Annotated in this window: 54 protein-coding genes and 1 riboswitch (3 of these 55 only partly in view); of the genes, 8 read left to right on the plus strand and 46 right to left on the minus strand. The window is 39.4% G+C overall.

Features of this window, described 5'->3' with window-relative positions; all coding sequences use genetic code 11:
• A protein-coding gene (locus CEQ21_RS10235; RefSeq protein ID WP_185764521.1) for a HAMP domain-containing sensor histidine kinase crosses the window boundary here: on the minus strand, window positions 1-34 show its beginning. 1,508 nt of this gene lie to the left of the window's left edge; 34 of the gene's 1,542 nt are visible here — the first part of the coding sequence; it begins with the start codon at window positions 32-34; the stop codon falls past the left edge of the window.
• Window positions 1-662 carry the 5' portion of a response regulator transcription factor gene (locus CEQ21_RS10240; protein WP_185764522.1) on the minus strand. The gene continues 28 nt to the left of window position 1, outside the view, so the window shows 662 of its 690 coding nt (coding positions 1-662); its start codon is at window positions 660-662; its stop codon lies beyond the left edge, outside the window. The genes CEQ21_RS10235 and CEQ21_RS10240 overlap by 62 nt, the downstream gene beginning before the upstream one ends.
• A gap of 120 nt (window positions 663-782) precedes the next feature.
• A complete protein-coding gene (locus CEQ21_RS10245; protein WP_185764523.1) occupies window positions 783-1,961 on the minus strand; it encodes an ABC transporter permease in 1,179 nt (392 codons plus the stop codon).
• Window positions 1,958-2,659: an ABC transporter ATP-binding protein gene (locus CEQ21_RS10250; RefSeq protein ID WP_328593473.1), complete on the minus strand. Its 702-nt coding sequence runs from the start codon at window positions 2,657-2,659 to the stop codon at window positions 1,958-1,960. The genes CEQ21_RS10245 and CEQ21_RS10250 overlap by 4 nt, the downstream gene beginning before the upstream one ends.
• Window positions 2,659-3,657 carry an efflux RND transporter periplasmic adaptor subunit gene (locus CEQ21_RS10255; RefSeq protein WP_185764524.1) on the minus strand — a complete coding sequence of 333 codons (999 nt, stop codon included), beginning with the start codon at window positions 3,655-3,657 and terminating at the stop codon, window positions 2,659-2,661. The genes CEQ21_RS10250 and CEQ21_RS10255 overlap by 1 nt, the downstream gene beginning before the upstream one ends.
• 226 nt (window positions 3,658-3,883) lie before the next feature.
• Window positions 3,884-5,137 carry a M20/M25/M40 family metallo-hydrolase gene (locus CEQ21_RS10260; protein ID WP_185764525.1) on the minus strand — a complete coding sequence of 418 codons (1,254 nt, stop codon included), beginning with the start codon at window positions 5,135-5,137 and terminating at the stop codon, window positions 3,884-3,886.
• A 181-nt stretch (window positions 5,138-5,318) separates the two neighbouring features.
• Entirely contained in the window at window positions 5,319-6,152 is an 834-nt protein-coding gene (locus CEQ21_RS10265; protein ID WP_185767217.1) for an SAM hydrolase/SAM-dependent halogenase family protein, read from the minus strand.
• Between the two features lie 201 nt (window positions 6,153-6,353).
• Window positions 6,354-6,398: riboswitch (PreQ1 riboswitch) on the plus strand.
• Window positions 6,399-6,408: 10 nt separating this feature from the next.
• On the opposite strand from CEQ21_RS10265, the gene CEQ21_RS10270 reads away from it, so the two are divergent.
• Entirely contained in the window at window positions 6,409-6,924 is a 516-nt protein-coding gene (locus CEQ21_RS10270) for a QueT transporter family protein (protein WP_185764526.1), read from the plus strand.
• Window positions 6,925-6,963: 39 nt separating this feature from the next.
• Here the strand turns inward: CEQ21_RS10270 and CEQ21_RS10275 are convergent, their stop codons facing one another.
• From CEQ21_RS10275 to pepF, 14 genes are all read right to left on the minus strand, one after another.
• Window positions 6,964-7,443 (minus strand): GNAT family N-acetyltransferase, encoded by a 480-nt coding sequence (locus CEQ21_RS10275; protein ID WP_185764527.1) that lies wholly within the window; start codon window positions 7,441-7,443, stop codon window positions 6,964-6,966.
• Window positions 7,444-7,467: 24 nt separating this feature from the next.
• Window positions 7,468-8,574: a toxic anion resistance protein gene (locus CEQ21_RS10280; protein WP_185764528.1), complete on the minus strand. Its 1,107-nt coding sequence runs from the start codon at window positions 8,572-8,574 to the stop codon at window positions 7,468-7,470.
• On the minus strand, window positions 8,571-9,230 hold the full coding sequence (locus CEQ21_RS10285) for a 5-bromo-4-chloroindolyl phosphate hydrolysis family protein (RefSeq protein WP_185764529.1): 660 nt from the start codon (window positions 9,228-9,230) through the stop codon (window positions 8,571-8,573). The genes CEQ21_RS10280 and CEQ21_RS10285 overlap by 4 nt, the downstream gene beginning before the upstream one ends.
• A gap of 263 nt (window positions 9,231-9,493) precedes the next feature.
• Window positions 9,494-10,732, minus strand: coding sequence for an L-lactate MFS transporter (locus tag CEQ21_RS10290; protein ID WP_185764530.1), 1,239 nt, complete (start codon window positions 10,730-10,732; stop codon window positions 9,494-9,496).
• Window positions 10,733-10,885: 153 nt separating this feature from the next.
• The gene (locus CEQ21_RS10295) at window positions 10,886-11,626 is read right to left on the minus strand and encodes a LytR/AlgR family response regulator transcription factor (RefSeq protein WP_185764531.1); all 741 of its coding nucleotides are present in this window, start codon (window positions 11,624-11,626) and stop codon (window positions 10,886-10,888) included.
• Entirely contained in the window at window positions 11,623-13,290 is a 1,668-nt protein-coding gene (locus CEQ21_RS10300) for a sensor histidine kinase (RefSeq protein ID WP_185764532.1), read from the minus strand. The genes CEQ21_RS10295 and CEQ21_RS10300 overlap by 4 nt, the downstream gene beginning before the upstream one ends.
• A 147-nt stretch (window positions 13,291-13,437) precedes the next feature.
• The gene (opp4C, locus tag CEQ21_RS10305) at window positions 13,438-14,358 is read right to left on the minus strand and encodes an oligopeptide ABC transporter permease (RefSeq protein ID WP_185764533.1); all 921 of its coding nucleotides are present in this window, start codon (window positions 14,356-14,358) and stop codon (window positions 13,438-13,440) included.
• 12 nt (window positions 14,359-14,370) lie between these two features.
• The gene (locus CEQ21_RS10310) at window positions 14,371-15,333 is read right to left on the minus strand and encodes an ABC transporter permease (RefSeq protein WP_127741707.1); all 963 of its coding nucleotides are present in this window, start codon (window positions 15,331-15,333) and stop codon (window positions 14,371-14,373) included.
• A 240-nt stretch (window positions 15,334-15,573) separates the two neighbouring features.
• Window positions 15,574-17,304: a peptide-binding protein gene (locus CEQ21_RS10315; RefSeq protein ID WP_185764534.1), complete on the minus strand. Its 1,731-nt coding sequence runs from the start codon at window positions 17,302-17,304 to the stop codon at window positions 15,574-15,576.
• Between the two features lie 84 nt (window positions 17,305-17,388).
• The gene (locus CEQ21_RS10320) at window positions 17,389-18,393 is read right to left on the minus strand and encodes an ABC transporter ATP-binding protein (RefSeq protein WP_225314813.1); all 1,005 of its coding nucleotides are present in this window, start codon (window positions 18,391-18,393) and stop codon (window positions 17,389-17,391) included.
• 24 nt (window positions 18,394-18,417) lie between these two features.
• Entirely contained in the window at window positions 18,418-19,389 is a 972-nt protein-coding gene (locus CEQ21_RS10325) for an ABC transporter ATP-binding protein (protein ID WP_185764535.1), read from the minus strand.
• A 783-nt stretch (window positions 19,390-20,172) separates the two neighbouring features.
• The gene (locus CEQ21_RS10330; protein ID WP_185764536.1) at window positions 20,173-20,367 is read right to left on the minus strand and encodes a hypothetical protein; all 195 of its coding nucleotides are present in this window, start codon (window positions 20,365-20,367) and stop codon (window positions 20,173-20,175) included.
• Between the two features lie 153 nt (window positions 20,368-20,520).
• Window positions 20,521-21,135, minus strand: coding sequence for an acetate uptake transporter (locus tag CEQ21_RS10335; protein ID WP_185764537.1), 615 nt, complete (start codon window positions 21,133-21,135; stop codon window positions 20,521-20,523).
• A gap of 116 nt (window positions 21,136-21,251) precedes the next feature.
• Window positions 21,252-23,063, minus strand: a complete 1,812-nt coding sequence (gene pepF / locus CEQ21_RS10340; RefSeq protein WP_185764538.1) for an oligoendopeptidase F — start codon at window positions 23,061-23,063, stop codon at window positions 21,252-21,254.
• A 192-nt stretch (window positions 23,064-23,255) separates the two neighbouring features.
• Here pepF and CEQ21_RS10345 point away from each other — a divergent pair, with 192 nt between their 5' ends.
• Window positions 23,256-24,416 carry an endonuclease gene (locus tag CEQ21_RS10345; protein WP_185764539.1) on the plus strand — a complete coding sequence of 387 codons (1,161 nt, stop codon included), beginning with the start codon at window positions 23,256-23,258 and terminating at the stop codon, window positions 24,414-24,416.
• Window positions 24,417-24,454: 38 nt separating this feature from the next.
• Here the strand turns inward: CEQ21_RS10345 and sspO are convergent, their stop codons facing one another.
• From sspO to CEQ21_RS10365, 4 genes are all read right to left on the minus strand, one after another.
• Window positions 24,455-24,589, minus strand: a complete 135-nt coding sequence (gene sspO / locus CEQ21_RS10350) for a small acid-soluble spore protein O (protein ID WP_185764540.1) — start codon at window positions 24,587-24,589, stop codon at window positions 24,455-24,457.
• Between the two features lie 67 nt (window positions 24,590-24,656).
• Complete coding sequence (locus CEQ21_RS10355; RefSeq protein WP_185764541.1) at window positions 24,657-25,868, minus strand: MFS transporter; 1,212 nt, start codon at window positions 25,866-25,868, stop codon at window positions 24,657-24,659.
• A gap of 217 nt (window positions 25,869-26,085) precedes the next feature.
• A complete protein-coding gene (locus CEQ21_RS10360) occupies window positions 26,086-26,307 on the minus strand; it encodes a YdbC family protein (RefSeq protein ID WP_185764542.1) in 222 nt (73 codons plus the stop codon).
• Window positions 26,308-26,605: 298 nt separating this feature from the next.
• Complete coding sequence (locus CEQ21_RS10365; RefSeq protein WP_185764543.1) at window positions 26,606-28,975, minus strand: polyprenyl synthetase family protein; 2,370 nt, start codon at window positions 28,973-28,975, stop codon at window positions 26,606-26,608.
• A gap of 263 nt (window positions 28,976-29,238) precedes the next feature.
• On the opposite strand from CEQ21_RS10365, the gene CEQ21_RS10370 reads away from it, so the two are divergent.
• On the plus strand, window positions 29,239-30,639 hold the full coding sequence (locus tag CEQ21_RS10370) for an MFS transporter (RefSeq protein ID WP_235907235.1): 1,401 nt from the start codon (window positions 29,239-29,241) through the stop codon (window positions 30,637-30,639).
• A gap of 43 nt (window positions 30,640-30,682) precedes the next feature.
• On the opposite strand, the gene CEQ21_RS10375 is transcribed toward CEQ21_RS10370, so the two are convergent.
• The 4 genes from CEQ21_RS10375 to CEQ21_RS10390 form a co-directional block, all read right to left on the minus strand.
• Window positions 30,683-30,958 (minus strand): hypothetical protein, encoded by a 276-nt coding sequence (locus tag CEQ21_RS10375; protein WP_185764544.1) that lies wholly within the window; start codon window positions 30,956-30,958, stop codon window positions 30,683-30,685.
• A 239-nt stretch (window positions 30,959-31,197) separates the two neighbouring features.
• Entirely contained in the window at window positions 31,198-31,593 is a 396-nt protein-coding gene (locus CEQ21_RS10380; RefSeq protein WP_185764545.1) for a VOC family protein, read from the minus strand.
• A gap of 188 nt (window positions 31,594-31,781) precedes the next feature.
• Window positions 31,782-32,237, minus strand: coding sequence for an AraC family transcriptional regulator (locus CEQ21_RS10385; protein WP_185764546.1), 456 nt, complete (start codon window positions 32,235-32,237; stop codon window positions 31,782-31,784).
• 98 nt (window positions 32,238-32,335) lie between these two features.
• A complete protein-coding gene (locus CEQ21_RS10390; protein WP_185764547.1) occupies window positions 32,336-33,109 on the minus strand; it encodes a DeoR/GlpR family DNA-binding transcription regulator in 774 nt (257 codons plus the stop codon).
• Window positions 33,110-33,282: 173 nt separating this feature from the next.
• On the opposite strand from CEQ21_RS10390, the gene CEQ21_RS10395 reads away from it, so the two are divergent.
• From CEQ21_RS10395 to CEQ21_RS10405, 3 genes are all read left to right on the plus strand, one after another.
• Entirely contained in the window at window positions 33,283-34,512 is a 1,230-nt protein-coding gene (locus CEQ21_RS10395) for an amidohydrolase (RefSeq protein WP_185764548.1), read from the plus strand.
• Window positions 34,513-34,516: 4 nt separating this feature from the next.
• Entirely contained in the window at window positions 34,517-35,746 is a 1,230-nt protein-coding gene (locus tag CEQ21_RS10400; RefSeq protein ID WP_185764549.1) for an amidohydrolase family protein, read from the plus strand.
• Between the two features lie 61 nt (window positions 35,747-35,807).
• On the plus strand, window positions 35,808-36,542 hold the full coding sequence (locus tag CEQ21_RS10405; protein WP_185767219.1) for an ankyrin repeat domain-containing protein: 735 nt from the start codon (window positions 35,808-35,810) through the stop codon (window positions 36,540-36,542).
• A gap of 93 nt (window positions 36,543-36,635) precedes the next feature.
• Here the strand turns inward: CEQ21_RS10405 and CEQ21_RS10410 are convergent, their stop codons facing one another.
• From CEQ21_RS10410 to nirB, 5 genes are read right to left on the minus strand one after another with little or no spacing between them, the layout of a single operon-like run.
• Window positions 36,636-37,436, minus strand: coding sequence for a formate/nitrite transporter family protein (locus CEQ21_RS10410; protein WP_185764550.1), 801 nt, complete (start codon window positions 37,434-37,436; stop codon window positions 36,636-36,638).
• A 22-nt stretch (window positions 37,437-37,458) separates the two neighbouring features.
• Window positions 37,459-38,184 (minus strand): sirohydrochlorin chelatase, encoded by a 726-nt coding sequence (locus CEQ21_RS10415; protein WP_185764551.1) that lies wholly within the window; start codon window positions 38,182-38,184, stop codon window positions 37,459-37,461.
• The gene (cobA, locus tag CEQ21_RS10420; protein WP_235907236.1) at window positions 38,145-39,620 is read right to left on the minus strand and encodes a uroporphyrinogen-III C-methyltransferase; all 1,476 of its coding nucleotides are present in this window, start codon (window positions 39,618-39,620) and stop codon (window positions 38,145-38,147) included. The genes CEQ21_RS10415 and cobA overlap by 40 nt, the downstream gene beginning before the upstream one ends.
• Entirely contained in the window at window positions 39,621-39,938 is a 318-nt protein-coding gene (gene nirD, locus CEQ21_RS10425; RefSeq protein ID WP_185764552.1) for a nitrite reductase small subunit NirD, read from the minus strand. It lies immediately after the preceding gene.
• Window positions 39,939-39,969: 31 nt separating this feature from the next.
• The gene (gene nirB / locus CEQ21_RS10430; protein ID WP_185764553.1) at window positions 39,970-42,372 is read right to left on the minus strand and encodes a nitrite reductase large subunit NirB; all 2,403 of its coding nucleotides are present in this window, start codon (window positions 42,370-42,372) and stop codon (window positions 39,970-39,972) included.
• Window positions 42,373-42,790: 418 nt separating this feature from the next.
• On the opposite strand from nirB, the gene CEQ21_RS10435 reads away from it, so the two are divergent.
• A complete protein-coding gene (locus tag CEQ21_RS10435; RefSeq protein ID WP_185764554.1) occupies window positions 42,791-43,561 on the plus strand; it encodes an SDR family NAD(P)-dependent oxidoreductase in 771 nt (256 codons plus the stop codon).
• Window positions 43,562-43,676: 115 nt separating this feature from the next.
• On the opposite strand, the gene CEQ21_RS10440 is transcribed toward CEQ21_RS10435, so the two are convergent.
• The 10 genes from CEQ21_RS10440 to CEQ21_RS27400 all read right to left on the minus strand — a co-directional run bounded on the left by CEQ21_RS10440 (window position 43,677) and on the right by CEQ21_RS27400 (window position 55,806).
• A complete protein-coding gene (locus tag CEQ21_RS10440) occupies window positions 43,677-44,351 on the minus strand; it encodes an HAD family hydrolase (protein WP_185764555.1) in 675 nt (224 codons plus the stop codon).
• Window positions 44,352-44,387: 36 nt separating this feature from the next.
• On the minus strand, window positions 44,388-45,059 hold the full coding sequence (locus tag CEQ21_RS10445) for a transaldolase family protein (protein WP_185764556.1): 672 nt from the start codon (window positions 45,057-45,059) through the stop codon (window positions 44,388-44,390).
• Window positions 45,060-45,160: 101 nt separating this feature from the next.
• A complete protein-coding gene (locus tag CEQ21_RS10450) occupies window positions 45,161-45,520 on the minus strand; it encodes a PTS glucitol/sorbitol transporter subunit IIA (RefSeq protein ID WP_185764557.1) in 360 nt (119 codons plus the stop codon).
• 63 nt (window positions 45,521-45,583) lie between these two features.
• On the minus strand, window positions 45,584-46,579 hold the full coding sequence (locus CEQ21_RS10455; protein ID WP_185764558.1) for a PTS glucitol/sorbitol transporter subunit IIB: 996 nt from the start codon (window positions 46,577-46,579) through the stop codon (window positions 45,584-45,586).
• Window positions 46,580-46,599: 20 nt separating this feature from the next.
• Window positions 46,600-47,145 (minus strand): PTS glucitol/sorbitol transporter subunit IIC, encoded by a 546-nt coding sequence (locus CEQ21_RS10460; RefSeq protein WP_127741763.1) that lies wholly within the window; start codon window positions 47,143-47,145, stop codon window positions 46,600-46,602.
• Window positions 47,146-47,166: 21 nt separating this feature from the next.
• Window positions 47,167-47,592 carry a transcriptional regulator GutM gene (locus CEQ21_RS10465; RefSeq protein WP_185764559.1) on the minus strand — a complete coding sequence of 142 codons (426 nt, stop codon included), beginning with the start codon at window positions 47,590-47,592 and terminating at the stop codon, window positions 47,167-47,169.
• A 67-nt stretch (window positions 47,593-47,659) separates the two neighbouring features.
• Window positions 47,660-49,591, minus strand: a complete 1,932-nt coding sequence (locus CEQ21_RS10470; protein WP_185764560.1) for a BglG family transcription antiterminator — start codon at window positions 49,589-49,591, stop codon at window positions 47,660-47,662.
• 111 nt (window positions 49,592-49,702) lie between these two features.
• Window positions 49,703-50,503 (minus strand): SDR family oxidoreductase, encoded by an 801-nt coding sequence (locus tag CEQ21_RS10475; RefSeq protein WP_127741769.1) that lies wholly within the window; start codon window positions 50,501-50,503, stop codon window positions 49,703-49,705.
• Window positions 50,504-51,569: 1,066 nt separating this feature from the next.
• Window positions 51,570-52,961 (minus strand): 23S rRNA (uracil(1939)-C(5))-methyltransferase RlmD, encoded by a 1,392-nt coding sequence (rlmD, locus tag CEQ21_RS10480; RefSeq protein ID WP_185764561.1) that lies wholly within the window; start codon window positions 52,959-52,961, stop codon window positions 51,570-51,572.
• A gap of 148 nt (window positions 52,962-53,109) precedes the next feature.
• Complete coding sequence (locus CEQ21_RS27400; RefSeq protein WP_185764562.1) at window positions 53,110-55,806, minus strand: lipocalin-like domain-containing protein; 2,697 nt, start codon at window positions 55,804-55,806, stop codon at window positions 53,110-53,112.
• A 368-nt stretch (window positions 55,807-56,174) separates the two neighbouring features.
• Between CEQ21_RS27400 and CEQ21_RS10490 the strand changes: the two genes are divergently transcribed.
• Window positions 56,175-56,510 (plus strand): DUF3139 domain-containing protein, encoded by a 336-nt coding sequence (locus tag CEQ21_RS10490; protein ID WP_185764563.1) that lies wholly within the window; start codon window positions 56,175-56,177, stop codon window positions 56,508-56,510.
• 35 nt (window positions 56,511-56,545) lie between these two features.
• On the opposite strand, the gene CEQ21_RS10495 is transcribed toward CEQ21_RS10490, so the two are convergent.
• A complete protein-coding gene (locus tag CEQ21_RS10495; protein ID WP_185764564.1) occupies window positions 56,546-57,358 on the minus strand; it encodes a DUF1385 domain-containing protein in 813 nt (270 codons plus the stop codon).
• 136 nt (window positions 57,359-57,494) lie between these two features.
• Window positions 57,495-57,671: the 3' end of a DNA-3-methyladenine glycosylase family protein gene (locus CEQ21_RS10500; protein WP_185764565.1), read on the minus strand. Its footprint extends 684 nt past the window's final position; the window shows 177 of its 861 coding nt (coding positions 685-861); the start codon falls outside the window, past its right edge; it ends in the stop codon at window positions 57,495-57,497.

Consider the following 57,671-nt stretch of genomic DNA (forward strand, 5'->3'; position numbering starts at 1 on the left):
TAGCCGAGTCCACGTAATGTTTTAATTTCCCCATATTCTGCCTCCCATCCATTCAAAGATTTCCTTATTCTTTTTATCGCCAAATCAACTGCTCTGTCACTGCCATCATAATCCCTGCCCCACACATGGTCGAGCAGCTGGTCTCTCGTAAAGGTCTGATTAGGATTGCCGGCCAAAAACAGCAACACCGATAGATCTCTCGGCGTAAATGGGACCTCAATGCCATTTAGGAATATCTGATGGGAAAGATTATTTATTTTTAAATTTCCGTAATAGGTCACATCTTCTTCTGCCTGGTACTGAGGCGATCTGCGCAGGACAGCCTGAACCCTTGCTATCACCTCTTCGGCAACGAAGGGCTTTGTTATATAATCATCTGCACCTGTGTCGAATCCCTTCAGCTTCTGATCTGTATCTGAAAGGGCAGTGAGCATAATAACAGGACAAGCACTTTTTTGGCGAATATGTGCAAGTACCTCCCAGCCGTCCATATGGGGCATCATGACATCAAGCAGCACCAATGCTGGCACTGTTTCTTCGAGCTTCTCCAATGCCTCTTGTCCATTGTATGCATAGCTGACAGCAAAGCCTTCCTTTTCAAGATAAGCGCCAAGCACCATGCTTATTGCCAATTCATCTTCCACAATTAATATATGTTTCATTCTATTAAGTCCTTTTTTGTTTTTTACTCATTATACAAGAATCAAGTGCCAAAAAACTACCACTATAAAAGAGAATCAGGCCTTTACTAGTTGCTGCTAGTAAAAGCCTGATCCCAATTTTTATTGATATCTTAATGCCTCAAGCGGGCTTAAGTTTGATGCTTTGTTTGCAGGGAATATTCCGAAGATAATTCCGATCAATATGGAGAAGGATACTGAACCTCCGACAATCCACCAAGTGATTTGCATCGTCATATCTAGCATGCTTGACAGAACTTCAGCACTCCCAAGCCCAATCAAGGCACCAAGGATGCCGCCAAATGCACTTAATACAACTGCTTCAATTAAGAATTGCAACATAATATCCTTTTTCTTTGCGCCAATCGCTTTTCTAATCCCGATTTCTCTTGTTCTTTCCGTTACAGACACAAGCATGATGTTCATAATACCAATTCCGCCAACAATCAAGGAAATGCTCGCAATACCTGCAAGAAGCAATGTCATCGTGTTGCTGACAGAATCAAGTGCATCAGATACAGAAGACTGGTTACGAACAGAATAAGATGTTTCATCTCCGCCAAATTGATTGTACAAATCCTGTTCCATCTTCGCCATTCCGATTTCAACAACATCCTCAGAAGACATTTTTACTGTTGCAGATGTTACATACGTCTGTCCGATAAAACGCTGTGCAGTAGTGAAAGGAATCAACACTTGGTCATCGACAGAGCCTGACAGTTCTTCACCTTGTTCTTCTAACACACCAATTACTTTAAATGTTGTGCCGTCGATTTTAATCGTCTGGTCAACAGCATTGGAGAACCCGAACAATTCTGTCGCAACATTAGAGCCCAAGACGACGACTTTATTGCGGTTATCTAGGTCAATATCCATAATGTTGCGCCCTGAACGGACTGTTATGTCATTAACATCTTCATAAGAAGTGTTAACGCCTGCGACCGTAACACCTTCACTTGAAGTAGTGCCATTTTTCAATGTACTGCTAGTAGTAACAGTCGGTGAAACAGCCTCTACCTCTGACAAGTCTTCAAATGACATGAGTTCGTCATATGTGACAACCTCTTCATCACTCGAATTGCCTGACAGTGATATTGAAACTGTCGTGCTTCCTAGACTAGAAACCTCATCTGATACCGATTGAGATGCACCCATACCTAAAGAGGTCAAGGCAATTACGGCAGCAACTCCAATAATAATTCCAAGCATCGTCAAGATTGCTCTTAACTTATTCATTGTTATATTTTTAAAAGATATTTTTATCGCTTGCCTTAATTTCAAGAAACTCCTACCTCCTTTTCCTCCCTAAGTCTTCCATCTTGAATACGAATAACTCTTTTTGCCTGCTTGGCAATTTCAAGATCATGGGTGATTAATATAATAGTATGACCTTGTTTATTCAAATCTTTTATTAGCTTCATTACTTCCACCCCTGTTTTGCTGTCCAAAGCACCTGTTGGTTCATCAGCAAGCAGGATTGGCGGGTTGCCAGCAAGAGCGCGGGCTATTGCTACACGCTGCTGCTGACCTCCTGACAATTCAGTCGGCCTATGACCGGCACGCTCCAGCAAGCCTACCTTTTTTAAGGCTGTCAAGGTAATTTCTTTTCGTTCCTTACTGTTAAGGCCTCTGTATATTAGAGGCAGCTCTACATTTTCAAATGCAGATTGTTTTGTGAGAAGATTAAAAGATTGGAAAATAAATCCTATTTTATGGTTTCTCACATCTGCTAGCTGCTTGCTTTTCAATTGAAAGACATTTTGCCCATCAAGGAAGTATTCGCCAGAGTCTGGCATGTCCAAACAGCCAATCATATTCATCAAGGTCGATTTTCCTGACCCTGATGGACCGATGATGGCAATAAAATCGCCTTTATTAATAGAGAAGCTCACATTATCCAATGCCTTAACAGTTTCTCCGCCCAGCGTATATTCCTTATTTAAGTTCTTTATCTCAACAATTCTATTCTCTTCAATCATTAACGGTTCCCTCCTCCGCTGAATCCGCCTGATGGCATCCCGCCGCCGCTTGGCATTTGCCCACCTGATGGCATCCCGTCTCCTCCTGGCATCATACCTTGACTGCTGCTGTCATTGCTTGATTCAAATGTTGGAAGAACAACTGTTGTTCCTTCCTCTAAACCGCCTGTAATTTCTGCAACATCTTCATTTTCCAGACCTACTTCTACTGTTTGTTTTGTTGTTGCTGTTTCCGTTGATCCATCTTCGCTTGTTGTAGATCCTGATGGAACCAATACATAGTACTCATCATCTTCTTTTTGAACAGCTTCAACAGGAACTGTCACTACATCTGATTTACTGCTTGTTGTGATTGTCGCTTCCGCTGTCATACCAACCAATAATCCAGAAGGCTTCTTCACTTTAACGGTTACTTCGTATTTAGCAACACTAGATCCTTCTGATGAAGCAGCTTCTTTAGCAACACTAGTTACTTCTCCAGTAAATTCTTTATCATCCAATGCACTTACTGTTATTGTCGCATCTTGTCCCTCCTTCACTTTAGAGATATCCAGCTCGTCAACATTAACAACCATTTCAAGATTATCGTAATCTGTTTCTGTCAGTACCTCTGTACCCATTGAAACTGTATCACCTTCTTCTACATTAAGGGCAGTGATTTCTCCAGAGAAGGAAGCTGTGATTGGGTCGATGCTATCATCTTCAAATGTAACGAGCTCATCTCCCTCTTCCACTTCATCTCCAACCGCTACATTGACTTCATCTACTGTTGCATTTCCAGTACTTGTCACTGCTTCTTTATTAATAGCTGAAATGCTGCCAGTTCCGCTTACTTTAATTTCCACATCGCCGACCTCTGCTGTTGCAGTTTGTGTTGTTGCTTGTGCTGATACTTGCTGTGTTTCGTTTTTATTGAAATAAAAGTAAGAACCAAATCCTCCGCCAATAACTACTACTATTGCTCCACTAACGACCCATTTCTTTATGCTTTTCTTCATCCTTCTTCTCATCCTCTTTCTACATTTAGTTTATTTTTATATGCTAGACTTGCATTTTTTCTTAAGCTCCAATAGGCTTGTGCCTCTTACAAGTAATAGAATATAAAAGTAATGTGTCAGGAATAAGTCGAGAAAAAACTTTTTTTAAGTTTGTCTAGAAAATGTGTAAAAACCTCCCTTCTCAACACAAAAAAGCGGAGAAACATAGCTTCTCCGCTTTTTTCTATTATTTACTTGAAAGTAGGGGTGCTGTTACATCTTTAACTCCAACAAGGCCTAATATGGTTAAAAAGATATTTTGCGGGCCAAGATGTGCGTCTGTTGGATCAAAATATTCCTCTAATGTATGGAATCCGCCGCTTTCACTGCCGCCCCCGCCTAATGTTACTGCGGGAATACCGAGGCTGATTGGTACATTTGAATCTGTGCTGAAGGCTGGTGAGAGTACTGGGTTTAATCCAAGGGAAGCTGCTGCCGCAATAGATGTCTCGACGATTTCACTAGCAGGGCTTTGTGTTCCTGCCGGCCTGTCGCCGACTTGGTTAATGGTAACTTCAATGGAGGTTTTTTCGCTTTTCCAGCGATTATTTTCTTCTTCTGCTGCCGTCTGCAGAATATTCATGACCTGCTCCTCAAGACGGATTAGCTCTTCTGCAGAATTGGAGCGCATATCGAGCATCATGCTCGCCTCTTCCGCTATCGTGTTTACAGAAGTTCCTCCTGTGATTGTGCCTACATTAAATGTAGTTTTTGGTTCAAGGGGTGTCTGTAAATCTCCAATTTTGCTGATTGCCCTGCCAAGTGCATGTATCGGGCTTGGAATGCCAAAGTCACCAAAGCTATGGCCGCCTGAGCCTTTGTATGTAATGTGATAACGATGGCTTCCTGTTCCCAAATATGTAATTCGCTCTGGATGACCTGGTTCAATGGAGATAAAGCCGTCAATATCCTGCCTATCCGCAAACAAGCCCTTAACTCCTCTTAAGTCGCCAAGTCCTTCTTCACCTACAGTTGCTCCAAAGATAATATCGCCATTTGTTTGGATGTTTGTCTCATTGAACGCTCTCACTAAAGTTAATACTGCTGCAAGCCCTCTGCCATCATCAGAAATTCCCGGCGCATATACTTTGCCATTTTCTCTTCTGACAATAATATCTGTTCCATTCGGAAAAACGGTGTCCAAGTGGGCACATACAAAAATTCTCGGACCTTTGCCAGTTCCATAGCGTGTTCCAAACACATTGCCATGCCTGTCTGTTTGAATATCAGCAAGCCCTAAAAGCTCAAGCTTCGACTTATAGACCCGGCCTCTTTCATCCTCCATAAAGACAGGTGCAGGGATTTTTGTTAGCTCAATCTGCTCTTCTAGTGTCGCATCAGCATCCTCTAGTAAATACTCCAGCCCTTTTTGAACGAGCGAATACTCAAGCAATTGCTCGAATACCCCACTTGATTTTAAATCAGCAACATTCTCTCTCAAATGATACCCCTTCTTTCAATTATTTCGTCTTGCAAAATAGTATATTTTTATTATATTCTAAATATTCTATAAATACCATAAGTTACAATCTCTTTTTTTTTAAAGAAAAAAACCAAACAAATTAATGTCTGGTATAACTGTGAAATAATTGCCAAAGAGATAGTGTTTATAAGCAGTAATGTCAGCTTTCTATTACCACACGCCAGCTATTTCCTGTTCCAAGCTGGTATGCCTTTGCCATGGACTGCTGATTGATGGCAATACTGAAATAATGGAGAGAATTTAAATACGCAATTGGCTCACCAATGGCTGCGTCGGCAAACGAGTGACCAAATAAAACCTGCTCTCTAAAAATTTCCTCTTTTCCCTCATAGATTGAAACTGACAATAAATCTCCGTAACTTATTCCGCTTTGTTTTACTAGGGAAGAATGAATATTTGTCCAGATATTACCGAACCGGTTATCATGGATTTCAATAATTCCATTGAGCTTTCTGTCATCTGAACTCGCCTTTGTCACCGGTAATGTCACAAGTGCTTGCTTATCTGTTAATGGACCTATGTCATTGAAGCTAATTTGTTCTGAGGCAAGTCTTGCACCAGTATATGCATAAATATCTCTGCCATGAAAGGTGTAAGATTCTCCGCTATTCGGAAGTCGGTTCTTTCCTTCATCCAGAATACGAACCTCTTGTATTATTTCTAGCATATGTGTAATCGTGCCATTGTCTGGGGTGATTATGTAGTGCCCCTCTGCTGTTTTGGCAACAATGCTTTTTCTGTCAGAACCGACACCTGGGTCCACTACTGATACAAATACAGTCCCTCCCGGCCAATAAGCAACAGTTTGCAAAAGGCGATAGGAGCCTTCCCATATATTGAAGGGAGGTATATCATGTGTCAGATCAAAAATACGCAAATCAGGCTGAACAGAATTGGCAACCCCATACATTGCCGAAACGGCACCGTCACTTAATCCAAAATCAGATTGCAGAACTAATGCTTTCATGCTCATCATTCCTCTCAAAGCTGCAATATGTGCATATTTGGTTCCATTCTAATGTTTAGCAAGTATTTATCATTATATGTAGCTGGAAAAACATTATATGCCACAACCCCAATATTTCACTGCTGCACCATTATTTTAAGGATAAAAATATATTGACTCACACAGCCTTTTTACTGTAGCATTATTGTTTGGTTTCATACTATTTTGCATGACGTGGTTCGTAACCATCCCACGTAAAAAAACTAAGGGAGAGACAAAAAATATGAAAACTAAAACACTTGCAGTTAATGGTGTTATCGCAGCATTATATATTGCAGTTACTGTTGCCATTGCCCCATTTGGCTTTACGAATGTGCAATTTCGACTATCCGAAATGTTCAACCATCTTGTTGTTTTCAACAAGAAATACATTTACGGTATTGTCGCAGGGGTATTTTTGGCTAATTTATTCTTTTCGCCAATGGTTGCATACGACCTTGTATTCGGTGTCGGTCAGTCGATTATCAGCTTGCTCATTACTATCGTCATTGGCCGTTATGTCAAAGACATTATTAAACGCATGATTATTAACACAATCGTATTTACCTTTACGATGTTCATCATAGCGTTCGAGCTGAATTTAGCCTTTGGTTTGCCATTCCTCTTTACATGGCTTACAACAGCGGCAGGCGAATTTGTCGTGCTAGCAATCGGCGTTCCAATCATCTATTTCATCAATAAGCGAGTTAACTTCGCTTCATTAATAGAAGAATCAAACAGAACGTATTCAAAAGAATAATATAACAAAATCACCTTAACTAAATTAGGGTGATTTTTTTCATATCTTCTTGTGCAATATAAGCTGTTCTCCAATATTACCGACAGCACGCAATCCTTTATCTATAAAGCCTGCTTTCTTGTACACATGCTGTGCTGCAGCATTTTCTTTGTTCACGGCGAGGATAATTTCATCAGCAAAAGAGAAATTTTCCTTAACAACAACAGGGAGCTGCTTTAACATTTCCCCCGCAATGCCTCTACCTTGAAAACTTGCTCCAATTGAATATGCACGCAGCAATATCGCCTTGCTGTTTTGATGATACCCCAAAACCCCATTCCCTTTTTGCAGAACAAAAAAACCAGCAGGCAGCATTCCGACAAATATAATGAACGGGTATCTATCACAATCTATTTTGCATTGTTCAATTGCCTCAAGAGGCATTGCTGTTAGACCCTCCTGTCCTGACTTTAACTGATAATTCTCGAATAAATGGCGGTCATTACTAGTATATTGGACGATTTTAAGCACTGCCTCCACCTTTTTATGCCCCCTGACTTTAGCTTATTTATCTGAGTGTAATGCAGTTTTCAATTCCTGTTCAACCGTAGTTAGTTCAGTTTCTGCCTTCTGTCTTGTCTGATTACCATCTAATTGAACGGCAATTGTCTCTTCAATAGCAGACAGCAGTCTTTTATGTGTGTCCTTCAGCTCTGCAATTTCAAGCAATTGCTGCTGTGTCTCGCTTCCCTCAGCATGTTGCTTTAGCATTTCTGTATTTTTGTCGAGTATATTTCCTGTAGCATTCCGTATGCTTCTGTCCGTTTCCATTGATTGCTTCTGCCTCAATAATGTTAATGCAATCGACAGTTGATTTCTCCAAAGAGGTATAGCAGTCATAACCGAGGACTGAATCTTCTCAATGACAGTTTGATTTGTATTCTGAATAAGCCTGATTTGCGGCGCTGTTTGAATCGTTATTTGTCTGCTGATTTTCAGGTCATATATCCTTTTTTCCAGCCTGTCTGCGAAGTCCTCCATATCTTCTGCTTCCTGCATTTTCATTTCATCCTGCAGCTCTACTGCAAGCTTCCTCATTTCAGGGAGTTTATGCTCTTTAACCTGTGCAAGTTTCGTTTCTGCTGCGTATATAAGAATATTTAGGTCATGGAAATATTGCTTGTTGCTTTCATATAACTGCTCAAGCAAATGAATATCAGAGATTAGCAGGTTTTTACTTCTTGTTAGTCTTACACTCAGCCTGTCAATTTGTGCACTTGTTTTTTGATATTTCGAGAGAATTTCCTGCACTGAGCTTTGAGACCTTTTGAAGATGCGAGCGAAAAATCCTTGTTTTTTTACAGATAATTCATCTGGATTTATATCGTCAAGCCGTGCCATCAAATCCTTCATGATGCTGCTCACTTCTCCAACATCCTTTTTTTGAACATGGTCAATCATATTATGTGAAAAAGATAAAAGCTGCTTTTGAGCATCATGCCCGAACCGAATGAGGGCATGATGACTCGACCATTCGAGTCCGTCTGATAGTGCCTTTGCCTTGATCATCTCATCATCTGACAAAACAGGAAAAAGGCGATGTGAATTCGCCTTTTCTTCAGACCTATTTTGTTGGTTTTCGTTTAAAAGATTTTCATCCCTTTCGGTCATTTTAACCTCCTGCTTTCATCAATTGGCTTATTGTCTAGTTTTTTCTGGTCGATAGTGTGACGCACGACATCCATTTCAAAATGCAAGTCATCAATGTCATCTGAAAGAATTTCATGAAGATCCTCCTCCAGTGTGAAAGAAAGCTTCTCTAATGTAATTCTCGTTTCAGACAGCGTTTCCTGCAAATCATAATTTTTCTTTGGCTGTGCAGACAGCAAAGCATATTTTTCCGCTATTTCGACCGCTGAATCCAAATGGGCATAATAAAACTTTTCGGCTTTATAGAATCTTTTCGGTTCCTGCTTCGTCAAACGATAGATTTTTTTTGTAACTCTTATAAAATCAATTCTTTTCTTTATTGATGGAAAGTGGCGGATTTGAAACATTGCTTTGTTCAACCGCATTATTTTGACGTTTGCTTCTTTTAGCTGCTTCTGAATGAATTTATATTCCTTCCTCGTCATGGCATGCTTCTTCAAAAACCTGTGGGATGCCACTCCATCTGTGATGAAATATGCTGCTGTTCCGATAGCCACTGCATAAACAACCGACATGAAAAAGTCTTGATTAAAGGCAAACATACATACAAACCAAGTAATAACTCCAGTTGGCAGGGAGACACCCGTTCGGATGAGAAATAGCAAAAATGAGTTCAATCTGATCGACTCCTGACTTTTCGTCCTTATTATTTTTATACGAACTATTCGTGAAAAAGGTTTCAATTTATATTACGCTTATTCTTTTACAATAACGGATAAGCAATATTTTTTCCATAGACTTAAAAAGGAATCTCAACTAAGACTTAAGACTGAATTTAGCAGACGGTAATCAGTTACTTCTATTATATGCATATACGAATTTATAGATGAACATGCACAAAAAACCCGCTAAAGAAGATTCTTTAGCGGGTTTTAGCTTTTTACAAACCAGTTCTTGTATGTGGCTGCATATTAGGCAGCTTTTGGTTTGACTTTTGCTCTTTTTTCCCTTGGAATGGTGGTTTAATTGTTACCGCAATTACCAAGGAGATGATGCAAAGAATTGTTAGAATAATAAATGTTGGAATAAATCCTCCTAATATTGCTGCGATAAACGATCCTGCAAGTGCTCCTATACCAAAGCCCTGGTAAATGACACCATAGTTTTTACTTTGGTTCTTCAATCCGAAAAAGTCTGCGACGATTGTTGGGAAAACAGTGATGTTTCCGCCAAAACAGAAGGCTATCGTTGCGACACAGGCGAAGAAGATTGGGAAGTTCAATGGAATAAAGCTTAATGTTGCAACAGCAATGGCAGTTGCGAACAACGCGCCTGAAACAACTTTCAATCTGCCGACCTTATCAGACAATGCGCCAAGAACGATACGGCCAGTTGTGTTAAATATCGCGACTAATGCGACTGCATTTGCTGCTGTTGCAGCATTAAGTCCTGCAAGGCTAACACCGATATCCTTTACGATACCAATCAAGTAAAGACCACTCATACATGCTGTAAAGAAGATAACGAATAATAGATATGCTTGCTTTGTTTTCAGCATTTCCTTTACTGTATAATCCTTTTGGACTCCATTTGCTGTAGTTGCACTTGAAGCGACCTTCGCTTCTCTCAAAAGGAATGAACCGCCGACTACCATAATCAGCACGATGATTCCCCAGAATAAGAAGGTAGAAGTTACCCCAAATGAGCTAATGAAATATCCGTTAATATATTTAAATAAAAGACTTCCTGTACCATATGCTCCTACTGAAATACCTGAAATAAGACCTTTTTTCTCTGGAAACCATTTAATTAAGTTTGATAATGTCGTAATATATGCTGTACCATCTGCAAAGCCGACTACCACTCCGGCGAGAACATAAAGCATTCCAAGTGATGATGCTTGAGAGCTCAGCATCAATCCTGCACCAAGCAAGACACCTGCTGCTGCGACTAAGCGGCGAATCCCCCACTTATCTTGAAGCTTACCTGCAAACAATGTGGCAAATGCCAATGCGAAGCTAGTGATGGAGAAGGTTATGGCTACAGAGCTTAAGTTCCAGCCAAATGCATCAACAAGCGGCTGATTGAACAAGCTCCATGTATAAATTGTACCAAGACCCATTTGAACAATGATAGTACCGATTACTATTAATAGCCGGTTTTCTGTGCGGTTTTTCATCTGAAATCTCCTCTTTCCTTGTTTCGGTTTCTTCCTATATCAAACTCTTAACTTGAAAGTTTAAGCGTTTTCTTTATAAGAGGATTATACCTCCGAAACAGATTATAAAATCGTTTTCAGAATGAATTGCACATAATCCGGAATGAATAGCATTTATAGTTGCATAATTTGTCGGAATTCTTTTATTTTGCTTCTGCTTACCGGAACCTCTCCTTTAATATCCTTTAATCTTAAGATGTAAGTATGGTTGAACCAAGGAACAATTTCATGGATTTTTGTTAGATTCACCGTATAAGAACGATGACACTTGAAGAAAAGCTCCTCTGGTAGCTTTGCATGAAACTCTGATATGCTCATCGGCATCATAAATTCGTCTGTTTTCGTAAAAACGATTGTCACCTTTTCACTTGCAGACGCGTAGTAAATATCATTAACGTCTGTTACAATGATATTTTCATTTTTACGAAGGTTGATTCTCCTGCTCGTACCTTGCTCTATGACAGGCTCCTTTTCTCCTTCATTACTACGGTCCTTCTTAAAGGCAGCTTCGAGCTTTTTCAGCATCGCTGCAATTCGCTTTTCATCATACGGCTTTAAAATATAATCAAATGCCTCAAGTTCAAATGCTTGGGCGGCATGCTCCTTATAGGCAGTGGTGAAAATAATAAACGGTTTCTTGGCAAATTTGCTAATATTGCCTGCTAGTAGCATCCCATCTAGGGAAGGGATATTAATATCCAGAAAGATCGCATCCACTTCCTCCTCCTGCAAAAACTTAAATACGTCCAGCCCATCCTCGAATGTCCCGACAATTTCAATTCCACTATGTGTTTCGATTAGATATTCCAGTTCTTCCTTTGCTGGAATTTCATCTTCTACTATAATCGCTCTCATCGTTTCTCCTTTGTAATGTCAAAATATACTTTTGTGCCTGGATTTAATCTTTCAATAACAAGTCCTGTTCCATAAATCAGCTTCACTCTTTCATGGACATTTGCCAAACCTATATGTCTTGATGACATTTCACCACGATATAGCTGATCGATGATTTCTGCCTTAATGCCCTCCCCTGTATCTTCAACACTGACCCTTATACTGCTATTAAGATCCTTGACAGAAATAGTGATAAGACCAGGAGCTTTCCTTTTCAGAATGCCATGAACAACTGCATTTTCAACTAATGGCTGGATGAGAAGACTTGGCACCTTAATTTGAACATCGTCAATATCATATTCAACTTGCAGCTTGCTTCCAAATCTCGCCTTTTCAATATCAATATAATCATGTACCTGCTGTAATGCTAGATGGATATCAATTAATTCATCTTCAACCTCGAGGTTATATCGCATATAGCCGGACAGACTGATGATTAATTCTCTGGCTTTTTCCGGATTTCGTCTTGTTGTTGATGCAATGGCATTTAATGCATTGAAAAGGAAATGAGGATTGATTTTTGTTTGCAACGCCTTCAATTCGGCTTTATTCGCAGCTTCTTTAATTTGTTCTACTCGAGAAACCTCCATTAATGTCGAAATGATTTGAGCAAGTCCAATCGCCATCGTTTGAAGCGTATGTGTAATAGTATATGCCTTCCGATAGTAAATCTTTAATGTCCCAGTCACAACACCTCTTTCCTCTAAAGGAATAATGAGCAAACAATGAATTTGCGGTGTATGATGGTCTGCAATATTATTGCGTATTGTTATCTTGCCACTTTTTATCGTATCCTTTGTTAAACCACTGATAATTTCATGACCGTTCTTATACTTTTCTTCACCGAAGCCAACATATGCAAGAACATCCCTTGTATCTGTAATGGCAACAGCATCTGCTTTAATTTCCTTTTGTATTATTCTGCAAATCTTGTGGAGTGATTCGCTGTTAATAGACCGGAAGTAAGGCAGAGTTTTGTTGGCAATACCTAATGCAAGTTGTGCCTGCTTTGCAGCAATTCTTTCCTTTTCGCCTTCGACACTTGCAATCATTAACACGATGAATCCAATGCTGACTTGTCCTAATATCATCGGTAACGCAATTTTGGAAACAATGTCCAAACCTAATGAGAAGGGTTCTGCCATCACAAGTATCAGCGCCATCGTCAGCACTTCACAAATCATTCCGGCAGCTATTCCGTATACCCACCTGTTTTGTTTCTTTACACGAAAATAAATTATGCCGGCAACGATACCTGCCAATATACTCGTAATTAAACAAGGTATAGACGTGACGCCGCCTATATCAATTAAATACCGATGAACCCCTGAAACAATTCCTGTAATGATGCCGACCCAAGGACCAAACAAAATCCCTCCGGACATAACCGCGATGATGCGGATATTAACAATGGAGCCTTCCACTTCAATACCGGAATAGGTACCAAACAATGCGAAAGCACAAAATATAATGGTTATCAGTGTCAATTCTGTTGGAGAATGATTTTCCTTTTGTAGCGTCTCCTTAAATTTTGGCACCCTTGATAGAAAAAACAATGAAATAAGCAGCAATGCTGCCCTTTCAATTAATTGAATGAGCATTTGGATTTCCATTGACGCGTACATCTACAATCCCCCTCTAGTTGCTATTATGTTATGTATTTTTATCTTCTACTATATATTAGCAGTAAAAAATGCCGGCTTCATCCGAAACGATATTGTCATTTTATCGCAAACGAAAAAACCTGCCTAAATTGCAGCAGGTTTTTATCATTAGCGCTTATTGCTTTTCGGATCAAGAGCATCACGCAAACCGTCTCCGATAAAGTTAATGCACAACACGGTTACAAAGATACATAATCCTGGCGGTACCCACGCCTCTGGGCTGTTTCTTAAAATACGAATGCTTTGTGCTTCAGAAATCATGTTACCCCATGTCGGTGTTGGCTGCGGTATTCCAAAACCGATGAAGCTCATTGCAGATTCAATGATAATATAGGTTGCCATCATCAATGTAGCGTTAACGACAATTGGTCCAATTGCATTCGGAATAAAATGCTTAAAGATGATTCGGAAATCACTTGCTCCGATTGCCTTTGCTCCATGCACAAATTCCTGTTCCCTTAAGGACAAATAGGTTCCCCTTATAATCCTCGTCAAGTTCGGCCACGAGGTTATCGCTATAATGGCGACGAAGCTGCCGATTGACACCTTTGGCATAATAGAAACTACTGTCAAAGCAATAACGATAAATGGAAGCATCATGATAATATCTGCGATACGCATGATAGTTGCATCAACAAGGCCGCCATAATAACCTGCAATAGATCCTAACAGCACACCGATAACCAATGTACAAACCATTGCAGAGAAACCGACGATAAGCGAGATTCTGCCGCCATACAGTAATCGTGCAAGATTGTCTCTTCCTGAACCATCATTTCCAAGCGGATGGTCTGCGCTTGGTCCATGCTCAACCATCATCAAATTTGATTTGGTCGGATTTTGGTCTGTTAAAAGTGGTGCGAAGATCACTGCTAAAATGATAATCGTTAATACAATAACACCAAGAACAGCCAATTTATTTTTCATAAACCGTCCTAGCGCAATTTGGCCAGGAGTTTTACTCTTTTTATCTTCTACTTTAATAGGTAGATTTGGTTCTGTTTCAACCGTTTGTTGATTCAGTTGCATTGTTCATTCACCTCACTCATATCGAATTCTAGGGTCAACAAGGCTGTAGCCGATATCTGCCAGCAGATTTCCCAATAATGTAAAGAAACCAATCATTAAAGTAATGACCATGATAACAGGGTAATCCTTGCTGGAAATAGAGTTAATGAACAATGTCCCGAGTCCAGGATATTGATATACACCCTCAGTAATAATCGCTCCACCCAACAGGGCGCCGATTTCAAAACCTAGCAATGTTACGATTGGAATCAAGGCATTTCTCAATGTATGCTTGTACAATACAGTATTTTCGGTCATCCCTTTTGCTCTTGCTGTACGAATATAATCACCAGACAGAACATCAAGGACTTCTGAACGCATATACCGTGTATATGTAGCCATTCCACCTAATCCCAGAGTTAGCCCTGGCAAAATTAAATGGTGAAGCTTATCCCAGAAGAGCTCGGCTCCTTGCAGATTCGGACTTGAAACCGTACCTTGCGACGGAAACCAGCCGAGCTGGATCGCGAAGAAATAAATTGCCACCAAACCAAAGAAGAAGCTCGGAATTGCCAGTCCAAAGAAGCTAAAGGTTGTTACAGAATAATCAAGCACAGAATATGGTTTTCTTGCTGAGTAAATTCCGATTGGAATCGAAAATAAAATCGTAATAATTAAAGAAAAGGTTCCTAATGTGAGTGTATTGCTGACTCTCGATTCGAGCAGGTCTGTCACTTCACGCCCCTTATATACGATTGATTCACCAAAGTCCCCCTGAACGATATTTCCTAACCAGCGGAAATATTGTACATAAATTGGATCATTAAGCCCTAAAGCTTCTTTTTGCTGTTCGTATACTTCTGGGTCTACATTCGGATCAAGCTTTCCAGTAAAGGGATCGCCAGGAGCCGCCTGCATTAAGCCAAATACGATAACCGTCAATGCAAATAGCATTGGAATGAACACTAATACACGACGAATAATATACTTATACATTGCTCCCCCTCCATTTCTAATGTTGTATTTATTAAGTCATAAATTAGTTTTTAAACCTTTTTCGGTTCATTTCGTGCAGACCGCAGCACCACACGAAATGAACCAAAATTTGGCTGAAATCATAAAGAGAAAAGGGCTCCCCTTTAAGATTGCCCGCACCTCGGTAACAGAATAGTTTGCCAGCAAAATATCCAGTTTTGATACGGACTTGAAAAGCAGGAGCCCCCGTTTACCTAACTATTATTCTGTAACACTCCATAAATGTGTGTTGTTCAAGAATGAGTATGGCAATACATCAACGCCTTGAAGACGTTTGTTATAAGCCCAAAGGCTGTTTTGAGCATATAGAATTAATGCTGGAAGATCTTCAGAGAACTTCACTTGCCATTCGCTGTATTTCTCTTTTCGGTAATCTTGTTCAAATGCATCTGGTGGTGTAAATGCGTCCACTAGAAGCTGTTCTGCTTCTGGATTATTCCAACGGGAATAGTTGTAAGCAGCTTTAGAAGACCATAGGCCGCTCGGATCTGGATCTGTGCTGTCTAAGCTCCAGCCAAGTAAGTATAGATCCCAATCTTGTGCGTTCTTTTCTAAATCTTCAAAGTAAGCAGCAGCTTGTTTCGGCTGGCGCAAGTCAATTTTGATGCCCACAGCTTCAAGATATTCTTGAATGATTGGTGCTGATTTTTCACGAATTTGGTTTCCTAATGGATAGTTCAGGTTCAACACCCACTCATTTCCATCTGGATCTTCACGGAAGCCATCGCCATTTGTATCTTTATAGCCTGCTTCATCAAGCAATGATTTCGCTTTTTCTGCATCAAACTTATATTGGTTAGGGTTTGTATCATCATATGCCCAGAATTGTGTAGCAATCGGAGAGTTCTGAACTACTCCTTTGCCATAAAGCAAGCCATTGATGATTGCTTCACGATCAACTGCATACGCAATTGCCTGACGAACTTTTTGGTTAGATAGCTTTTTGTTTTCTGTCCATTTAGATGGATCTAATGATGTATCGCCTTGATCACGATGGTTAACCATCATACCCATTACTTGGTAACCGAAGTCTGCCTGTTCAACAATTTCAACATTGTCATTTGCTGCAACTGACTCATAATCCGCAGCTTGAATTCCAGTTGGATCTGCAACAAAATCTACCTCGCCGCTTTCAAGCATACCAAGGATGACAGATTGGTCTACAACCTTCCAAACAACGCTGTCTAGCTTAGGAGCACCTTGCCAGTAGTCTTCGTTTTTCTCAAGAACGTATTGCTCACCTTCTACAACATTAGTCAATTTGAATGGACCAGTACCAATAACGTCTTTTGTTGTAGCAGCAGCTTTAGGCATGTCAGCGATCGCAATATCCTTAAAGATATGCTCAGGAATAATTGGGAAGCTCGAATCAGAAAGTGCTAACACGTTCGGATTTGCATATTTGAATGTTACAGTATTGTCATCAACTGCAACAACACCTTCGAATTCATCTGTTTTGCCTGTTGAGAAGTCTTCATAGCCTAATAGTCTTTCAACATATTGTGTACGAATACCACCAGCCTCAACGTAGCCAGGGCTTGCAATCGATTTGTATGTAAATACGACATCGTTTGCAGTGAACGGCTCTCCATCTTGCCATTTCACGTTTTCTTCTAAGTGGAATGTAACTTCTGTTTGGTCTTCGTTAAATTCCCATTCTTTTGCTAATTTCGGAATGAAATCAAGGTTTTCATCTTGTCCTAATAAACCTTCATGTGTTAAAGATAAGATATTGTTCTCATATGCATCAGCATAAAAAATCGGGTTAAATAATCCAGCAGGTGCTGTATCCATTGCACCAGTTACAGTGCCGCCCTCAACTGCTTCTCCAGGCTCTGAGTTCGTGTCATCACTACTGTTGCTGCACGCAGCCAAAATACTGCCGAGCACTAACGTCAAGCATAATACAAGTAACCAATTTTTCTTTTTCAACGTCGTTCCCCCTTAAAATATAGTTATCTGTAGAAATCGCAAACCAAACTCGGGTCAACAACCACCTCCTTAAAAGATTAATAATCAATCTTCTTTACTGTATAAGTGGCATGCAACGAAATGGCCTTCCGAAACTTCAGTCAAGTCCGGGCGCACAATGGCACATCTTTCATGTGCTTTTGGACAGCGAGTTCGGAATGCGCAGCCTGACGGTGGATTTGACGGGCTTGGCAGATCACCCTTCAGAATGATTTTTTCTCTCTTTTTAGTCACATCTGTTGTCGGAACTGCTGATAAAAGCGCCTGTGTATAAGGATGAAGCGGTGTTTCATAAAGCCCTTGCTTAGGTGCCAGCTCCGCAATTCTTCCTAAATACATTACCGCTACACGATCACTTATATGTTTAACAACACTCAAATCATGGGCAATAAAAAGGTATGTCAAATTAAATTCTTCCTGCAAATCGGCCATCAAGTTTAAAACCTGTGCCTGAATAGAAACATCCAAAGCTGAAACTGGCTCATCACAAACAATGAATTTAGGATTTAGCGCAAGCGCTCTCGCAATGCTGATACGTTGCCTTTGACCACCAGAAAATTCATGAGGATATTTCGTTCGTGCATCTGCTCGGAGGCCAACCTTTTCCAGCAGACTGATTGCTTTTTCCTCCCGCTCTCGTCGATTTAACTTTGTTTGTACAAGCAGCGGTTCTTCGATAAGCTCTTGTACACTCATTTTTCCGTTTAATGAAGCGAACGGGTCCTGAAAGACAATTTGCATATCTTTTCTGATTGGACGCATCTTTCTGTTATTTAATGTAGTGATGTCTTGCTCTTCAAACTGAATACTGCCTTCTGTCGGGTCAAGCAGCCGCAAAATGACTCGTCCTAACGTAGATTTGCCTGAACCAGATTCACCAACAAGTCCAAGCGTTTCTCCTCTGATGACATTTAAGGAAATATCATCAACTGCTTTGACATGGCCCACCGTATGCTTTAAAACGCCACCCTTGATTGGGAAGTATTTCTTAATGTTTTTCGCTTGAAGAATGTAATCTTCTTCGGTCTTTTTCAATAAATCTTGCTCCATCAATGACATGAAATATTATTCCTCCTATTCATACAGGTAGCAGCGCACCTTATGGTTTTGTCCATTATCAAGAAGATTAGGATTACTAACACGGCATTTATCCATCACATGCTTGCATCTGTCAGAAAAACGGCAGCCAACAGGAAAATCATAGGCAGGCGGAACTGTTCCCTTAATTACTCCAAGTCTGTCGACATCGTCCTCTAATTTAGGTAAGCTTTCTAGAAGTCCATTAGTATAAGGATGCTTGGGATCAAGGAACATTGCATTTACTTTTGCCTGCTCCACAATCTGTCCTCCATACATAACCATAACCCTGTCTGCATATTCAGCTACAACACCTAAGTCATGTGTTATTAACAACACTGCCATGTTGAATTTTTTCTTCATCTCGTCCAACAGATCCAAAATTTGTGCTTGAATTGTTACATCGAGAGCTGTAGTCGGCTCATCTGCAATAAGCAGCTTTGGCTCACAGGAAATAGCTATTGCAATCATCGCACGCTGGCGCATCCCGCCTGACAGTTGATGAGGATATTCATTTACTGTCTCTTCTGCCCTTGGAAAACCAACTATTCTTAATAGCTCGATTGCTCTGTTTCGAGCTTCTTCCTTTGAGACTTTCTTATGCTTTCTAATTGTTTCTATAAGCTGGTTTCCAATTGTAAATACAGGATTTAACGCAGTCATCGGCTCTTGGAAAACCATCGCAATTTCACTTCCGCGAAGCTTTGCCATCTGCTTATCGGAATAAGGAACAATATCTTTGCCGTTAAAGCGGATTTGCCCTCCTTTGATTTTCCCTGGCTTACCAACAAGCTTCATTATAGAAAGAGAGGTAATGCTTTTGCCGCTTCCTGATTCACCAACGAGTGCTACTGTTTCACCAGGATTTATGGAAAAGTCAACACCATCCACAGCTTTTGCCACTCTGTGTTTATCCACTTGAAAATACGTTTTTAAACCTTCTACCTCTAATAACGCATGTTTTGTCATATACTCACCTCTGCTATAATCCTTGGATTCTTGTAATTTGTGCTATGTACTCTGGGTAGTAAAAAAATGGGTAGGATGTAATTTAATAATTAATTTTGAATTGAGGGAACTTTTTAACTAAAGAAATTATTCTGAAAATAGAAACCGTTTTGATAAATAATATAATACCTTCTATAATTCTTGTAAAGACAAATTTTTCAGAAAAATAGATTTTTTGTAGAATCGTCTAGTTTTCTCGTCGAAATCTCCGCTATTCTCCTACATTCTTATCTGTTTACCGAGAAGACTATTCCACTAAATATAATATATAAAGATAATAGTTTCTCCTAACAGTCGTATAATTCCGACCTCATATTCTCTTAAGTGGAAAACATCATAATTATAGTGAAAACTTGTTATTACTGAAATCCAAACATTAATCGACAAACAAAAAACACAATCGTTCCCTTCAGATAGACATCATTTAATATCAGCCGACACAACAAATTATATTAATATAATTTGTTCTTTTTCTATAAATCTATCTCGTTCTCTTGGTAATCTTTAAAACGAATAAATTATACCTTACAGTCATTTTTTTATATTAAAAAAGAAATTTAACTATAAGTACGTACAAACATTATGAAATATGTGTAAAAAAATAGTTAAAATGAATAATATTAATTCGTTATATTCACTATCTTTTTAAAGGATTAACGGGGAAAAGGAAGCCAAAAAAGCCTCCTTCATCAAGTGGGGAGAATTGTTTTTGGATTTATGTATTTCTAAGTGGACTTTGGATAATTAACAGGATGTTAGTTTATCCATGAGCTCATCGCAAAGCTCCTTCATGATTTCCTGTTGTGAAATGAGATCTGCATCCTTCATCATTTGCAAGTACAGAACAGTTTGCATCAGCAGTGATTTTGCTTCACCCTCCGAAAGACCCTTAATGTTTTTTTGAAGCTCACTAATCATATATACCTCCATATTCGACATGTCTATATCACCAATTACTTATTTTAACCGTATTTTATAGAATTTTCCATTACAAAAGGAGTATTTTTTTTGTTTTACCAACCTGTACAAATATATTTCAGCTAAATTAACCACAAAAAAAAGAGCCTATGCTTATAGGCTCTCTGCAAACTTTTATTTAAAGATTCCGAATGGCTTTCCAATCGGCAATACGATTTTCCCAAAATGTGTGTTAAGCACAATTGCACCGCATCCGTAAAATGATAATAGGGCGATACAAAGCTCTGCAATACCTGCAATCGTATGTGTTACTTCGTACATGACATCAAAAGAGCTTAAAGAAAGTCCAATAAATAGGATATCAATAAAGACGAAAATAAAGAAAAGCACTTTATGTGTCTCTAATGCGCCAATTGTCATAAACAGACTAAAGATTAAATAGCCGATGAAAGCAAAGCCAAGTTGTTTTGGATCAACATTTTGTGCAAGTACTTCGCCAAACACTCCAAGTTGAATCAACCAAGAAAAGCCTACACCAAACCAGAATAAACCAAATGCTGCAAAAGCAGTAGTTCCAAAGATATTATTATGCTTCGCATCAAGCAAAGCTGCGATCAATTGAGCTAATCCACCCAAAAAGAACGCCCACGGCAAAATTAAAGATAACCCTTCTGTTAAACCTAACTTTTGTGAAGATGCTACCAATGTAACCATTGCTAGACCGAATAGTCCAAGTGCAGATGGATCTGCCGTCACCATTTTTACTTGGGTATAGTTCTTGTTGCTCATAAATTCCTCCTATAATAAAAAAACATACTTATGTAATGTATAGGATTCGCAGTATTGTGTCAATCAAATTTTTCATAAAAAACACCCTTGCGAAATTACAAGGATGTTTTTAAATATTAAGTAAAGCTTTTTTCTAATTCGTCTATTAAGCTGCCAACATAAGCAACTGCTTTGCTGATTGGTTTAGATGTAGACATATCAACATTTCCAAGCTTCATTAAATCAATCGGTTTTAATGTACCGCCTGCCTTCAGTGCCGAAAGCCAGCGGTCAACAGCAGGCTGTCCTTCTTCTTGAATCATTAAGGCAGCAGCAGTCGAGGCTGTCAGTCCTGCCGAATACGTATATGGATAAAGCCCCATATAATAATGCGGCTGCCGCATCCAAGTAAGGCCGGCTCCTTCATCCAGTTCCACACTGTCCCCCCAGAATGCTGCAAGAAGCTCAAGATTTTGTTCACATAACAGCTTTGCAGTTATCGGTGTGCCTTTTTCTGCAAGTGCATAAACTCGACGTTGCAGTTCACCCTCTAAAATATGTGTAACAAAGTTATGATAATACGTTCCCAATGATTGCAAAATAACCCACCGGCGCATTTGGTCATTATCCGATTTCTGCAAAATATGCTGACTTAAAAGCATTTCATTCATCGTAGAAGGTGCTTCAATGAAATATCTTGATGGACGTGTATTTGAAATCGACTGATTCCTGCCTGCCAGAACAAAATGACCTGCATGTCCGAGCTCATGAGCAAGTGTAAAGGCATTACGCATGGAATTATTCCATGTCATCATAATATACGGATGTGCCCCATATGGACTTGAACAAAAGGCTCCAGATCGTTTACCAAGATTGTCAGCTCTGTCGACCCAGCGATTTTCCAAGCCCTGTCTCATTATTTCTGCATATTCTGGTCCCATTATCTTAAGTGCTTCAAGCACAAGCTCTGATGCTTCATCATAAGAAATTTCCGGATTATAATCAGCATCTAATGGTGCTTTTAAATCACTGTAACAAAGTTGTTCAAGTCCAAGAACGCTCTTTTTCAACCTGGCATACCTTCTCATATGAGGAGCAAGCTCAGTTAAAATGGTATCGAGCTGATTATGATACATGTCATTAGTTACCTGCTGCTCAAATAGGAGCATTTCTGTTACAGACTTATACTTTCGTAATTTTGCTTCAACAACTTGCTTCTTCACTTCTGTCGCAAGTGTTCCTGCATATGTATTTTTGTACCTATCTAATGTTTCAATAAAGGCATCATAAGCCTTTCGCCTGATATCCGTATTTGGTGACTCTTCATACTTAGCGTATAAATTAAATGTTAAAGGATGAAGAGTCCCATCTGCTGTTGTAAAAGAGGAAAAGCTCATATCTGACGTTTTGCTGCGCTGGTAAATCATGTAAGGAGACTCATGGATCTCACTATATGCTGCTAAGACTTGCTCTGTCTCTGGGGAAAGCATATGTGCCTTTTCCGCGAATAAATCACTGAGCATCTTCGTGTAATCCTTTAGTCCACTTTCTTGCTCTAAAAATAAGCCTACTTTCTCCTCTGACATTGCAAGTATCTCTGAATCAATAAAGGACACACTGCTACGAACTGCAGCATACACGGAGGCTGCAATCGCATCATTTGCTTGATTAGCAGGGTCTGTCCCATCAGCAGACTGGTTTAAGCTTGCATACGTCATCACCCGGGCAACCCGCTCCTCCAACGAGTCTCGTTCAAGCAGACATTGCAGGAGGTTAATGGCACTGCTTCCAAGGCTCCCCTTATATTCCACAATCTTTTCTAAATCGAGTTCGATTGCACCAAGCTCCTTCTTCCATGCTTTCTCACAAGGAAACAATTCGGTTAAATCCCATGTTTCTTCAACTGAGACATCTTTCCTTGCCAGTGTTTTACTTTGCAGCTTATTCATTGTAAGGCTTCTCCCCTTTGTTTATATTTCGATATTCGAAACGAATAACTTCATTATATAAGAAAACTGCAAATTTTCAAATTATTAACTGAATAAACACAAAATATCATATTCTTTACACTTTTCTACAATTACCTCTAAATAACTATGTTATGTTAAAAGAGCAATATACTATATGAAACAGGGAGGTAAATGATGAAAAAAAGTGGAAAAATCTATTTTTTACTTTTCGTGATTTTTACTTTAGCAGTCTCGCTTTTCCCTGCAGCTTCAACAAAAGCTGCTACTTTGTCCGTTTCTGATGCAATTAGGATACAGAACGGATCAACTCAGACAGTAGAAGGATACATAGTCGGAAAGCCAGCTTCCGCTTCCTCCGTCCAAACTAGCAGCTTTTCTGACGATTATGCACTCGCTCTCGCAGACAACCCAACAGAAAAAAACACTGGCTCAATGCTATATGTGCAAATTCCCTCATCCTTTCGAGCGAGCTTTGGACTAAAATCAAATCCTAATTTGATTGGTACAAAAATTACAGTAACGGGAAGCACTGCAGCCTACTTCTCTCACCCTGGACTGAAAAATGCAACAGCAATGTCGACAAGCACTGCAGGTCCAACGCCAGTTCCAGATGAGCCTGAAGAAGATACAGCCCCCCCTTCCGGTAGCTATGAAGGCTATTATAACAGTGCCAGCGGTAAAACAGGCGCAAGCCTTAAAGCAGCTTTGCATGAAATAATCGATGATCATACAAAACTTTCCTACAGTGCTGTTTGGGATGCACTTCGCCATACAGACGAGGACCCAAATAACAGCAATAATGTCATATTGCTATATACAGGCAGATCGCAAAGCAAAACCTCCAACGGCGGTGGTGTCGATCAATGGAACAGGGAGCATGTTTGGGCGAAATCTCACGGCGACTTTGGAACATCAATCGGAGCAGGCACTGACTTGCACCATTTGCGCCCAACGGATGTGTCTGTCAATTCAGCACGTGGAAACAAGGACTTCGATGATGGCGGAACTGCCCAGAAGGAAGCACCAGACACTTTCGCTGACAGCGACTCATGGGAGCCGCGTGACGAGGTCAAAGGTGACATTGCCCGCATGATTTTTTATATGGCTGTGCGCTATGAAGGTGACAGCGGCGAATTAGATTTAGAAGTATCAGAAAAAGTAAGTAATGGTTCTGCTCCATTACACGGAAAACTATCAACGTTAAAACGCTGGAATGAGCTTGACCCTGTCGATGACTTTGAACGAAACAGAAATGAAGTCATCTTCACAGATTACCAGCATAACCGAAATCCGTTTATTGACCACCCTGAATGGGTTGAAGCAATCTGGTAAAAAAAGAAAACGGGCCTGCAAGCAGCAGGCCCGTTTTGTTATTGACGTTTTTTCGTTTTCTTGTTATTTTTCTTTTCTGCTTCTGACAATGGTTCATTCGCGAATTCATGGTCATAGGCATTTGATAAATTTCCTTTTACGCCTTCTTGCTTACCATTCTTTTTTGTTGTCATTTATAACACCTCCAGAGCATAGTGTACGTAACAATTTTTATTATTATGTACCAACACTCTTATCATGCTATTGCTTTCCGTGCATAACTTTTTTGAATACCATCTGCTTTAAACGGTCATCCTTCTGATAAGCAATTGCTGATGCAGCAAGCAGCAGCACGCCTGTGAGAATAAACACACTATATGCTGGGAAGATACCGCCTAAGAATCCGCCAAGCATCGGTCCAATCATTCCGCCAATCTGGTTGGCAGTTTGGTTCAGGCCAAACGCTCTGCCGCGAAAATCCTCTGTCGTCGCTTTAACTACAAGCCCGTTCAATGCCGGGAAGACAGCACAGAAGAAAATTCCGAATACAAACCGCGTAATGGAGAAGCCCCATATGTTTTGGAAGATGATTTGCGAGAAAGTCCCTAACCCGCCGCCAAGCAGACCGATAAACAATATTCTGTTAAAGCCGATCTTATCTGCCATCTTCCCCCAATACGGTGCAAACAGCACACTTGCTATTCCAGGGAGGGAGAAAACAACCCCTGCAAGTAACGATGCATTGGCAGTTGTACCACCTAAATTAACAATGTACAGTGGCAGAATTGGTTCAATCGACAGAATGGAACAAGAGGTAACAATTGTCAGTACCATAACGAGCATCAGCGGACGGTTTGACCATGCAATTTTAATGTCGTTTTTAACAGACCCCTTTTCCTTGCTCGGTTTAAAGTTCTCCTCTTTTACAAAGAAGATAATTAAAAACGTTGCCAGAAAAACAATAAAACCAGCACTGGCAAATGCCATTCTGTTGCCTACCAGCTCAGCCATAACTCCGCCAAGCAAAGGCCCAACGATTCCCCCAGTAGCACTTGCTGTGGCAATCATTGATAGTGCATACCCTACTCTTTCTGTCGGCGTATTTGTTCCAACTAAAGCAATTGCACCAGGAATAAAGCCTGACAGCAGCCCTTGCAAAATTCTTAAAATAAGCAGCTCATAAGGATTAGTAACAAATGCAGCCAATGTGTAGATAATAAACAAAGCAAAGCCTGCCCTCACTATCATTGGCTTTCTGCCATATTTATCAGCAATTCTCCCCCAAAACGGCGAGGAAAGCGCTCCAGCAAAAAACGCAGAACTGAATAGGATTCCTGCCCATAGTTCTGTATGCTCATGGACATCGATTTCCAGCAGGAAAATCGGCAAAAACGGAATGACCATATAAAAGCTCGCTGCCGTAAAAAAAACACCAACCCACAACACAAGTAAATTTCGCTTCCACCTTAGCATGCCGTTCGCGCTCCTAAGCTCATCATATTACAGTCAATGAGTAGTTTTAATATTCTCAATAATAACACATCTGAAGATTATTTTCATTCCCGAAATTTCTGTTTTCCGAAGAAAAGGCGGCTGTAACGGTTATTGTATTTAGGTTTTGATGTTTTTTAACAATTTTGTGAAAAAATAAAAATGTACAGTGATGGCTGTACATTTTCAAAGTTTTATTTTATAGACTTGTGTCATTTAAAGCTTTTTTCAGTTTCACAACCTCATCCAAATCAAGAGTTACTCCTTTACCCATTTTTTCATGATTTGGAGCCCAGTCACGGATGTCATACTTAGGTTCACGGCCATTCCAGCTGATTAAGTTCAGTTCCTTTGTCCATCCTTTTGCTGATTCGGAAAGAACCATAATATGTTCAGTAATTTCGAATTTAATCTCTGCCACATTATTACCTCCTAATTGTACTTAAAGAAAAATGATATTCTCATTCTATTATATATTTTTTTGCTTCTTTTAAGCAGCATAACGGCATACTCTATCTATTTTTCTTGGATATTTTTTGGAACATATACAAAATAATCGTAAGCTGGCTCAATCTAGCTAACGACTAGAGACATCTTGCAATCAAGTTCTTACTGGTGAGTGCATTTTTTTGCTCTGCACATGTTCAAATAGGTTACAAACCTTATCAATCAATTCAAACAAAAAAATGCTCCTCCTTAAAGAAGAGCATTTCTTTATGTTATCGATCCCTATTCACAAAATAATCGAGCAAATGCTTTAAGAAGGCTGGGTTGCGTGGTGCTTGCTCCAGTGTCTCAGCAGCGAGACAATAATGCTCCCACATCGCCATTTTCGCTCCGTCTATTCCAAGGATTGACACAAAAGTGGTTTGGTTGTTATCTGCATCAATGCCAGCCTGCTTTCCAAGCTGACTTGTATCTCCTTCTACATCAAGCAAATCATCCTTAATTTGAAAAGCAATCCCGGCATGATAGGAAAACTTCTTCCAAATGTCATTTTCCACTTCATCTGCCTTTGCAAGAATGGCAGGCATCATTAAACAAACCTCAAATGCCATTCCCGTCTTATAGAAGCTCTTCCTGTTCAGCTCTTCAAGCGTTAAGATTTTGCCCTTAGAGTCCAGATCCATTGCCTGACCTTTACACATATCTGCAGTCCTTTTGGAGGAGTACTCAATTAAACGCAGCACAGTTTTTGCGTCAAAGGTGCTAAGAGATGTCTGCTCCTCTACTGCCTTTTGCGTCAGAAAAAGGCCAGTCAATTCAGCAACTGCAATGTTAGTAACTTGATGTAATGTCTGTCGGCCTCTGCGTATATTGGCGTTATCCTGTGATGGCAGGTCATCAAAAATCAAAGAGGCTGTGTGCATATATTCCAATGAACGCAGCAGCGGTAAGATTTCTTTGCCGTCCAACCCATAGCCATGTACACCCATAAACCATGTCATAATTGGTCTTAATCGTTTGCCATCACCATGCAAACTGTAGTTCGCTCCATCAGTGAGCGGTTCTTCAAACGGACTATTTTCCAAACGTTCTATTGTCATCGCACTGTTAATCTGGCTGCGTACTGTTTTAACTTGTTCAAAAAACTGTTCCTGCTCTGCTTTGTCATTTTGGAGGGCTCCAACCATATGATCTCTAAGGAGCTTATCAAAGAAATCAACATCATCCGCCCTTTTGACCATTTTTTGAATGTTACGATTAAACTCTGGCATAGCAGATGCAAACAACTCCATTGTTTGGTTATACTTTTCTGTTCCCCATTTCTTCTTAAAACGCTTCAAACCGTTAATTGCGCGGTCCAATATGACCTCACACGTCTTCCTGTCTGAATTATAAACATTATGAATTAAGTGGGATATAACTGTCCAATACAGTTCATAAGGATTTATCAGATCCTGGCGTGTGCCATGATGCTTCATATAATACGTATAAGGAGTTACCGCTCCATCCTGCCAATCATCAAACATATCAGCAAAATCATCTGCAAGCTGGTTATATATTCCGTAGAAAAAAGATCTGCTCTCAAAGCCTTCCTCAAGCTGTGCACTTATAACAGATCGAACGATTAAGCGGGAAGAGGATGACTTTAAAATGACCGGGATAAACAAGTCTTCATTTGTGTATTTTCTATTAGAGAGATTCTTTTGCCGATCAACTTCTTGGGAATGAAAAAACACATAAGCCTGCTCTAAAAACGGCTTAATCATTTCCTCCCGCTGGTTTGCCTTTATATATTCAAATGCTTCTCGCAGCTCAGCATGAATATAGAAGATTAATTCAGCATTATCTCCAAGCCACTCTCCTAATTCAGGAACATTTCCCGTTGTAAGTGCCGTTCGAATTAAATGCGAGTACTGTTTTTCTTCTTCTGAAGACAGGATTTTGGCGTCAAAGAGGTCATCAATGAACGGGTATGTCAATCCATAAGAATAGCCAAGCCTTATCGCTTCACTTAGCTTTTGCGAGCGAAGAGCAGACTCTGTTCCGTCCTCTAAATCATCCAAAACATGCATGATAACACCAGCAATAATTTTGATAAGCTTGCGCTGGGCGTTAGCTGCATCCATTCCTGCTGGAATATTAGCGGAAACTGACTTCAGCTTATCCATCAGCCAAACCATCGTCGGTTCGATACCTTCCTTCTCCGCAAACCGATACAAGCCTGCCATGCTGAAAATCCCGATTTTGTCTTTATTCTTACCAGTCAAATGCTTTTTCAAGCTCTCAACAGAGCTTCTAATCCCAGCAAGTGTTTCTGGTGAATCTAATGATTTCCCTAAATCTCTCATATAAAGATAAGAAACACTGCGATCCAAATAATTATCAAGTTTGCCTGTTTGATTCAACCAGTGGATATAGTGCTGATATCCCGTCGGAACCTCCTTACCCTTTCGCCGGGAAAAAAGCGAGAAAATAGAAGGAGGTTGAATATGGTTATGCTTCCACTCAGCAAAATCCTTTGTGAGAATCGGGATAAAAGTCTTTTCTGTCACCTGTCCATAAAGCTCTTGGAAATATTGGGACGCCTTCTGCTCTTGCTTAGAAAAGCACGCATCAGGATTTATTGTAAACTGCTTATTCATACAGTAAAGTACCTCAACTCTTTTCATTTACTATCTATATAAATATAGTACTAGAAAAACAGGTTTATAACCAGAAAGGAGCCATTCCATAAATACCAGTCTTATCTTAACTAAAAAGAAAACGCTTTTATATCCAAAGTATGTAAATTATCTATTTGCTATAGCTTTTCGTTATAACCAATTATCCAAATTAACAGTTACTCTATACCAGCATTGCCATGCTATTATACAAACACAATCAAACATAGCAAGGAGAACAAATAATGACAACAAAATCAACAACGATTAAAGCGCGGAGCATTAACCCGTCTGCTGTAATTGCGGCAAGCAAGTTCAATCGGTTTCATTTATTAGTTTATTTATGGTGTGTGTACGCAATTGCATTTGACGGCTTTGATATTGCCATGTACGGTGTAGGCTTGCCGTTAATGATGGAGGATTTTAAGCTAACATCTGTTGAAGCAGGAGCTGTTGGGAGCTATACACTTGTCGGGATGATGCTCGGTTCCTTTATCCTCGGCCCTGTCGCAGACATTATCGGCCGCAAAAAGGTATTAGCAATCTGTATGTTCCTGTTCAGTGTTTTCACACTTGGCTCAGGTCTGGCACCGACAGTCACTATCTTTACAATTATGCGTTTTATCGCATCAATCGGAATGGGCGGTTTAATGCCGAATGTTATCGCCATGATGACCGACTATTCACCTAAGAAAAATAGAGCATTAATCGTAGCGACAATGTATTGCGGTTATTCTGTCGGCGGAATCTTTGCTTCACTGCTTGGCATGTACTTGTTGGAGGATTTCGGCTGGAGAATTCTATATTGGCTTGGCATTCTGCCATTATTCACATTGCCAATCTTTTTGAAGAAGTTCCCTGAATCAATTTCCTATTACACAGTGCGCAAGCAAAAGGATAAAATAGCGAATATCATGAACCAAATAGACCCAAGTGGCAATTATAAAGAAACAGATGAGTATGTATTTGCAACAGGAAAAGAAGCTGAAAGTGGCGCACCACTTAAAAAACTATTCTCAAACGGACGTGCTATCAGTACTTTCGCTTTCTGGATTTTCGTTGTCTGCAGTCTTCTAATGGTTTCTGGCTTGAACACATGGCTGCCAAAAATCATGCAAGAATCAGGCTATGGCTTAACATCCGCCCTTTCGTTCACACTTGTATTGAGTGTCGGCCAAATTATCGGATCGTTGCTTGGCGGCTATCTCGTTGATAAAATCGGACATCGAAATGTTCTTGTTTCCATGCTGCTGATTGGCGCAGTTTGCTTCGTCGCACTAAGCCTAACATCAAATGCATTGCTGCTTTATGTTTTAATCGCATTAGGAGGAGCCTGCACAGGTGGTACACAAAACTTGGCAAACCCTTATATCTCTGAGTTTTATCCGAAAGAAATCCGCTCTACAGGAGTCGGCATTACAGTTGGATTTGGACGAATTGGTTCCATACTTGCTCCAATTATTATCGGCTTGTTGCTTGCCACAAACCTTGAACCAAAAAGCGCCTTTATGGCCTTTGCGATTCCGAGTATTCTTGGAGGAGCAGTCCTGCTGCTAGTTCGAGAAAAGTATGGCAGCTTCGACCGCCTTGGTCCAACGCGAGATAATATTGTGTTGAAGGTAACAGATGAGGTTGGAAGCAGATAAGTTTATGAAGGAGGCAACGACATCGTTCGTTGCCTTTTTTGTTTTAAATACTTTTTAATAAAGAAGAAGATATTTTTGAAAAAAGGAAAAATACGAAGGCACCAAGCAAACCAAAGAAAACAATTCCAGAGAAAGTAAATAGACTGGACATCTCTGACGAGTTATTATACATTTCACCAAGCTCTAGCGAGAGGAAATGGAGTTTGTATGAAGCATGTATATTCAGCAGCAGTAAAATAAGCGACACTACTAAAATAATAACTACATAACCTAAACCACAAATGAAAAACCCATTGCTTACTATCTTTATATTTCCCACCCTTTTATTACTCCTCCTATGTTTTCTTCATTTGCAGCTCCGTTCTACCGATATAAATTTCCTAGCTAAGTCTACTCGTTATTTCTTGTTAATTTTACTATTTAAACACCATTCAACATGTACCATTTCTGAAAAGTAAAAACCCACAAATGACACTCCAGCTATTCCAAATAAAAAACTCCACAAAGCAAATAAAGTTTCCTCTATCTACCTTAATGGAGTTGTAATGCTTATGATAATTATTTCGCATTTTTATCTGGCTGGTGAATCCCAAAAATATTGCCCTCTGGATCCTTATAATAACCTTGCCAAGCCATTCCAGGCAGCGCATATTTCGGCAATGCGACTGTCCCGCCATTTTCCAATATTTTCGCTTCACTTTGATCGTAATTTTCTACTCCCATCGTACAAGCAAATCCATTCAATGCTTGGGTAGCCTCAGGAGCTGGGCCTTGTCTTTGCATTAATGCCCCGTTTATCCCCAACTCTTCCTCTTTACCTGTTACAGCTCCAAAGTAAGGCATTCCGGCATATTCCGTCCAATCCTGAAATGTCCAGCCGAATACCTCTCCATAAAACTTCTTTGCCCGATCCATGTCACTAACATGAATCTCGAAATGTACTAATCTTCCCATGTTTACCTCCAAGGTTTATAGAATTATTGTTTGCCATTATTAGATTCCGTTTTACTGTCGTGTTTTCCTATATAGGATGGACAATTTTCAGAAAAATAATTCCACTGTAAAAGAGAAAACCCCAATAAATCTTATTGGGGCAGAGTTCTTATATTATCCAGATGAACAAACTCATACATCCATAACCATTACTTAACCGGGACACATAGCTCACAATAATGCCTCTCAACAAGCTCCATGCTGTACCGCTCCAACACAGGTCTCGTTTTATCAAGCTTAAACTCCAATGCAACCAATGCTAGAAATACTTCATCCCATGCCCTTTTAACAGCTTCTGCTGTGTGGGTTATTTTGAAGACAGCGTATTTCCCTCCGCTCATACCCCTTAGCTTTACTTCCTTATCTTCTGTAATAAAACCTTGAGGAACAATTAAGCAAACGTCGTATCGGCAAGCTTCCGGTGCTGTCAATAAGGGATTATCTTGGGCAATACCGAAAATACTAGATTTTTGCTCCAGCAGGTTATTAGCATCAAGCCAACCTTTGAATTTCTCCATTAATCGTCGATTCTCAGGACCATATGAGCCTATTTGTCTCATATAGATGACTGTGCAAGACGGCATTATCTCTATATTAGGTTTCATCTTTTCTTTCCTTTCCATTAAAGTACATCGATGTCTGAACACATCGTATAATGTACTAAAATGGAAAACAACTGGAATTTTAATAAAGTTTTATATTTTTACACTCCGAGCTCATTTATAACAGAAATTACTTGGATATTGTGCTTTTCTAGTATTTCAAGTATATTTTCCGGCACTTCCTTTTCCGTAATAACGATATCAATGTCTTCTAAACCGCATACTTTTTGGAAAAAGGTTTTATTAAACTTCGTAGAATCTACAAGGACAATAACTGTATCAGAACTTCTTACCATTTCACGGTTTAGCAGGCCTTCTTCCTCAATGGACGTAGATAGACCCGTTTCAGATATACCGCAGGTTCCAATAAAGCATTTGTTTACTTTATAATCTTGGATATCTTTAATTGCCCGAGAACCATATATGGCGCGATGATTTTTAGAAACCGTCCCGCCTAAAAGATTAATGCGGATATTTTCTTTTCCTAATAATTCATTCGCAACATCCATCGAATTGGTTACAATATGATGGTTCTGGCTAGATAAATATTTTGTTAAGGCCAAAACTGTTGTTGATGCATCTAAAATAAGATGATCTCCTTCACGAATCAAGGACGCTGCCAGTTTGCCAATCTCATTTTTTGCTGCTAATGCCATTTCAGCACGCTCATCAAAATTATAAACCTCATTGTGTAAATGCGCTCGTTTTGCTCCGCCTCGTATTCTTATCACTCTTTTTGTTTCTTCCAGAAGAATTAAATCTCTTCTCGCTGTATCTTTTGATACATGATTCAACTCACAGATTGTGTCTATATCAACTCTCTCATTTACTTGTAAATATTGGACAATTGCCTCAAGTCTTTCATCCTGTAACATTCCTTCACCTCATTCCTTATATTATAAGTTTTTTTAAGTATTCTTGCAAAATAATGAGTTATTTTAAGTTTTTCTGCTTGAATATGCATTTTTAGTTCGTTATGATTACTGTAAACAGCTATGTTTAACTTATTTTGCCTTAATACTTATTAAAATAGAAAGTGGTGAGCATCATGTCTTCATCCTACTGGCTAACGAATGTTTGCTTAGAAAAGGGATTCCGCTACGACAATGGCGCAGTTATTGGAACGGAAACAGAAAACTGTCATCTGCTTGTGGAAAATGGCAAAATCGGCAATATCATCTCTGCTGAAACATTGCCCGATGACCAGTTACCAAAAAAGGATGTTCATAACTTATTGGCCTTGCCATCCTTCACAGAAAAACATGTTCATTTAGACAAGACAATTCTCGGAGACAAATGGCGGGCAGTAACTCCTGTAGCGAGCATTTTTGAGCGATTTGAAATCGAAAAAAGAGTACTTCCCTCTCTCTCCACTACAACAAAGGAACGAGCAAAAGCACTGATTGAAGTACTGCTACAAGCAGGTTCCACACATATTCGCACACATGTTGATATCTATCAAGAAGCTGGACTCGATAACTTCTTTGCAGTTCAAGAAGCACTTGCAGACTATGAAGGAAAATTATCCTCTGAAATTGTCGCTTTTCCCCAGCATGGGTTGCTTCGGAATAACTGCGCAGATTTAGTAAGAAATGCTGTTCGTAACGGCGCTAGTTTAGTAGGCGGTGTCGATCCTGCTAATGTGGACGGAAATATGGAGCAATCATTACAGCAAATGATGGATATTGCCACTGAAGGCAACGCTGATATTGACCTGCATCTGCACGATCCAGGCAAGCTTGGAATAGCAACGATAAGAAGGCTGGCAAAACTGACAGAAGAGGCTGGCTGGCAAGGAAGAGTCGCAGTCAGCCACGCATTTGCATTGGCTGACATGAATGGTGGCGAAGCGGATGAAATCGCACAGATGCTATCAGAGCTTGGTATTTCAATTATCACTAGTGTTCCGATTGGCAGAACGATTCCGCCCGTCAGCTTCCTTCATGACAAAGGAGTACAGATTGCAGTTGCTTGTGACAATATTTTCGACTCATGGTCACCGTTTGGAAATGGAGATATTTTAGAGCGGGCCAGCCGGTTAGCTGAACTTACAGGCAGATCAACAGAACAAAAGCTTGCCGAAACACTTGGGTTTATTACTGGGGGTATTACACCGTTAAATAAACAAGGACAGCAGGTTTGGCCAAAAGTCGGTGATGATGCGAGCATTGTCTTTACAGAAGCAAGCTGCTCTGCTGAAGCAATTGCGAGAAGAGCAAACCGCCCTGCCGTTATGTATCGCGGAAAACTAGTATCAGGTGAATTTACGAAAGGATGATAGCATGACATATTCTTCTTATTGGCTGACAAATGTCCGGTTAGAAACTGGATATCAGTACGACAATGAAACCATTACAGGCACAAACACAGCGATTTTCCATCTTCTCGTTGAAAATGGGAAATTCGCCAAAATTATTCCTCAAGAAACTGCAATTAGTGATGAAGTAATTAAATATGATGCACAAAAATGGCTGTTGCTGCCAACCTTTAAGGATATGCATATTCACCTTGATAAAACCTATTATGGCGGACCATGGAAAGCCGTTACACCAGCGAAAAGCATCTTTGATCGCTTTGCAGAGGAAAAAGAACTGCTGCCGCAATTATTGCCGACTGCCAAAGAAAGAGCAGAGAAAATCTTAAATTTACTGATTGGGTTCGGTTCCACACATGTCCGCACCCACGTTAACATTGACCCTGTAGTAGGACTGAAAAATTTAGAAGCTACACTCGATGCACTGCAAACATTCTCGGGAAAGATTTCACATGAAATTGTCGCATTCCCGCAGCATGGCTTACTTCATTCTGGGGTTGAGAATCTTGTCAGAGAAGCCTTAAAACACGGTGCAACACATGTCGGCGGAGTTGATCCCCATACAGTCGATGGAAATATCGAAAAGTCATTAAATACGATAATTGAAATGGCTGTTGCTACTAATTCCGAGGTTGATATCCATATACATGATAGAGACCATTTAGGATTGTTTACGATGAATAGATTGGCAGATTTAACGGAACAGGCGAATCTGCATAACAAAGTAACGGTTAGCCATGCATTTGGATTTGCTGGTATTCCAGATTCAAAAGCTGCTGAATTGGCAGCACGGTTTGCTCAGCTTGGAATTGACATTACTTCAACAGTCCCAATCGGAAATATCATCATGCCTATTCCCCTACTTAAGGAGAAAGGTGTTCAAGTATCACTTGGTACAGACAGCCTAACTGACCATTGGTCCCCTTTTGGCAACGGTGATAATTTAGAAAAGGCAGGCCGTCTGGCAGAACTTTATGGATATGTTGATGAATGGTCTTTATCACAATCACTTAAGTTTATTACTGGTGGAAAAACACCATTGGATAAGCAAGGCAAACAAGTATGGCCAGCTGTTGGAGACGATGCTGATATGAATCTCGTTAAGGCGTCATGCAGTGCTGAAGCAGTAGCAAGACGGGCAACTAGAGAGGCTGTTTTTTATAAAGGGACATTATTATCTGGTTCGCTCTCCCATTAATAGCATATTCTTAAGAAATGGAGGCTAAGTCTATTTGAAGAAACTATTAAGCATATTATTAATGGCCATCATTTTAGCTGGTTGTCAAAAAGCGCCTGCACAACAGAATAATCAATCAGAGCCTGAACATACAAAGGCGAATGATTCAGAAGAACCAGTGCCTAGTCTTAAAACGGAGGCTGAAGAACCAATGACTACACAAGAAAAAGAGCAGTTTTTTCAAGCAGTCGAGATTGGTAATATCTCAGAAATTACAAGCTTTATAGAAGACGGTGCTGATATTAACAGCGTAGACCAAGAAGGCCGGACTGCAGCAATGCTTGCCACTTACAATAATGACCCTGAAACAGTAAAGCTGCTAATTAATAATGGGGCTGACGTTAATATTCAAGACAATATGAAAAACAACCCCTTTCTGTACGCTGGGGCAGAGGGTTATTTAGAAATCGTGAAGCTCACAATAAACGCTGGAGCAGACCCTAAGCTGTTAAATAGATTTGGCGGTACAGCATTAATACCAGCCTCTGAGCACGGTTATGTTTATGTTGTCAAAGAGCTTCTCGAACAAACCGATATTGATGTTAATCATGTCAATGATCTTGGCTGGACCGCTATATTAGAAGCTGTAGTGCTTGGGAACGGCGGGAAACACCAACAGGATACACTCCAATTATTAATAACCCACGGTGCTGATGTTAACATCCCCGACTCAAACGGAGTTACTCCCCTGCAGCACGCAAAGAAGCTAGGGTATAAAAAGATAAGCGATATACTTTTAGATGCAGGCGCAAACTAACGTAACTATGGAAAAGAGACCAGTTTCAACTGGTCTCTTTTCCATAGTCAGTGTAATCACCATAAAATGTGAAATTATTCACAAAATAGTCCGTTATGCTTCTCTCTTAAAAGACTTAACAACTGCTTGTGTCTTTTCTGAAATATTATACCAATATGCTGCACCAACAAAAACTGCGCCGCCGATAATATTGCCAATTGTCACTGGCAGTAAATTAGCAAACATTCCACCAATAGACACTGTTTCAGGATGTGGAATGATTAAAGCAATAGACATTAGAGTCATATTTGCGACGCTGTGTTCAAATCCAGAAGTGATAAATGCAAAGAGACACCAGAATATCATGATTAATTTGGCTGTTTCATCCTTTAGCTTAACGGAGCTCCATACAGCTAAACAAACTAAGATGTTACAGAGAATACCGCGAATAAGCAACTCTATAAAAGGAGCACTCATCTTCGCTTCTGCTCCATGTGTAATAAAATCGGCTACTCCGCCAACAGCTAAACCAGAATAACTGAATAATAATGCCACAAGGATAGAGCCTATAAAGTTGCCTAAATAGCTAAATCCCCAAACCTTCCCAGTATCCTTCCACGTTACTTTGTTTTCGAGCATGCCTATCGTCATCACCATATTATTGCCAGTGAAAAGGTCTGCTCCCGCCATAATTACTAAGCTCAACGCAATTCCAAAGGAGATACCCATAATAATTTTTGTACCGGCAAAATCGGCAGGTGTGAGCATTCCGCCGATTGTAAAAATAAGAATAATCCCTAAGCCAACAAAAAAGCCAGCAAGCATTGCACCAACTAAATACTTACTTTTGTTCGTATTAAGCGCATTAATCTTCGTTAATGCAGTGTTACTAAAAGTTGTAATAACATCCTTCATTTTAATCACTCCTTTTATTGCTTTAATTAGTTCGTTCGGCCATTAATTGCTCTCTCATTCTTTCTAACAATACTTCCTTCAGCAATGAATCGTATTGTAAAGGCTGACAAAGAATGACCTCATCCCGACTGTTCGCAACTGCACTTTCCATCCTTTTTAACAGCGTACCTGTAAATAATAAATATGGCATTATATATATTTTGCTGTATTCTTGCTGGAGTTTATAAAGCTCATTAGCGAATGCCGGCTTCCCCGCAGTTAAAAAGGCTGTATATACTGGTGAATCTAGTCTTTGATAAACATGATTGCTTATTTCCATCAGCTTTAATATTGGTTCAGGGTCACTGCTGCCTCTGCCGACAATTAAGATAGTCCCTTCATTGTCAGTTCGTTTTTCCGCTATGCGCTTAATTACTAAATCTATCATCTTTGGGTGAAGATCAAATGGCTTGGAAATATAAAAGCTTACGTCTGGAAATTCCGCTTTTATAAGGGCCAACTCTTCTGGAATATCTCTTTTAAAATGTGCTGCAGCAAATAATAAATTAGGGACAACTAAAATTCGCTTTGCACCTGCTTTTATTACTTTTTTGATTGTTTCATAGATTGTCGGTGAAGCAAGCTCCAAAAATGCAATTTCTTGAACTGGTATGTTTACTTCCTTTTTCACTTCTTCGATAAAATTTATAAACTGGTTATTCCCTTCAGCTATAAGGCTGCCATGTCCAATGTATACAACTGCATCCATTCGTGATCACGCATCCATTCTTTTTTATCTAGTTCCTGCTGTACCTGTTCATCTATTCGTCTAAATCCCATTTGCAAAGCATATTTTTTTACAGATGGACCCATCGCAGCAAATGACATTTCTTTTGGATCTCTATCGCTGTACTTAGTCCATTCTTGTAAAAAGACATCGATTGACTGCTTATTTGGAAAAACAACTGTTTCCCAATTATCCTCTGTTAATAATCGCTCATTTATCTCATGATAGCGGGTATCTATTTCGGTAGTATGACTTGGAAAAACATGCAGATTATCTGAGAATGTGCTTTCTGTTAATAGCCTTCTATCGCCAATTAAGACTGCACTGCTTTTGTCAAATCCTGCCCTTGCACCTCGCAGCCCTCTTTTTTCAAGCTCCTGACGGGTTTTATCAGACAGATATTCTAACCGTCTAGGAAAATCCCGAATATCATATCCCGCCTTAAAAAGCTGGGAAAATACAATATCTACTCCTGCTGACGATGCAAAAATTACTCTGTCTGTATTCATTATCAGCTGTAATTCCTCATTCGTATAAGAATGAGGAATTGTCATTAAAGCAGGAAATGCATATGCCTCAGCACCATTACTTGTGAAAAATTTTTCCAGAGAACTTTCCGCAGATGAGCTTTTGGCAACAAGCAGTTTTCTTTGATAAAACGGCTTTTTCTCAAACCACGCAATAGAGGACCGTAACTTGACCACGTCTCCAACTATCGTTAAAGCAGGATTCTTAATTTCTGCTGCTGTTATTTTCTCTACGATTGTACTTAATGTCCCCTCTACCACCCGCTGTTTTCCTAATGTTCCCCATTCAATAACAGCTGCCATTGTGTCATGAGAATACCCTTGTGCTTTTAACTGCTTGCAGATTGTCGGCAAGCCTTGAACGCCCATATAATAAGCAAGTGTTTCTCCTGTTGCTTCCTGCTTAGGCTCACAAGCTAGTTCTTCATTTTTTTTACATTTATGACCAGTTCTAATAGTGAAACTAGTACTATAATCGCGATGGGTGACTGGAATACCTGCATAGCTGCTTGCGGCAATGCTTGATGTGATTCCAGGAACTATTTCAAACGGTATATTATATGCTGCTATCGCTTCTGCTTCTTCGCCAACTCTTCCAAAAACAGACGGATCACCGCCTTTTAACCTAACTACATATTTGCCCTTTAATGACTCGGTAATTAAGGTCTGATTAATTTTCTCTTGTCGCATAATATGGTTATTAGGCAGCTTTCCACAATATATAAAAGCACACTCATTTTTGGTATAGCGCAGTAATCGCGGATTAGCGAGACGGTCGTATAATACAACATCCGCTTTTCTTAAGCACTCCATCCCTTTATCCGTCATTAATCCAATATCTCCAGGTCCAGCTCCAACAAATGCTACATACCCCTTGTTTGTATCCATCATTTACACCATCACATAAATATCGTCGTCTTTTACTTCTATCTTGTATACTTCTACACAGCCATTGTCTGGTTTTTGGACAAGTCCAGTAACAAGAGAAATCTTCCAGTCATAAAGCGGGCAGAAGACATACTCTCCAGAGACAATCCCTTCTGCCAATGGACCATTTTTATACGGGCTGCGGTTCTCTATCGCTCTGACCTCTCCATTGGAAAGATGAAATAAAGCGATTGATTTTCCTTTTATTTGAACTTCTTTGCCGATTTGTTGCGGCAGTTCAGATTTCTTCATGATTTTCGTCCATTCTTTTGTTGCAGTCATCCTTTTTCCCCCTCCAGTATAATCGAGAAGATTATCCTTTAATCACTTCAAACATATCTCGTTTCTTTTGGTCGCTCAGTACAGAAGACCATGCTTCTTCGTATGTTGCTCTTGCTTTATCAAAGCTAGCTACAAGCTTACTAACATTTTCTTCATTCAATAGTGTTTCTTTAACAACCGCCGCGCCTGTGCGTTCGACCCAAGGAGCTGTTCTTTCCCCATAAGTTGCATTTTCACGGTAATATTGCACATATGCTTTTGCCATTGTTATGACTTCTTCTTCCGTTGTTACAGTTATTAAGCTGTCACATTCACGAACTTCCGTACCGCCATTTCCGCCAAAATACAGTTGATAGCCATTTTCTACACAAACAACGCCAAAGTCCTTTGTTAGCACTTCTGCACAGTTCCGCGGACAGCCTGTAACACCCATTTTCATTTTATGCGGCGTATCCACCATCTCAATTGCTTGCTCTAATTTAATGCCAAGTCCAAGAGAATCCTGTGTACCAAATCGGCAAAATGCTGAACCGACACATGATTTTACGTTGCGCAGTGATTTAGAATAGGCATAACCAGACCGCATTCCTAAATCCTCCCAAACATGCGGCACATCCTCTTTCTTAACACCATATAAGCCAATCCGGCTGGCACCTGTGATTTTTACTAATGGAACATTGTACTTCTTCGCTGCTTCTCCCAATTTAATTAAATCTTCTGCAGTTGTTGTTCCACCATACATACGAGGAACAACCGAAAATGTCCCGTCATTTTGGATATTCCCTTCCATCTTCTCATTTACAAATCTTGATGCTTTGTCATCTTCATACTCTTCTGGGAACAGCATGCGCATATAATAGTTCAAGGCCGGACGACATTTTGAGCAGCCTTCAGCACTTGCAAAATCAAGGACGATACGAACTTCCTTCGGTGATCTCATTTGCTTTTCTTTTATTTGTGCGACAACCTCGTCACGAGTAAGTGATGTACAGCTGCACATGCCTGTTTTTTGCAGTGAAGCATCAAAGCTGTCACCAAGTGTGTGTGCAAGGATGCTTTCGACCATTGGTTTACATTTACCGCAAGACCCGCCGGCTTTTGTACAGCCCTTCACTTCTTCAAAGGTTGTCAGTCCTTGCTCAAGGATAGAGTGGACAATCGTCCCCTTTGTAACACCATTACAGCCGCACACCGTATCTTCTGCACTCATGCTTGCAACTAAATCCTCTTCTCCGTCCTGACCCGCCTTGCTCAAGACAGACGAACTTGTATACTCACTTATATCAGCTTGTTTTTTCAGCATATTAAACAAACGGTTTCCGTCAGTGGCATCGCCGTAAAGGACAACCCCAACAATTTTGTTATCTGTCACCAGGATTTTTTTGTATAATTTTGAAAACTGGTCATGGACTATTATTGCCTGTGTATTTTCATCCTCATGAATTTTCCCGCCCGAGAACAGATCACAGCCTGCAACCTTCAGCTGAGTTGAAAGCACACTTCCTTGATAGCCCTTGCCCTTACCTCTTGTAATATGATCAGCAAGAGCAATTCCCTGCTCATAAAGCGGAGCAACCAAACCGTAAGCAACACCATTATGCTCTGCACATTCTCCGACTGCGTAAATAGATGGATCTGATGTGAGCATATAATCATTCACCACAATACCTCGATTCACTTCCAAGCAAGCATCTCTCGCAATCGCAACATTCGGACGAATTCCGACAGCCATCACAACAAGGTCACATTCTACAGATGTACCGTCTGTGAACTTTAAGCCTTGAACACGTTTCTCCCCATAAATCTCAGCAGTCTGCTTTTCCATTAAAAATTTCATGCCCTGTGCTTCTAAATCCTTCTTAAGAAGCTCTGCTGCTGCAGCATCGAGCTGCATCTCCATTAATGATGGCAATAAATGAACAACATGCACGTCCATGCCACGGTCAATTAACCCTCTTGCAGCTTCAAGTCCTAACAACCCGCCGCCGATGACAACAGCCTTTTTATAGTTTTGAGCTGCTTCCATCATCATCTCTGTATCCGCAATTGTTCGAAAACCAATAACACCGTCTAAATCACTTCCAGGTACGGGCAGAATAAAGGCACTCGATCCTGTCGCAATAATCAGCTCATCATATGCAAGGATTTGCTGTTTATCTGTGATTACTTCCTTCTTGTCCTTATTAATGCGAACAACCTTTTCCCCAGTTAATAGATTAATATGATTGTCCTTATACCATTCATAATCGTTTATATTAATATCATTTATAGTCGTTTTCCCCTGTAAAACATTGGATAACATAATGCGATTATAGTTTGGGTATGGTTCATCCCCAATAATCGTTATTTCAAAAGTATCCGCATTTCGTTTCAATATTTCTTCAATTGTTCGAACTCCTGCCATCCCGTTTCCAATTAGAACTAATTTCTTCATTGTCTTCCCCCTCCAAGGTTGGGCTAGAAAAGCGTTTCATGTGAATTGTTTCACATGACCAATCAATAAGATTCTTACGGCAATAACTTTATCTGTACGTATGCTTATAGCCATAAGTTTAGTAAAAGAAGTGGTAAAAATACCTCTTTTATACATTCATTATATCTTCTTTACCGAGCAAACAAGTCTTGGAAATTCGACGATTTTATGACAACTAATATCTTGCTCTGATGTAGACTAAATAGCCAAACCCAATCTCTCTAAAAAAAGCTGTACATCTGTTGATATCAAGCGTTTTATTAGAAATTCATCATCAAAGTGACTTATAATAATAACGAAGGCCAAAATTCACAAAATTGCCATAAATTAAATTATACCTAATTGAAAGCGTTAACAAATTAATGAGGAGGTTTTAAAATTGAAGAGATTAGATAACAAAGTAGCCATTATTACAGGAGGAGCAGGAGGTATTGGAAAAGAATCTGCAAAACGCTTTTTAGAAGAAGGCGCAAAGGTTGTTTTAGTAGATTTATTTCAAGACTCACTTGATCAGACAAAAGCCGAATTAGACAAATTAGGCGAGGTTATCACCATTCAAGCTGACGTATCCCAAGAAGAAGATGTAAAAAATTATGTGGACAAAACCGTCGAGAAGTTCGGAAAAATCGATGTTTTCTTCAACAATGCAGGAATTGAAGGAAAAGTCGCTCCAATAACAGAACAAAAAGTAGAAGATCTAGACAAGGTACTTGCCGTCAATGTACGCGGCGTATTCCTAGGACTAAAACACGTACTAGCTGTTATGAAAGAACAGGGATATGGCAGTGTCATTAATACCTCTTCTGTTGCCGGACTTAGCGGCAGCCCGAATGTAACACCATATATCGCATCAAAACACGCAGTCGTCGGCCTAACAAAAGCAACCGCAGTCGAAGTTGCTCCATACAAAGTGCGCGTCAATTCCATTCACCCATCACCAGTCAACACAAGAATGATGCGTTCCTTAGAAGAAGGCTTTGCACCAGGACAAGCTGAAGCAGCAAAAGCAGACATGGAAAAATCAATTCCATTAGGAAGATACGGAGAATCAGAAGACATTTCTAATCTGGTTCTATTCCTTGGATCTGATGAAAGTTCATTTATTACAGGAGTACAGTACCGTGTTGATGGCGGTATGGGTGCTTTGTGATTTAATTAAAAAAGTCAGTTCTTCTTTTGGAAGGACTGACCAATATACGCCCATTCAAATTTTAGGAAAAAATCAGACACAACACCGCAAGTGTTGTGTCTTTTTAGATAAATTTTCACTTCTCAAGCAACTTAACAGATTTCTCAATACTGTCTATCACTTCTTCAAGTGATTTATCTGCCATACTCGCTAATTTCAGATGATAATTCTCAAATGGAAGATGCTCTGTAATTTTATTAGGAACTATCACACAATTCAATCCCGCTGCAAGTGCCGCTTTAGAGCCATTAGCTGAATCTTCAAAAGCTATTGCTTCACGCGGATTAACTCCTAAAAGCTCCACTACATTTTCGTAAAGCTCTGGATCTGGCTTAACTTTTTTGACATTATCTCTTGTTTGAATGACATCGAAGTAATGTAAAATATTCAGTTTAATTAAAAAATGTTCTACCCATTCTCTATAGGAGCTTGATGCCAAGCCAATCTTTAATCCTTGTGCTTTAGCAGCTTTCAAGTAGTCCTCTATCCCATCCCGTGCAATGGGCTTATTCAATTTAGCCTTATGCATAACAGCTGATTTTTCGATGATTTCGTCTCTCGTTAAAAGTCCGTTCGATTGGCTTAAGATGAAATTATAAAGGCTGCTAGAGTCCGTACCAATATGGACAGCATATTCATTTATAGGCAGATTACCTGGGTTCATTTCTAAAATATCACAAAAACTTTCATATAAAGCGTATTCTGTATCAACTGTTAACCCGTCAAAATCAAAAACAATTGCTTTTATCATCTGCTAACCTTCTTTCTACTTTAATGCAGCTTTAACTTAGTCCAAAAGGCTGTTACTTCCGTATAATCCATACCACTCTTTACTAAATGTTTCTACATTCTCTTTAATAGATGGCACTTTAAGAAATGCTTCAATAATGTCTGGAGAAGCTGTAACTCCTTGTGCCCCCGCTAGGCAAACCTCTAGTACTTGTTGGGTGTTTTTAAAGCTTGCCGCTAATACTTCACAATTAAAATTAGACTTCGCAAATATTTCTACTATATCTTTAACTACTTGGATACCATTTCCTGACAAATTGTCAATTCGATTCACGTATGGCGCTACATAGCTTGCACCTGCTTTTGCCGCCAAGTATGCATTCATAGGTGTATAAACAGTTGTAGCTAATGTCCGAATTCCCATTCTGCTCAATAATTTAATTGCTTTTAAACCTTCGCTTGTAACAGGAATCTTGATTACTATATTCCCTTGTAATGAATCCTGTATATACTTCGCTTCTTCCACTATGTTTTCTGCCATGTCAGCAATTGCTTGCACAAAAAGCACCTTTTCCGTGCCTATACTGCTTTGTATATCCTTTAGTAAAGGTAAATAGGGTTTTCCTTCTTTAACGATAATACTTGGATTAGTGGTCACTCCGTCTATTGAATAATAGTCACTAAGCAATTGAATTTTGTTGACGTTTGCAGAATCAATGAATAGTTTCATATTTTCACTCCTTAGGAAAAAATAAAATAGCTTAACTACCGACAATCATCTTTTAGTTCATCTGGAAAAGCTAAGCTATTAACTTTATAGGCGAGACATGATTAGTATATTCGGATTATATCCCCTTGCTTCACATCAGCTATTTCACTATCTTCTAAATATAATGTTCCTGGTAGCTCTGGTTGTTCAGATCCATCAAACTTGAGGGTAATATGCCCAAGAGATGTAAGATTTTTTTCAACAGCATCACCAACTGAAGTAATTGTGTATTTTCTTTCTCCTAATTGAAGGGTGTCACCTGCTTTTATTTCATTGTTAATATCATTAACTGTAATAGATAAGCAATAATCAGCAAGTTCTGCTGGAGCATTTTCACCAAACAAAATCAACATTTTATCTCCTAGAAACGCGGATACAGACTCACCTATTTTATTAACTACTGTCTCATATTTCTTTTGCATATCCTTACTCCTTTTCTATGTCTATTTGTGAGTTTTCATAATTATTTATATTTTATTAAATAGTTATTCGTATAAGCCAAAGCTTGCTAGCCAAGCAATAAATACGGTTGGTGCACCGGTCAAAAATCTGCCATACAGAACAGCTGGCACCCCTACTTCGACTGTTTCAGGTTCTGCCTCGGCTAATCCTAAACCAACAGGAACAAAATCTGCCGCAGCTTGGGAGTTGATTGCAAATAACGCTGGTAGTGCTAAATGTGGCGGAATATTGCCTTTTCCAATTTCCACGCCAATCAGTGTTCCTACTACTTGAGCAATAACAGCACCAGGACCTAAAAATGGTGATAAAAGTGGGAATGAACAAACAAGTGCTATCGCCATTAATCCCCAAACGCTACCAATAAACGGTGATAAAATATTTGCAAAAAGATCACCAATACCTGTTTCTAAGATAATCCCGATTAGCATCGCAACAAAAGCCATAAATGGAAGGATTGTTTTAATTACTGTATCAATAGCATCTCTGCCTGCTTGGTAGAAAACACTAGTGATATTTCCCATTCCCATGCCGACTCTTGCCATTAAACCCTTTGGCTTCTGTTGTTCACTGATTTTCTTACTAGAATCATATTTGTATTCTTTTTCTGGCTTTTTCTCAGCAGGTTGCTCAACTTGCATTACTGCCCCATCTGCAAGCTGGATATTATTTATTTTCACACCTGATACATAAATATCTTCCGTAATGTGTTTCGCCAATGGACCGCTTTGTCCTGTAGGCATTATATTAATTGTTGGAATCCGCTTTTGTGGATATAGACCACAGCGTAATGTACCACCACAATCAATAATGACACATGCCATTTCTGTTTCTGGAACACTTGTTTTAAACCCATTCACTAATTCACAGCCAGTTAATTCAGCAATTTTGTCTGCAATATCAGGTTTCTCTCCACCTGTAATATAAACAACCTTATTTTTTTCTTCTGTTGGAGTAATTATTAATGGACCGCCGAATCCGCCTGAACCTTTTGTTATTTTAATAGCTTGATATGTTGTCATTTTCGCTCACCATCACTTATTTATAGTTTAACAGTATCTTTTAATTTTACGTTTTGTTGTTTAGCTACATATGCTGTCATATAATCTGTGATCCACCCGCGCAAGAAGTTCGTTACAATACCAACTAGGAAATAACGAAGAGCTAATTCAGCAGTATCAAATCCTAAAGTAGTAATACCAGCCGCAACACCTAAGAAAACAAACAACTCTCCTGGATTAACATGTGGGAATAGCCCGTTATGAGTGTGGCATGAATACGATGCAGCTGCATAATAGCTTGGTTTATATTTCTCAGGAAGGAACTTTCCAAGTGATAATGTCATCGGATTAGCTAAAATAAAAGTTCCGATAATCGGTAATACAAAATAGCGAGTAAACGGGTTTTTTGCAGACTTTCTCGCCAGCTTTTCTACTCTCTCTTCCCCAACCAAACGGACAAGTGCGTTCATTGCAACAAGCAGCATAATTAATAAGGGAACAATATCTGTTACCATACCTATAAATGTCTCGCCCCCATGTCGGAACAAGTCCATGAATTTTTCTGCGCCTTTAATTAAGATATCCATCTATTAATCTCTCCTTTTCTATCAGCTCTTTTTAGGAATTAGATAATCAATCCAGCCTTTTTTTACTCTTAACTCTCCGCCTTTAGCAATAATATCGTAGCTTTTTAAAGCATCTTCTATCGCATACTTTGTTAACTTGTTAATACCTTTGTAATCATCATCTGAAATTTTTAAAAGGTTTTTCCCTTCAAACCCTTTTAGTTCTCGCACTCGGGAAAACACAGTAACACCTTGCATTTTAGCTGCCTTTAAGATGTTATTACGCTTATCAATGGCAAACATAACAACAGTACCAGCTTTAAACATACCTGTTTTTTTGCCGATGGCTACACGCCCTAAGCGTCTTAATTCACTATATTTCCTATTAAAATGTTTGATTTGTAGAAAACCAAAAATACTTTGCAATAACCACGCAATACCGATCATTATAATAAATCCTAAGAACATTTTTTACCCCACCTCATTAAATTCTCTAGCTGTTAAAATAAACGCTTACAAATTTTTGTAACTTAGTTTAACTAAACTTGCTAATCTTCTTTAAACATTCAGATACTTCCTCATAATTTGCCGCACTTGCTAGCTCGTTAATTAGCTTCTCATCATTTGCTATTCTGATTATTTCATCATAAACACTCACTAGCTGATGCTCGGTCATTTCAGATTGTTTCTCTGGAATGCCTAATAAGAAAATAAGTTTAATTTCTTTACCATCAGAGATTACTGTATCAGGGAATACTCCTAGCGCCAGTTCTATTTGATCTGATTTATAATTAAAGGTATGTGGTATTGCGATAAAGCGATCAAATACCATAGAGCCTTTTTTCTCTCGTTCCTTAAGACGATTCATGAATTCATTATCCAAATGTTCTATCTTAATCAACTCGTCTACCATCATATATAAACTTTCATGATAGCCGGCCTCACTATTCAATAGAAAGAAGCTTTCTTTGCTTATTAAATGATTTAGTATGGATGTATGCGAGTTAAAATCAGCTTTTAACATAAATGCTTGCATATATGCTACTTCTTCTATCTTCCTGGCAATAGCTTGTTCATCAAAGATTTCATTTATTATTATGAGTGGTTTACTTGTTTCAACGGAAAGCTTCACTGTAGAAAAAATGATATCAAAATCGTTTAACATATCTTCTGTTATTTCTGTTTCTGAGAAAAGTCTCAATTCCGTATCTTTATTAAGGATTCGCTGCAGCTGATTAGAAACTAATTTAGCTGTTCCTCTTCCCGTTCCACAGATGACTGCTGCTTTTCTAATGCTTTTCACCTTCACTTCACTCTGCGAAATGAAAACTCCAAAATAGAACGCAATATAACCAAGTTCATCTTCTGATACTTCTATGTCATATTCATTCTTAATGATTTCACCTGCAATCTTTGCCATTTGAAAAGCCACTGGATACTTTTCCTTTACATCCATTAACATCGGATTCTCTATACGCAACCCATACATTAATCTGTTTAACATAAATGTCAAATGATATTGCAAGTCGGTAAAAAATGATTCATTTTCCTCGATAATATCCTTTTTAAATCCGATATTTTCTACAATCATCTCTAGTAATCTCTTAATTTCACTTGGTATAGCAATGTTTTCCATTGTACGATTATTTGTTGGAGTTCTTCTTCCAGCTATAGGAATGGTAATGAATAAAACTTCTTCCTCTGGAATTGTAATTGGAAGACATCTTTCAATTACTTTTGCAATCTCCAAACCAATTTGATAATCATGTGTAGCTTTAAGCTTCAAATGACTTTCTTTCAATCTTTTTAATGGCTGATTTTTAAGCAACCGATCAAGCATTACTACTACAAATTCCATTAATCGCTTTTGCGTACTAGTTTCAAAATCATAGTGGGCTGCAATAGTTGCTATTTCTTCAGCAATATCAAGATCTAATGGGTATGACCTGTACATGATATCAAATACATTATTAATGATAAAAAAGCGTATATCCAGCTCTTCACCATCCAGCCGCATTCCAGTATTGGGTTTACCATAAATTTTCAGATTATAGGCTTCTAATGATACAGACGCTTTTTTCAACTCATTTACAAGTGTTGTTCGCCCAATATTAATCGCGTATGCCAACTCATCTAAAGTATTAATTTCCTCACTATTCAAAAGCCTTTCAATGATATAAGCAATACGGCGTTTGGAGGAATCAATAGAGTCCTTTTTAGTACTTATATGATCCATCAGGAGATTGAAGCTAGATTGATCTTTTATTGATAACCAAAAACCTTTGCCTCTTTTGTTATCTAAGAAAGCAATACCTTCTAATTGTTCATTTACTTTCTTGATATAATTTCTGACCGATCTTGTTCCAACCCCTAAAGCATCTGCTAAAAACTCTAAAGAGCTATACTCCCTTTGTTGCGATATTTCAATAATCTGAATTACTTTATCCTCTAATGTAAAGTCAGACACTCTACCACCTCTTTGCTAAATGAATGCCAAAAACACCAGGTTTGGGAACTTAAAGTGAACGACAGTCAACCTTGTATTATGACACTCATCAAAGGTATTCTGACTTCACTATTAACCTCTAGATTTCCCTCCTGAAATATTTAATGTTGTACCCGTAATATAACTGGAACGATCGGAAGCTAAATAAGTCACCAAATCGCCAATTTCTGTTAACTTACCTTCTCTGCCAAGAGGAATAGATTTACTGTAATCTGTGGATAATCCATCTACCGTAACCCCACGAGTATACGCTAGAGCTTCGTTATACGCATCTGTTCTTAATCCTGTAGTTTCAATAATACCTGGCGCAATTCCAACTACACGGATGTTAAACTTCCCAAGCTCTTTTGCCCATGCGCGTGTAAAGGAAATTACAGCACCTTTAGTAGCAGAATAACAGCTTTGTCCTGCAGAGCCTTCTTGCCCTGCCTCAGAAGAAACGTTAATGATGACACCTTTGTTTACCTTTAACATTTCTTTAGCAGCAGACTGTGCAAAGAGATAAGGACCTTTTTGATTAACTGCTACCATAAAGTCAAAATCACGCTCACTCAATTCATACTCCGGTCTTTCACCCTTATCATCCACTAAAAGTCTTGGCAGATTTACTCCCGCATTATTTACCAAGATATCGACAGTGCCAAAAAGTTCAACTGTTTTAGAAACAGTGTTGTTTACACTTTCTTTATTTGTTACATCACATTTTAGAAAGTAAGAACCATCTTCTCTAGCTCCTTCCTCTCCATTTAAGTCAGCAACGACAACTTTAACTCCATTGTTTAAAAGTCCCTTTGTAATTTCTAAACCAATGCCAGAGGCTCCACCTGTTACAATCGCGACTTTCCCTTCAAGATTTAACCATGTATCACTCATTAGTAATTCCTCCTCATCATTTTGAAAGCACTTTCTATTTCTTGATTTCAGTATAGGAGGTAATCTAATGTAATTTAATACAGACTTTTTCACATAATAGTGAAAAAGTCTGTATTATTAATCTGATTTATTTAGATACAGGATTTTTATGTATGTACTTTAACATAGTCGAAAAGTTTAATCCGCTTAACCACTTGCCATGAAGAACAAATTAATAGTATATCTAATTAATTCGGTATGTTTAGAATGGTTTAAAAGCATGATTTTATAAAATAGCTTTACAACAGGAGCTTTAAAGACTGGCACAAACTCTGACATCGTAAACGATTGAAAGAAGACTTGGTAAAGATTTGAGTTAGGCTTAGGCTATCTAAATGGGAATCTGAAAAGTCCTTCCTCCATATTTATTAAATAAAAGTTGTTCTCCCCCTAGTATAAAAAAGCTACAGAAAAAATCCTTTTGTATAAATTTTTAAGCAATTGTTTTAGACAAAGACCAATAGTTATATTACCCTATTAAACTACAAAAGAAAATATAGTTTAAACCTATTTTCTGTTCCTACTAAAAAGAGGAAGCTACTCAGCCTCCTCTTTGTTCCCTTTACATGAAAGGTTTATCTTTTTGGTCACTCTACTGGTATTAATAAATAGAGCATATTGTACCTTCATCTAGTTCTTGAATTTCCTGATCTACTCCCATGCCTTCTCCCACAATAAAAACCAAAAGAAAAAATAGAAATTACAATGATTATCACAACTCCATAATTCTTAATTATCTTGAGCAGATTAGGTAAAACAGTTTTCATCATAAAAGGCAGTAACGCCCCTTTTGTGTGAAGATAGTAACCATATACAATAACCAATATTATTAAAATAATAAGCGACAACCGAACAATTCTAAAGAATACATTGTCACTCACCTTGCTCCACTCCCCAACTTCTCATTTTGGCTTACTTTTTATTTTTATCTACAATTACAGTTCGATGAAAAGTGCCTCTGTCCTTCTAAATCTGATTTATTTAATACGAAGAACCCGGATTTTTTAAGAAATCCGGGTTCTAATGATTATTTTAAAACCAACTCCACTACACACTCTACATGCGCCGTGTGGGGGAACATATCCACAGGCTGCAAATACTCTACCTTATAATCCTTGCTCAAATAATCAATATCCTTCGCTAATGTCGACGGATTGCAGGATACGTAAATGAACTTCTTCGGTTTTACCTTTTTGATGGCGTTAAGCAGCTTTTGGTCGCAGCCTGTTCTTGGCGGGTCGACTACTACTACGTCTGGGCGCCAGCCTTCTTCGACCCATTTTGGGAGCCAGTGCTCGGCTGTTCCTGTTACGTATGTGGCATTTTTGATGCCGTGTCTATCAGCATTTTTTTGGGCGTCGATGATGGCTGCATCGATGGTGTCCATGCCGCGGACTTCGCTTGCACCGTCAGCTAGCCATAATCCGATTGTTCCAACACCGCAGTAGGCGTCAGCGATTTTTTCTTTGCCTGTCAGGCTGGCAGCTTTTTTGACTTCGTCGTACAGCTTGACTGTTTGTGTCGGGTTTAGCTGGAAGAAGGCACGTGCTGACAGCTCAAAGTTTAAGTCGCCTAATGTTTCTTGAATGACCTCTTCGCCTCTTAGATGAATAGTCTTTTCACCGAATATTAGGGATGTCTTGTTGCCGTTAATATTTTGCACTAGTGACTTCACTTCAGGCAGACGTTTTAGAATTTCTGCCATGATTTGTTTTTTGCGCGGCACTTCTTTTTGAGTTGTAATTAACACGACCTGTACTTCTCCTGATTGGAAGCCTGCTCTTGTCACGATTGTACGGACGATACCTTTTTGTGTGCGTTCATCGTAAATTGGTACATTCAGCTCTTCTAAAATGTTGCGAACCTCTTCTGACACCTTGTTTGTCAGCGGATGCTGAACCATGCAGTTTTGGATTGGGACAAGGCGATGGGAGTCAATCCCATACAAGCCTGCGATTACTTTGCCGTTTTTCTGCTGGCCGATTTGGAATTGGCTCTTATTGCGGTAATTCCAAGGCTCTTCCATACCGATTGTCGGACGGATATCTAAGTTTTCTATTTTCAGTTTTGTGTGTCTTTCTAGTGACTGGATTACAATATCGCGCTTTTCTCTAAGCTGCTGGTCATATGCTAAATGCTGAAGCTGGCAGCCGCCGCATTGCTCGTAGATCGGGCATGGTGCTTTGACGCGAAATGGTGATGCCTTTCGGATTTTCTTTACTTTTGCCTCTGAAAACTTCGGCATGATCTTTGTTGCTTCCACGACTACTTCTTCGCCTGGTAGTGCTCCTTGAACGAAGACGACCTGCCGTTTGAAATAGCCGACACCCTCTCCATTGATTCCGAGTCTTTTAATTGTGAGCGGGAAGGTTTGTCCTTGCTGTAACTTTGCCGTGCTTACTTGCTTTTTATCATTCATTCTATTGCTCCTATAAGTAGGTTTCTATTTTTTTATTTATTATAATCAGTGTAAACTGCAACCTTTATACTAATACTTCTTTATTGGATAATCCAGCTATCTTGCAAATAAAAATCCCTCAAATCTTAATCTTTGAGGGATTTTCTTCTTATTCTATTCTAGCTCTTTTCTTTTTAAAAAGAAACGCACATGCACCGATAACAATCATGGCAATACCTGCCATCAAATAATTGAAGGAGTTTGTGGCTGTATTAGGCAGTCCATGCCCTTGGCCTTTAACGCTATCTTTATTACTATCATCTGTAACATTGCCCAATTCTTCATCTTCAGCTGTTTCCTTACTGCCATCTTCCTCGCTGCCGTTGTCGTCCGGCTTATCTGTTCCTGCTTCCTCCTCTGGACCTGTTGTGTCATTTTCCTCAGGTTTATCTGTGTCCTCATCTGGCGTTGGTGTTGCTGGCTCAGACACTACTGGAACTGTCCCAGTGTTGTAATAATCCTTGATTGTATCCTCACTCAATGCGACAGAGTCATAAACAAGCACTTCATCCATAAGCCCTTTAAATGGAGTATCCCAATAGTTTACTCCGAGTGCAAACAAGGAATTTTTATCTGTGAAGACATTAAAGAAATCAGTGCCACTGAATGCCTTTTCCCCATTGATATAGATATTAAGCGCTCCATTATCAACGGTAAAAGCAAGATGGGACCATTCATTAACTGGTATTTGTGTGCCAGCATCTGCATCATACCAGCCGTCATTGTTCGACCAAAGCATGCTGTTATTGCCGACACCATCATGACCTTTCGGAACAAAGCTGATCCAGTTTACATCTGATTTTGCGCCGAAAAATGCCGTCGTATAATTAGTCAGCTGTTCTGGGTTCAACCAGAAAGAAACGCTGTATTTATTACTGGAGATAAGCCCCTTCGGTAAAAGCACTCCTGATGCTCCGTCAAAAATCGCCCCTTGGCCGGTTTTCCCGTCTGTATAGGTAATTGCTCCACCAGTATTAGAAACGAGATTTCCTGTCGGCTGTCCATCTGCCTGTGTGCCAGTGCTGTCCGTTAAATTGCCTTCAAAGGCATAATGAGCTGCAAGCTTGCCTTTTTCCTCTGGCAAAACGGTGATTTCAAAGGTTTTCTCAGCGTTAGCTTCCCCCTTTGTTATTGTTGCTGTTAATGTCACCGTTGCCGCCGCTCCATTAGTCGGTCTTGTTACCTTGCCGTCATTTGTAACAACATCGAGATTCGAGGAGCTCCAGCTAATAAGTGCACCGCGTAATCCTTCTGTTATAAGTTTCAAGTTGCTGATAACTGCCGTTGTATCGCCTAATTCAAGGCCACTCTTGACTGCCTCGACAATTTCATTATCTGTTTTGCTTTCTGCTTTGCTTCCCCAGACAGATACACCTTCACTTGATATGGCTGTAAATGTCAGCACATTCGTTTTCGTTGTTGGGTCCCACTGGCTTATAAACACGCCAGTATACAACTTGCCGTCAATGGTAAGCTCTGCTTTGTTAGAACCTTTTTCCTTCCACGTTCCAGCTGCTTCACCGCTGATTGTTCCGTCACTGTTCAAGCTAATCAGCACAGATTTTTTGATTTCTGCAGAAATATCCTGGCCATGGTTAATGAATTTGTAGTCTCCTGCAATATCAGCAGCCGCAACATCCTGCAAGCTTTCTCCTGCATACTCATATGGAGATACAACTGGCCATCCAGCTTCATTCATATACATTTTGTGAACTCGGATTTCATGCTGTTCCCCTCTTTCTGGGAAACGAGTATGGAAAATCAAGTATTGCTCATTTGTGCTTTCATCATAATAAACGGAATTATGACCTGGCGATACATAGCCTGTGCCAATGCCTGTCCCGCTTTCGCCTACCTCACGTTTGAACAGGTAGCTGCCCATCAGCTTAACACCATATGGCTCAATCGATTTGTCATCGAACAATGGCAATGTCGGGTCTGCCTTAACATTTGTCATATCATTGCCTGCGGCGTCATAATATGGGCCGTCTGGAGTTTTCGAGCGGACAGCTCTCATGTTGTAGCCGCCAGTCGAGTCTAACCCACCGAATGACAAGTACATATAATAATAATCTGTTTCCTTGCTGTACTGGATATACGCACCTTCAATCCGACTGTGGTTGCCGCCAAGCAGCTTTTTCCCATAGCCTTGGTTTGGTAGCTGCTTGCCTGTTTTCGGGTCCATTTCAAGGATGAAAATCCCGCCAGAGTAAGAGCCGTACACCATCCAAAGCTTGCCGTTTTTATCGAAGAATACGTCAGGATCAACGGCATTTGGATGCTTTGTTGCATCATAAATGGTGCCATCCTCACTCTCTTCATCCCACATGCCTGATTTCAAAATAATGCCTTGATCCTTATATGGTCCGTCAACACTATCTGAAACAGCAACACCAAGTGCTGAACGTGGGGAATCTCCTTTACAGGCATTATAGTACATATAATATTTCCCGTCCTCAAGCTGGATAACATCTGCTGCCCACAGCGTATCAGACTCTGCCCAATCAAATGTTTCCTTCAACTCCTCGAGAACATTTTCAAACAGCGGGTTGTCTGCAGACACGTTTGAGGAGATTTGCTCCCATTGCATAAAATCCTTTGTTTTTGCAGAAGCAAGATGCGAACCAAAAACATAGAACTGGCCATCTGCCTCAATTACAGACGGGTCATGGACAGAAGCCCTTTTAAAGACCGGGTCTTCTGCTGCCTTAACTACTGTTGTATCATTGCTCAAAAGATACTGCGGAATTACAAGAACAACTGCTAAGAAAAACATCAATAAACTTCGAGATACATTCCTTTTCATTGCGCCATTCCTCCCTGCCGTGTCAGCTTAACGAAAGCAGCATAAACCTGTTTCTTGCACACAAGGTATAAATAATAGCCATGCTCCTGTCCATACAGCCAAAACGGTTCTCTATTATTGGCTACGAAAGCACTCCCCTCTTGTCTTAATAACTATGTAAACACTTTCATAACTTTGATTATCGTATTACACATATACGTACATGTCAATATACATAAAGTGATTGTATGTACATATTCATAAAAATTAACATGTCACATATACGAATGAATTTTCTGTAAATAGATAATTATTTCATAATATCATTCACAAAATAGACATAAATACCATTATAGAGTAAAATTACACCATAAGAGGGGTGATTTCACATGCTAAAAAAAGCAATCTGGATTTTCACCATCCTGTTTGCAGTCGGTGGTATTTCCGTTTATAAATATGGAGAATGGCATGGATTTACTTGGATGGAAAAGATATCGAAGCAGAAAGTCTTACAATATTTGAAGGATACGGGAGAAAAGGAACAGGAAATGAAAAGCATAGAGCCTTCTTATGACTATAAATCAGGCCATTATTATGTCACCGTTGTATTCAAGGATGAACAAGACTTACGTTATGAGTTCATCTATAGAAACAAAAAAACTGTCTTTATTGGCAGATATGATGACGGCAACAACACATACGACAAAGGCAAGCATCTTCAATAAAAAGAACAGCTCAAATTCTTGAGCTGTTCTACTCCTTATTTAGCAGGATGAAATGTCACACTTGCGGACTTTTTTGCTGCTGTCTCCTTGTCAATGTTTTCCTGAAGGGCAGCCATTTTCTTTAGGGATCGGATAGCTGTTTCAAGATGCTCTGCTGCAGGTCTTGCTGTGAATAAAAGATATTGTAATCCGTATCCAATATAGTAAATCGGAGTCAGCACCTTTTTCACATGTTTATTACGGATAATATACAGCTCGTAAGCAAGTGACAGAACTACAAAAAGGACAACGATGCCGTCTATTTGATTCGAATAAGGAATAAGCCAAACAATCAAACTGATAAGACTAATAAAAATCACCAGATTTAAGTGGCAGGTTTCACTTATACGGGACTGACTTTTTACATTTTCTAGTGTTAGTTCCTCGTGCTTATTAAAGCAATTGGCAGCCATATGTTCTGCTGCATGGTATTTACCGAGCGGTGTGAGCTTGAAGATCATTAAGTATAAAATGATAAATATGATAACAGCTATTTCGATCTCCGCTGCACTTAAATCCCCTATCGACCAGCTTCCTTTGGACATCACAAATAGAAATAAAAATCCAAAAACAAACAGTGATAAAAAGGACTTCCATGTATCAAGGAATGTTCGGATAAAAAACCACATGCCTCTTACAATGGGAACTTTCCGCAAATACTTGTCGATATCAAAGTCTTCAATTTCTTCCTCTTTCGCTTTAATTTGATGAGTTGTCTTGATTTCACCATCTTTGCGGACTGAGATTACTTTGACATCGTCAGACTGAAACTTTACGCCATTGATTAGCGCTTTTCCTCCATACTTCATAAAGGGTCTCCATTTTTCACAAGATTTTTTTCAATTCATTTATATAATATATTCCCCAATTGCACAATAAATGTGCTGTAATCATATGTTTGTCCTTATTTATAGACGGATAGGCACATAGATTGGTTTCATGGATTTATTCAATGCTGCGCCATAAGTATAGAGACGCATAGCTTAAATAGGGCTCCCAAGCTGGGATTAATTGCTCAATTTCTTCTTTTGTCGGCTTTGCTTCAAGTCCGAGCAGATTCTTTAATGCATTTTGGATGCCGATATCTGCAATCGGGAATAAATTCTGCCGTCCAAGCCCGAA

It is taken from the genome of Niallia circulans (assembly GCF_007273535.1).
GTDB lineage: Bacteria > Bacillota > Bacilli > Bacillales > Cytobacillaceae > Niallia > Niallia circulans_B.

Coding starts and splice junctions, on each gene's coding strand:
- CEQ21_RS10250 (WP_328593473.1), bottom strand. CDS start 2,659: ATGATTGAAGAGAATAGAATTGTTGAGATAAAGAACTTAAATAAGGAA.
- CEQ21_RS10255 (WP_185764524.1), bottom strand. CDS start 3,657: ATGAAGAAAAGCATAAAGAAATGGGTCGTTAGTGGAGCAATAGTAGTA.
- CEQ21_RS10265 (WP_185767217.1), bottom strand. CDS start 6,152: ATGAGCATGAAAGCATTAGTTCTGCAATCTGATTTTGGATTAAGTGAC.
- CEQ21_RS10270 (WP_185764526.1), top strand. CDS start 6,409: ATGAAAACTAAAACACTTGCAGTTAATGGTGTTATCGCAGCATTATAT.
- CEQ21_RS10280 (WP_185764528.1), bottom strand. CDS start 8,574: ATGACCGAAAGGGATGAAAATCTTTTAAACGAAAACCAACAAAATAGG.
- CEQ21_RS10290 (WP_185764530.1), bottom strand. CDS start 10,732: ATGAAAAACCGCACAGAAAACCGGCTATTAATAGTAATCGGTACTATC.
- CEQ21_RS10295 (WP_185764531.1), bottom strand. CDS start 11,626: ATGAGAGCGATTATAGTAGAAGATGAAATTCCAGCAAAGGAAGAACTG.
- CEQ21_RS10300 (WP_185764532.1), bottom strand. CDS start 13,290: ATGTACGCGTCAATGGAAATCCAAATGCTCATTCAATTAATTGAAAGG.
- opp4C (WP_185764533.1), bottom strand. CDS start 14,358: ATGCAACTGAATCAACAAACGGTTGAAACAGAACCAAATCTACCTATT.
- CEQ21_RS10310 (WP_127741707.1), bottom strand. CDS start 15,333: ATGTATAAGTATATTATTCGTCGTGTATTAGTGTTCATTCCAATGCTA.
- CEQ21_RS10320 (WP_225314813.1), bottom strand. CDS start 18,393: ATGGAGCAAGATTTATTGAAAAAGACCGAAGAAGATTACATTCTTCAA.
- CEQ21_RS10325 (WP_185764535.1), bottom strand. CDS start 19,389: ATGACAAAACATGCGTTATTAGAGGTAGAAGGTTTAAAAACGTATTTT.
- CEQ21_RS10330 (WP_185764536.1), bottom strand. CDS start 20,367: ATGTCGAATATGGAGGTATATATGATTAGTGAGCTTCAAAAAAACATT.
- CEQ21_RS10335 (WP_185764537.1), bottom strand. CDS start 21,135: ATGAGCAACAAGAACTATACCCAAGTAAAAATGGTGACGGCAGATCCA.
- pepF (WP_185764538.1), bottom strand. CDS start 23,063: ATGAATAAGCTGCAAAGTAAAACACTGGCAAGGAAAGATGTCTCAGTT.
- CEQ21_RS10345 (WP_185764539.1), top strand. CDS start 23,256: ATGATGAAAAAAAGTGGAAAAATCTATTTTTTACTTTTCGTGATTTTT.
- sspO (WP_185764540.1), bottom strand. CDS start 24,589: ATGACAACAAAAAAGAATGGTAAGCAAGAAGGCGTAAAAGGAAATTTA.
- CEQ21_RS10355 (WP_185764541.1), bottom strand. CDS start 25,868: ATGCTAAGGTGGAAGCGAAATTTACTTGTGTTGTGGGTTGGTGTTTTT.
- CEQ21_RS10365 (WP_185764543.1), bottom strand. CDS start 28,975: ATGAATAAGCAGTTTACAATAAATCCTGATGCGTGCTTTTCTAAGCAA.
- CEQ21_RS10370 (WP_235907235.1), top strand. CDS start 29,239: ATGACAACAAAATCAACAACGATTAAAGCGCGGAGCATTAACCCGTCT.
- CEQ21_RS10380 (WP_185764545.1), bottom strand. CDS start 31,593: ATGGGAAGATTAGTACATTTCGAGATTCATGTTAGTGACATGGATCGG.
- CEQ21_RS10385 (WP_185764546.1), bottom strand. CDS start 32,237: ATGAAACCTAATATAGAGATAATGCCGTCTTGCACAGTCATCTATATG.
- CEQ21_RS10390 (WP_185764547.1), bottom strand. CDS start 33,109: ATGTTACAGGATGAAAGACTTGAGGCAATTGTCCAATATTTACAAGTA.
- CEQ21_RS10395 (WP_185764548.1), top strand. CDS start 33,283: ATGTCTTCATCCTACTGGCTAACGAATGTTTGCTTAGAAAAGGGATTC.
- CEQ21_RS10400 (WP_185764549.1), top strand. CDS start 34,517: ATGACATATTCTTCTTATTGGCTGACAAATGTCCGGTTAGAAACTGGA.
- CEQ21_RS10405 (WP_185767219.1), top strand. CDS start 35,808: ATGGCCATCATTTTAGCTGGTTGTCAAAAAGCGCCTGCACAACAGAAT.
- CEQ21_RS10410 (WP_185764550.1), bottom strand. CDS start 37,436: ATGAAGGATGTTATTACAACTTTTAGTAACACTGCATTAACGAAGATT.
- CEQ21_RS10415 (WP_185764551.1), bottom strand. CDS start 38,184: ATGGATGCAGTTGTATACATTGGACATGGCAGCCTTATAGCTGAAGGG.
- cobA (WP_235907236.1), bottom strand. CDS start 39,620: ATGATGGATACAAACAAGGGGTATGTAGCATTTGTTGGAGCTGGACCT.
- nirD (WP_185764552.1), bottom strand. CDS start 39,938: ATGACTGCAACAAAAGAATGGACGAAAATCATGAAGAAATCTGAACTG.
- nirB (WP_185764553.1), bottom strand. CDS start 42,372: ATGAAGAAATTAGTTCTAATTGGAAACGGGATGGCAGGAGTTCGAACA.
- CEQ21_RS10440 (WP_185764555.1), bottom strand. CDS start 44,351: ATGATAAAAGCAATTGTTTTTGATTTTGACGGGTTAACAGTTGATACA.
- CEQ21_RS10445 (WP_185764556.1), bottom strand. CDS start 45,059: ATGAAACTATTCATTGATTCTGCAAACGTCAACAAAATTCAATTGCTT.
- CEQ21_RS10450 (WP_185764557.1), bottom strand. CDS start 45,520: ATGCAAAAGAAATATGAGACAGTAGTTAATAAAATAGGTGAGTCTGTA.
- CEQ21_RS10455 (WP_185764558.1), bottom strand. CDS start 46,579: ATGACAACATATCAAGCTATTAAAATAACAAAAGGTTCAGGCGGATTC.
- CEQ21_RS10460 (WP_127741763.1), bottom strand. CDS start 47,145: ATGGATATCTTAATTAAAGGCGCAGAAAAATTCATGGACTTGTTCCGA.
- CEQ21_RS10465 (WP_185764559.1), bottom strand. CDS start 47,592: ATGTTCTTAGGATTTATTATAATGATCGGTATTGCGTGGTTATTGCAA.
- CEQ21_RS10475 (WP_127741769.1), bottom strand. CDS start 50,503: ATGAGTGATACATGGTTAAATCTTGAAGGGAAAGTCGCGATTGTAACA.
- rlmD (WP_185764561.1), bottom strand. CDS start 52,961: ATGAATGATAAAAAGCAAGTAAGCACGGCAAAGTTACAGCAAGGACAA.
- CEQ21_RS27400 (WP_185764562.1), bottom strand. CDS start 55,806: ATGAAAAGGAATGTATCTCGAAGTTTATTGATGTTTTTCTTAGCAGTT.
- CEQ21_RS10490 (WP_185764563.1), top strand. CDS start 56,175: ATGCTAAAAAAAGCAATCTGGATTTTCACCATCCTGTTTGCAGTCGGT.
- CEQ21_RS10495 (WP_185764564.1), bottom strand. CDS start 57,358: ATGAAGTATGGAGGAAAAGCGCTAATCAATGGCGTAAAGTTTCAGTCT.